Raw genomic sequence first — 55,175 nt, forward strand, 5'->3', positions numbered from 1 at the left:
GGCGCCCAGCTCGTGACGTTGATGGTGCCCTGGCCGCCGGGGAAGGCGGCGAGGTCGCGCGTGCGGTGGCTCTGCCGGTCGATGACGCGGAGGATCACGTCGTGGTCGGCCGGGTGGCCGAGCGTGCCGGGCGGGAAGCTGAGGTAGACGATGTGCTCGCCGTCGGGCGACGGGTGCGGGAACCAGTTGACGCGCTCGTCGGCGGTGAACTGGTGCGTGTCGGAGCCGTCGGTGCGCATCGTGAACAGCTGCGCGTGGCCCGGCAGGTCGGATCCGCGCTCCGAGTTGAAGTAGAGCCAGCCGCCGTCGGGCGAGAACTCGGCGCCGTCGTCCGGGAAGCCGTCGTCGGTGAGCTGCGTCGTGGGGCCGCCATCGACGGGCACGAGGTGGATGTTCGTGGTCCACTCGCCGCGCGCGTCGAGCTGGCCGCCGATCACGCTGAGCATCGAGCCGTCGGGCGAGACGCCGTGCAGGTAGTTCTTGAAGCCGAGCGCCGGATCCCGGTCCGCCGTGATCCGCCGGCCCTGCCCGCCCGCGCCGTCGTTCCAGAGCACGTCGTACAGGTGGCCGTCGCGGCCGGAGACGTACACGTGCGCGCCGTCGGGTGCCATGACGTGGTCGTTGTTGATGGGCGGGACGCCGCCCAGGTCCACCGCCTGGAAGTCGACCGCGGGCTCGGGCAGGTCGGGATCCGGCTCCTCCGGGTCGGGCGCCGGCAGCCGCCAGAGCCCGCCCTCCGCGTTGACGACGAGCCAGCGGCCGTCGGGCGTCCAGTTGGGAGCCTCGATGTGAAGCACGGCCGACTCGGCGACCATGCGCTCGACGCCCGTCTCCACGTCCATGACGAGGAGGCGGGCCAGCTGGCCGTCGCGCAGCGTCACGCGGTGGATCCGGTGGTGCCGTCGGCGGGGGCGTCGTCCCGGTTGTTCGCGAACGCCGAGTCGAAGAGGCTGTCGGGCGTCGGCCAGAGGAGGGAGCGCACCCGCGCGAGGGCGTCGGGGGCTCCGTGCAGGCGGTCCATCCCCGCATCCTCCCACTCGACCGAAACCGGACCGTCGTAGCCGATGCTCCGGAGGGCCCGGAAGGCGCGCTCGAAGGGCACGTCGCCGTGGCCGACCGAGACGAAGTCCCAACCGCGGCGCGGGTTGCCCCACGGGAGGTGGGAGCCGAGGCGGCCGCCGCGACCGTCCGTCGTCACGCGCGTGTCCTTGGCGTGCACGTGGTAGATCCGGTCGGCGAAGTCGAGGAGGAAGCCGACCGGGTCGATGCCCTGCCACATCATGTGGCTCGGATCCCAGTTGAGGCCGAAGCCGGGGCGGTGCCCTATCGCCTCGAGCGTGCGGCGGGTGGTCCAGTAGTCGTAGGCGATCTCGCTCGGGTGCACCTCGAGCGCGTACCGGACGCCCTCGTCGTCGAACACGTCGATGATCGGGTTCCAGCGGTCGGCGAAGTCCTGGTAGCCGGCGTCGATGACCGACTCGGGCACGGGCGGGAACATCGCGACGTACGGCCAGATGCGCGACCCGGTGAAGCCCGTCACGCGCGTGACCCCGAGCGCCGCCGCCGCCTTCGCGGTGAGCTTCAGCTCCTCGGCGGCGCGCTGGCGCACGCCCTCCGCCTGGCCGTCGCCCCAGACCTTGGAGCGGAGGATCGCCTGGTGCCGGAAGTCGATCGGGTCGTCGCACACGGCCTGGCCGGTGAGGTGCTGCGAGAGCGCGTGCACCTGGAGGCCGTGGCGCTCGAGGATCTCGAGCCGCCCGCGGAGGTAGGCCGGATCCTCGGCCGCGCGCCACACGTCCAGGTGCTCGGCGGAGCAGGCGATCTCGAGGGCGTCGAAGCCCCAGCCGCTCGCCAGCCGGGCGACCTCCTCCAGCGGCAGGTCGGCCCACTGGCCGGTGAAGAGCGCTACGGGGGTGGTGATCTGGGGCATGGTTCCCTCTCGTCGACGGTGACGGTGCGGTGCGTGCGGTGCGGTGGCGCGGCTCGGTGACGGCGCGCGGGATTCACGCTACACACCGGGCCGCGCCCGCTCACGGGGCTCCGTCAGCGAAAGTTCGCCGACTGCGTGCGCTGGTACCCGGCGAGCGTGATGCCGCCGAGGAGCACCGCCCACGCCGCGAGGAGGATCAGCGGGATCCCCATGGCCGCCGTGTCCTGGCGGGCCGCCGCGCTCGTCAATGTGCTCCACGCGCCGGTCGGCAGCAGCACCGTGAGCGACGCCCAGGGCGTGCCGCTCGTGTCGCCGCCCGTGAACAGGCCGCCCGCGAACGAGAGGGGCAGGTACACGAGGTTCGCGAGGCCGAGCGCGCCGCGAGCGGGGAACCAGTAGCCCATCGCGAGGCCGAGGAGCGCCATCGGCACGGCGCCCGCCAGCACGGCGAGCGCGACGGACCCGAGGGTCGCCGCGTCCACCCGGACGCCACCCGCGAGGATCCCGACCGCGACCACCGGGATCACGAACACGACGCCGAAGACGCACGCGACCGTGAGCTTGGCGGCGAGCCGGATCCACGCGGGCACCGGCGCCGTGAACAGCCACCGCTCCCACGGCGACTCCCGGGCTGACGCCACGCCCACGCCGAACTGGAAGGTGACAGTGCCGAGCACCGAGAACAGCACGTAGCCGAGGAGCACGCTGAGCCGGGCGCTCGGCGGCCCGCCCTGCGGCAGGCCGACGACCGCGTAGATGAGCACGGGGTAGGCGAGGAGCGGCAGCACGAAGGCGGGCATGCGCGCGTTCTGCGCGAGCTCGCTCACGACGTGGGCGCGGTAGATGGCGAGGCGGCGGCCGGCGGTGAGGCGGACCGGCATCGGCGCGGCGGTCATCGGGCGCACCCCGCGTGATCCTCGGCGCGCGACCGATCGGAGGGGATCGCGTCCGCACCGCCCGCCAGCACGCGCTCGACGATCTCGCCGAGCCCGGGCTCGACGACCGTGAGGCGGGGCTGCGGCACGGCGGCGAGCACGAGCCCGGCGACGACGTCGGAGCGGTCGGTGTCGATGACCCACCGGATCCGCTCGAGGCCGTGCGGCTCCTCCCCCGCCTCGGGCACCGCGCCGGACGATCGCAGGCGCCGCGCCTCGGCGACGGTCGCGTCGAAGCCGACCCGACGGACACCGGCCAGCCCGCGGAAGTCGGCGGCGGTCCAGTGGCCGACGACCCTCCCGTGGTCGAGGCAGACGACGGTGTCGGCGAGCGCCGCGACCTCCTCCATGTCGTGCGAGGCGAGGAGCACCGTGCGCCCGGAGTCGCGGACCGCGGCGATGGCGTCGCGCACGGCGGCTCGACCCGGGATGTCGAGGGCCGCCGACGGCTCGTCGAGCACCACGACGGGCGTGCCCGCACCGACCACGCACGCGAGCGCGACCCGCCGCCGCTCGCCGCCGCTGAGGCCGCCCGTCTGACGCGACGCGAGCCGGTCGAGGTCGAAGCGGTCGATGGCCGCGGCCGGCGTGAGCGCGGCGGCGTGCGGCACGAGGGCGAGCGCCAGCACCTCGCGGACGGTGAGGTACTCGGGGAAGGCGAGCGCCTGGGGCATGACCGCGACGAGCGCCGCCGTGGGGCCGCCGCGACGCACGTCGTGGCCGAGCACGCGCGCGCGGCCTGCATCCGGGCGCCGGGTGGCGGTGAGCACGTCGATGGCTGTGGTCTTGCCGGATCCGTTCGGCCCGAGCAGCGCGTGCACGAGCCCCGGCGCGAGGGAGAAGGACGCGGCGTCGAGCGCGCGCGTCCGGCCGAAGGCGCGGGTGATCCCCTCGAGCTCGATGGCGTCAGTCATGGGATGCCTCCTCCGCGGCGAAGCGGCGCGCACCCGGCTCCGCCCCGCCGAACGAGATCGCGTAGAGGGACGACTGCGTCACCCCGTCGAGCCCGAGCACCGCGTCGAGCTCGTGGTCGACGAAGCCGACCCAGCCCAGCACCGGCAGGCCCAGCGCGGTCGCGACCAGGAGCGCGTTCTGCCCGACGTGACCCGCTTCCAGCAGGGTGAGCCGGTAGCCCCGCAGCCCGTACTTGCAGCGCGAGCGCTCGAAGCTGCCCGTGATGACGACGGTGACCGCGGCCGTCTCGGGGATCGGCGCCATGAGCGACGGCGCCGCGCGGCGGAACCGCGCGAGCCGCCCGTCGCGGTCGAGCCCGGACACGTCGACGAGCGTCTCCTCCAGCGGGTCGAGCTGGTGGATCCCCCGCTCGAGCCCCACGACCGACCGCGCGACCACGTGCAGGTCGAGCGGATACAGCCCGCCACCCGAGGGCACGAACCGTCCGGGCGTCCCATCGCCACGCGGCCCGTAGGCGAGGCGCAGCACGGTGGCCAGCTCGGCCAGCTGGACCGGCCGCCCGAGCGTGCGCGGCTCGGCCGACCGGCGCGCCGCCAGCGTCGCGCCCAGCTCGTGCCGCAGCGGGAGGGCGCGCGGCAGGGGCACCGCCGGGAGCAGCCGCGGCGCGGAGGTGGCCCCACCCGGACCGGCATCCGCGACGCCCTGCGCCTCCTTCGCCATCTGGTGCGCGTACCGCACGTCGGTCCAGCCGGGGTGGGTGATCCTCGTGATCTTCGACGCCTCGTGGAAGTCCTCCGCGGCGTCGCCCGCCGGCCGGTCGACGGCGCCCCCGACGCTGAAGATCGGCCCCACGCTCCCGAGGGAGCGCGCGGACGCGGGGGTGGCGGGATCCGCCCCCGCGGACGGACCCGTCGGGGCCTCCGTCCGGTCGGGGGTGGCGTCGGTCTCGATGGTGCTCATGGGATCCTCCTGGTGCGACGGGCGCTGGGACGGCTGCGGGGACGGGCGGTGCCGCACGTCACGGGAACGGGTGCGGGACGTGGACGAGGTCGGCCGGCCCGTCGATCGCGGGCCCGTCGCGCCACCGCCGGTAGAGCCTCGGATGCCCGAGGAACCGCGCGGCATGCACCACGTCGAGCGCCACGAGGTCGGGGCTCAGCGCGCGCACCACGTGGAAGCCGGCCGCGCGCACCTCGGGTGCCGTGATGTCCGCGAGCAGCACCTCGATGCCCTCGCGGTCGAGCCCGGCGACGACCTCCGCCCAGCTGTCCGGACCCCCGACGGCCACGACCCGCTCGTCCGAGGCGTCGAGCGCGGCCGTGAGCGGGCGCGCGGACGGGCGGCAGTGCAGCCGGATGTGGTCCTCGAACTCGACCACGTCCGCCGCGTCGATGGTCGGCTCCGCCAGCAGCCGCAGGCACCAGTTGTGCGTGTGCAGCGCCTCGCGGACCGCGTTGAGGATCGCCCGGTCGAGCCGGAAGTCGGCCGCGCAGCCGACCGCGACGCCGATGCGGTCGCTGCGCATGACCGCGAGCAGCACCGGCACGTCGGCCGCCGCGTCCAGCACTCGCACCGTGAACGACGCCCCGAACCGGCCGCACAGCTCCTCCAGGCGCTCGAGCTCCCGGAGCGTCGCGTCGGTCAGCCGGGAGCTGCCGCGCCAGTCGAAGGCCGGGGGCGTGGATCCGCGGAGCCACATGCGCTGGAACGCATCGCGCTCGATGAGCTCCAGCACGGCACGGCCCGCGGCGAACCCGAAGTGCGGCCCCGCCGCGACGCCGGACGAGGTGGCCGGCTCCACGTGCGGCTCGCGGTGCCCGTCCGCGCGGTGCGGGTCGTCGAACACCACCATCTGCGCGGGCACGTGCACCGCGTCGCCCCGGTGCAGGGAGCGCGCCGGCATCCAGGTGAGGAGGTCGCCCGGCCGGGCGCGCTCGTAGTGGAAGGCCGGATCCTCGCGCTGCGTCGGGTGGAAGCGCTGGAAGGCGTCCGGCCCCACCTGCCGGGCGTCGGCGCCGAGGGGCGCGCGGAAGCCGCCGGGTGCGCCCGCGAGCGACATGCGCTCGACCGCCTCGCCGATGCACGACCTGCGCGCCTCCATCCGGGATCCGCCCGGCCCCATGCTGAAGCGCTCGGACTCCGTGCCGGTGAGGAACCCGGTGTCCGCGGAGCGGCCCGAGTACAGCGCGTCCGGGATGGCGTCGGGCGTGAAGGCCATGGGATTCGCGTGCTCCACGAGCCCCGTGTACGGGCTGACGACGCCCGCCCCGCCGCGGCTCATGCCCGCCACGGCGAGGCGATGCCGGCGTAGGGGCGGGGGCCGCACGTGCCGCACCGCGCGACCCGGAACACGGCGTGCGCCTCCGCCTCCATGACCTTGGGCTCGATGACGAGCACGGTGCTGGCCACGAGCCAGTCGTGGGCGTGGATCCACCGGGCGGCGTAGCGCGCGGCGAACCCGGCCGTGATGGCCTCGAGGCTCGGGTCGCGCGGCACGACGGCGACCGCGTCGGCCGCCGCGGCGTGATCCGCGGCGAACGGCGTGGTCGACGCCCAGCGCAGCGCGACGCACTCCAGGCACGGCCCCTCGCCGGGCACGACGACCGGCCCGACGAGCTGGAACCGGCCATCGAACGGATGCACGGGGAGCCACGGGCGCCCCGCGGCGTGCATGCGCGCCCCGACCTCGCGGAGGACCGGCCGCGAGCCGACCGCGATGACCAGGTCGGCGTCGTGCTCGTCGCCGAGCTCGGCCGAGGGGAGGGCCTCCGCGAGGCCCGTGAGCAGCGACGGGATCATGTCGCCCACGAGCGCGACCCGCGCGGGCGATGCGGCGTCGCGCACGGGACCGAGCCCGGTGCGGTCGCCGCCGTTGCGCCGCGCCTCGTCGAGGACGTGCGCGAGCTCGTCGGGGACGGATCCCGCGGAGTCGGTCGGCGACCCGACCACGACATCGCGCAGCACGAGCTCGTCGACCAGGTGCGCCACGGCGGGGGCGTGCGCGGCGAAGGCCCGGTCGAGGTCCGCGCGGGTGAAGGGACGGGAGAGGAGGCGCGACACCGCGGAGACGGCATCGCCCGAGGGCAGCTGCAGGGAGACCAGCTCGCGACCGCCGAGGAGGTGGAGGGTGTCCTCCACCTCCCCGACGGCGTAGCGGGGACTCACCGAGTACGTGGTCGACGAATCCATGCGGGGGCGATCAGCGCTGCTGCTGCCGGCCGTTGCCGCTCGACGAGCACGTCGTGCTGCAGCACAGGGTGACGTCGCCCATCACGATCTCCTCCTCCGCGCCGCGGTGCGTGATGGTGAAGCCGAAGGCCTCCGCCAGCAGCGCGTCCGACGCCGCGTCGCCTGCGGCCGCCGGGGCGACCTCGGGCACGGTGGTGGGCAGCAGCTGAGCCGGGGCCGCCGTTTCCATGAGCAGTGACATTGCCGTTCCTTCCTCTGGGTGGGTGGGACGACGCCTTTCTAGCACGATCCTCCGTGCCCTGGGCAGATGCGCATCACCTGTTGACAACGCATCCGCGAGGCGGCACGATCCGCCCGCGTCGAGGCGGCCCGGGTCGGATCCGACGCGTACCCTGGAGCCCGTGACGGACGAGATGCTGGCCTTCCCCTGGGAGGACGACCTCGCCCCCGCAGCGCCCGCGCCGCCTCCTCCCCCGCCGCACCTGACGCGCATCGTCGCCCACTCGTCGGATCGCGTCGCCTGGCTCCGCGCCCGCAGCTTCGGCATCACCGCGACCGACGTCGCGCGCCTCGCGACCGACGCGTCGCTGCAGGCCGTCGCGCTCGAGAAGCTCTACGGATCCGGCTTCGGCGGCAACCGCTACACCGACCACGGCCGGGAGCGCGAGCCCGAGATCGCCCGCTGGGTCGAGGCCGAGCACGGCATCGTCCCGAGCGCGCACCTGTTCCACGCGGAGGGCCAGCGCCGTCACCTGGCGACCCCCGACGGCGTGGGGCTGCGGGCCGACGGCCGGCTCGAGCTCGCCGAGATCAAGACGACCGCGAAGCCGTGGCGCAGCGTCCCGCGCAACTACCTGCGGCAGATCTGGTGGCAGCAGTACGTCCTCGGCGCCGAGCGCTCGCTCATCGTCTGGGAGCAGCACGTGGACTTCGTGCCCGTGCACGACATCCCGAAGTGGAAGTGGATCGACCGCGACGAGGCCGAGATCGCCGCGCTGGTGGCGCGCGCGAACGACCTCATCGCGCTCATCGTGCGGATGGCGAACGCGCCGGCCGGAGCACGCGGCCTGGCCTGACCCGCGCCGCCTCGTCGCACGGGCGCCGCGCGCGGTCCGCCGCCATCGACGAGTGCCCTCGCGCATTCTTCTCGCCCGGGGAACACCGCGGAAACACGCCCGACTCACTCGGCGGCTTCACTGGACGAGCGGGGGCAGGTGGGATCCACCATGTCGCCGCGTTCCGAGGAGGGGTCGCACGATGAGCCAGGTCGTCCAGTCGAGAGCCGGCGTCGCCGCCGCCGCCGAGCGGGATCGAGCGGCTGCCGCCGTCGCCCTGGCGCCCCACGGGGAGACGATGCGCGCGGTCGTCGTCACGGAGACCGGAGGGCCGGACGTGCTGCACCTCGCCGACGTCCCGGTGCCGCACCGCCTCGACTCGGAGGTGCTCGTGAAGGTCGTCGCCGCGGGCGTGAACCCCATCGACCTCCGGCTCCGCGCCGGCGAGCCGGGCGGCCCGACCCTCGGCGTCCTGCCCGCGGTGCTCGGCCGCGACTTCAGCGGCGTCGTCGTCGAGTCGCCCTACGAGGACCACGCGCTGCATCCGGGCGACGAGGTGTTCGGCCTCGCGATGGTGCCGCGGATGCCCGGCAGCTACGCCCCCTACATCGCCGTCCCGAGCGTGAGCCTCGCCAGGAAGCCCGCGCGCCTCTCGCACGTGGAGGCCGCGGCGACGCCCGTGAGCGCCCTCACCGCCTGGGGCATGGTCGTCGACATCGGCAGGGCGCACGAGGGCCAGGTCGTCCTGATCCACGCGGGAGCGGGCGGCGTCGGCCACTTCGCCGTGCAGTTCGCGCGCCACTTCGGCGCCCGGGTCGTCGCGACGGGCTCGCCCCGCAACGTCGACTGGCTGGCGGAGCTCGGCGCCGACGAGGTCATCGACCGCTCGCAGGTGCGATTCGAGGACGTGCTCGCCGACGTGGACGTGGTGATCGACCTGGTCGGCAACTGCACGGACGACACCGGCACCCGCTCGCTCCAGGTCCTCCGTCGTGGCGGCCTCCTCGTCAGCGCTCCCGTGCGCGGCTGGCCGACCCTCGTGCAGGACGCGGCCGCGGTCGGCGTGCGCGCCACCCACTACGAGGTCGCGCCCGACGGGCAGAAGCTCGCCGTGATCTCCCGGCTGCTGGAGTCCGGCGACATCAAGGTCTACGTCGACGAGGTCTTCGACCTGGAGGACGCCGCCGAGGCGCACCGCCACATGGAGAGCGGGCACGCCCGCGGCAAGGTCGTCCTCAACGTGGCGCGGGGCTGACCCTCGCCCGCCGTGTCCGCTCAGCGCTCCAGCGCCTCCCGCAGCGCGTCGACGATCCGGGTCCCGCGGTCGTCGTCGGCCTCCATCCGGTTGGTGAGGAACGCGAAGCCGACCCGGTTCTCGACGTCGGCGAAGGCGACCTGGCCGCCGGCGCCGTCGTGGCCGAGGCTGCCGGGTCCGAGGTAGCGGCGCGCGGCCGAGTCGAGCTGGAAGCCCATGCCCCACCGTGGCCACGGGCCCTGCACGTCGAACGCGGGCGGCTCGTCGCCGCCGGAGACGGGACGGGTCGCGAGGCGGATCGTGTCGTCGTGGAGCAGGCGCACGCCCGCGGTCTCCACGACCACGGACGACCAGACGGCGGCGAGCGCGTGGGCCGTGCCGATGCCGCCGGCGCCGGGGATCTCCGCCGCCTGCACGTCCGCACGGGAGAAGCCCGCGTCATCGCCCACGAGCTCCAGCGGCAGCGCCCCGCCGAGCGTGAGCGCGCGCAGCGGCAGGTCGGATCCGCCCGCCGCGACATCCGCGCGCTGCCGGGAGGTGAGCTCCCGCAGCGTCGTGCCCACGCGCATGCGCGCGACGCGCTCGCCGGCCTCGGGCGGGATCCCGATCCAGGCGTCCACCCCCAGCGGCCCGGTCGCGAGCGCCTGCAACCACGCGCCGGGCTTGAGCCCGGTGACCCTCCGCACGATCTCGCCCGTCAGCCAGCCGTGCGTGATGGCGTGGTACGCCCACGCGGTGCCCGGCTCCCATCTCGGCTCCTCCGCCGCGACGAGCGCGGTCGCGCGGTCCCAGTCGACGAGGGCGGACAGCGTCCAGTCCACCCGCGGCGCCGCGAGCCCGGCACGGTGCGCGAGCGCGTCCGCGACCCGGGTGCGCGCCTTGCCGGCGCGCCCGTACTCCGGCCACAGCTCGGCGACCGGCTGGTCGTAGCGAAGCCGCCCGTCCTGGACGAGGCGCGCGACCAGGATCGACATGACCCCCTTGGTCGCGGAGAACAGCACGCTCGGGGTGTCGAGCCCCCACGCGCGGCCGGTCACGTCGTCGGCGACGCCGCCCGCGAGGTCCACCACCACGTCGCCACGGCGCCGGATGGAGAGCGCGGCGCCCGTGCCGACGTCGGACGCGACGGCGTCCGCGAACGCGCGCCGCACGCCATCGAAGCCGGGCGCGACCCAGCCGACCACGCCGTCGACGCGCGTGCGGGCGCCGGCACCGGCGCCCGCGCCGGTCATGACGCCGACCCTACGGGCGTCGCGACCAGCAGCCCGGCCGCGTCCCAGCGCACGGGCACCGGATCCGGGATGCGGCCGACGAACGAGCCGTCCGCGCCGGCGTCCTCGAACCCGAGGAGCGCCGGGCCCTGCGGCGTCCGCACGATGCGCGCGGCGTACAGCCCCTCGCCGTGCAGGAGCCGGGCGCGCCCGATGTCGACGGGGCGGCCGAAGGGCTGGTCGTCGTCGAGCGGCAGCGCGAAGACGCCGCCCTCCTGGCCGGCGCGCGCGCCGGCCAGGTCGGATCCCGCGCACGAGAACACGAGCACCCGCCGGCCCTCGACCTCGGCGACCTGCAGCACCTCGAGCTGCGCGAACCCGGCGCCGGGCGCGCTGAGCGGCGGAGCGGCCGCCCACATCACGAGGTCGGGCGAGACCGCCTGGCCCACGACGCCCCGGTCGAGCGGATCCGCCCCGGCCTCGGATGCGTCCGCCCGGGATCTCGCGGTGACGAGCATGCGCCAGCCGTCGCCCGCGGGGTCCGGCTCGACCCAAGGATCCCGCCACGCCTCCTCACGCCACGTGCCGTCGGCGAGCGTCTCGTACCAGCGCGGGTCGGCCGACAGCGCGGACACGCTCGCCTTCACCCACCGGTGCAGGTCGGTCGAGGTCGCCTGCAGCACGGTCTCCACGTTCATGCCCTCGTCGTCCCGCGGGAACACCGAGCCCGTGTACGACATCCGCCAGAGCCCCGACGGGTCGCGCGTCACGCTGCCCGTCCACGTCGCCGACGCGTCCGGCGACCCGGCCGGCCCGTGCTCGAGGACGACGCCGTGGTCGGTCCACGTGACGAGGTCGGTCGAGGTCGCGTGGCCCACGGCGGCGTTCCGGTGCCGCAGGTCCGGATCCCCGAGCGCGGTCGGCGCGTGCAGGTAGAAGAGGTGCGTCGTGTCGCCGTCGACCGCGGTCCACGAGTCCCAGACCCAGTGCCCGGGCAGCGCGAACGCCATCAGCCCTTCACCGCGCCCTGCAGCAGCGCCGCGATGAACTGCCGCTGGAAGATGACGTACACGATCACCGTGGGCAGCATCACGATGAGCGACGCCGCGAACAGCAGCGGCAGAGCGTCGATGTACTGGCCCTGGAACGCGCCGAGCGCCCCGGCCATGGTGCGCTCGCTCGGGTCGTCGATCATCACGAGCGGCAGCAGGAACTGGTTCCAGGTCCAGAGGAACAGGAGGATCCCGAGCGCCGAGAGCGCCGGCCGCGCGAGCGGCAGCTGGATGCTCCGGAACTCCTGCCAGATGCTCGCGCCGTCCACGCGCGCGGCCTCCGACAGCTCCCGCGGCACGCCGACGAAGTGCGCGCGCATCCAGAACACGCTGAACGGCATGTACAGCCCGATGAGCGGGAGGATGACCGCCCACCTGGTGTTGATGAGGCCGAAGCCCGTCATCTGGTAGTAGAGCGGGATGATGATCGCCTCGAACGGGATGGTCAGCCCGATGATCATGGCGACGAGCACGTACTTCCCGCCGGGCACCCGGAGGTTCCCGAGCGAGTAGCCGGCGAGCGTCGCGCAGACGAGGCTGACGGGCACGACCATCACCACGATGAACAGGCTCGAGAGCATCAGCGTGCCGATGTTCCCGACCGTGAACGCCGTCACGAAGTTCTCCCAGTAGGCGGGCGTCGGCCAGGAGAAGCCGTTGGGCAGCGAGTCGGGCGACTGCAGCGCGGCGGTGAGCATGCTGGCGAAGGGCAGCAGGGTGAGCACGAGGACCGCGATCAGGAGGATGCGGCCCACGACGAGCTCGGTGCGGTTGACGATCATCAGTCGCGCTCCCTCGAGAGTCGTTGGACGGGGAGCACGAGCAGCAGCACGAACACGAGCAGCACCACGCCGAACGCGGACGCCAGGCCCACCTGGCTCTGCACGAACGCGAGCCGGAAGATCTCGATGCCGGGCACGAGCGTCGTGGTGCCCGGCCCGCCCTTGGTGGTCGTGTAGATGATGTCGAACGTGCTCAGGGCGGCGATGACCGTGATGGTCACGAGCACCGCGATCTCCTGCCGGAGGCCCGGCAGGGTGATGGTGACGAACTCGCGGAAGAAGCCGGCGCCGTCGAGCCGCACCGCTTCGTAGAGCGAGCCGTCGATCTTGCCCATGCCCGTGAGCAGCAGCACGGTGCACAGGCCCGTGAGCACCCACGATCCGATGAGCCCGACCGCGGGCAGCGCCGTGCCGAAGTCGGCGAGCCAGGAACGGGACAGGAAGCCGAGCCCCACCGCATCGAGGATGGAGTTGATGGTGCCGGACTGCGCGTACATCCACGACCACGCGATGCCCGCCGCGACGAGCGGGACGATCTGCGGCAGGAACAGGATGGTGCGCGAGATCGACGCGAACGGTCCCGGCTTCATGCCGCGCAGGAGCGTCGCGAGCGCGAGGCCGGCGGTGATGGGGATCACCATGAAGAAGACCACGAGGACCAGCGCGTTGACTATGGGCGTCAGCAGCCGCGTGTCCGTGAAGATCTGCACGTAGTTGTCGAGGCCGATGAACGTGGAGGCGCCGATCCCGTTCCACTTGTAGAACGAGTACTGCACCGCCGTGATGAGCGGCCAGACGACGAACGCCCCGTAGGCGGCGACGGCCGGGAGCAGCATGATCCAGCCGACGGTCGCGGTCCGGCGGGCCTCGGGGCCGAGCCGGCGGCGCCTCGCGGGCGCGTGCCCGGGCCCGCTGCCTCGAGGGGACGGCCCCGCGGGGACGGCGGCGGCTGCCGTCGCCCCCGCGGGGATGGTGCGATCCGTGGTGCTCACTGTGCGGCGAGGTCCTGCTCGTAGAAGTCCTGCGTGGCCTTCAGGAAGTCCGCGGGCGTCATCTTGTCGGTGAGCAGCAGCTGCTCGTTCGGCTGGAGCGAGCCCTGGTAGATGCCGGCCGTGCTGTTCGCCATGAAGTCGACGAAGCCGTCGTCGTCCCCGACCACCGCGGACAGCTCGAGGGCCTTCGCGATGAGGCTGCCCTCCTGGGCGGTCGGCAGCGCCTGGGCCGGGTCGCCGCCAGGCGACGCGCCCGTCACGTCGACCACGATCTGGCGCGCCTTCTCGTCGGTCACGATCCAGTTGAGGAACGCGGCGACCACGTCGGCGTTCTTCGACTTCGCCGGGATCGCGAAGGTGTTGCCCGTGCCCATCGCGACGTGCTTCGCGCCCGCCTCGAGCGGCGGCACGAGGGCGAACTGCGCGCCACCCTGGCCGAGGGCCTTCTCCACGTTCGCGGCGTCCCAGTTGCCGTCCCACATGAACAGCCCCTGGCCGGCCGAGAAGTTCGACACCATCGTCGTGTAGTTGATGGCGTTGACGTCCGGCGGGAGGTACCCGGCCTTCGCCCAGTCCTGGAACTTCGTGGCGCCCGCGAGCGCCGCGTCGGTCTGGATGGTCGCGCCCGGCTTGTTGTACATCCAGTCGACGAGGTCCTGCTTGTCGCCCTGCTGGTTGATGAGCGACTGGAGGATGAAGGTGCCGACGCCGTCCTGCATGCCGGTCTGGATGGGGAGCACGCCCGCGTCCTTCGCCTTGGCGAGGTCCGCCTCGAGCTCGTCCATCGTGGTCGGCATCTCGGTGATGCCCACCTGGTCGGCCAGCTCCTGGTTCATGTAGATGCCCGTGACGCTGTACCCGATGCCGAACTGCCAGAGCGAGCCCTCGCCGCGCACGCCCTTCTCGTCCATGCGGGCCCCCGCGAGCTGGCCCGCAGGGAAGCGGTCCCAGCCGTAGGCGTCGAAGTACGGGTCGAGGTTCGTGAGGAGTCCGTCCTTGACCGTGGTGCCGAGCGTCGAGAGGCGGATCAGGTCCGGGGCGTCGTCGCTCGCGAGGAGCCGAGGCGTGTTCGCCAGGAGGTTCTGGAAGCTGTCGCGCGTGATGTCGAACTTCACGTTCGGGTGCTGCTTCGTGAACTCGGTCGTCAGCTCGTCCGTGACCGGGAAGCCGGTCTCGTCCTGGATCCGGATGGTGACGTCGTCGGTGGGGATCGCGGTGCTCACGTCGCCCGCGGGCGCGGAGGCGACGGGCGCGCTGCCGGGCGCGCAGCTCGCGAGGGCGAGCGCCGAGATGGCGGCGGCGGCGGTGAGCGCTGCCGCGCGTCCCGCCCTTCTCATCGTGGACATGCGGTGACTCCTTCGTCAGGTGATGCGGGGGCGGGGCGGGCGGTGCAGCCAGCCGAGGGCAGCGGTGCCCGCGGTGTGGGAGGGTCATGGTAAATCCATTTACCGGATGCAGGAGATCATGCGCGCAGCGACGCCGGGTGTCAACCCGCCATCGCTGCAGCGGTCGGGTCACCGGATACGCTCACGAGGAGGAGGACGGCACATGCGCCAGAAGCGACCGACCCTGGCGGACGTGGCCCGACTGGCCGGCCTGTCCCCGACGGCGGCGTCGCAGATCCTCAACGGCACGCCCCAGACGCGCTTCTCCGAGGACTCGCACCGCCGCGTCCTGGCCGCCGCGGCCGAGCTCGGCTACCGCCCCAACATGGGCGCCCGGGCCCTCCGCACCGACCGGTCGCTCACCATCGGCTTCATCTCCGACGTCGTCGCCACCACGCGCTTCGCGAGCGGCCTCATCCGCGGCGCGCTCGTCGAGGCGGAGCGCGCCGGGCACGTCGTGCTCGTGCTCGAGACCGGCGGCGAGGAGGCGCGCGAGGCCGAGGCGGTGTCCGCGGTGCTCGACCGCCAGGTCGACGGCATCGTCTTCGCCACCATGCGCGCACGGGAGCTCGTCGTCCCCGATGTGCCGGCCTCGACGCGCGTCGTCATGCTCAACGCCACGAGCCCCCACCACGGCAGCGCCGTGCTGCCGGACGAGGAGGAGGGCGGGCGCCGCGCGGTCGACCTCCTCGCCGCCGCCGGCCACCGCGACGGCATCGCGCTGCTCGGCAGCGACGTCGAGACCGAGCGGGTCCTCTTCCGCTCGGAGACCGTGGCCCGTCGGCTGCACGGGATCCGCGCCGAGATGGACGAGCTCGGCCTGCGCTTCGCGGCCGAGCGGTCGTGCGAGGACTGGGAGCCGGACGCCGGCTACGAGGCCGCGGGCGCGATGCTCGACGCGGCACCCGGGACCCGCGCGATCCTCTGCCTGAACGACCGCCTGGCGTTCGGCGCGTACCAGGCGTGCCAGGAGCGCGGGATCCGCGTCGGCACCGACGTCTCGCTCGTCGGCTTCGACAACGACGAGCTGGCGTCCTACCTGCGGCCCGGCCTCACGACCATCGCCCTCCCGCACGAGGAGATGGGGCGCGAGGCCGTGCGTCTCGTCCTGCGCGACGCGGAGCCGGGCGAGCGCCTCGTGGCGATGCCCGTGGTCGAGCGCGGCTCGATCGCGCGGGTCGCGCCGGCTGACGGCGGCGCGGCCGCGCTCGCGGCGGCACGCCTGGCGGCCCTGGCGGCCGTGGCGGCGACGGCGTGACGGCCGGAACCCCAGCCGTGGCGCCCTACGCGGTCGCGGCCACCGCCAGCGCCCGCTCCATCACGTGGTCCGTCTCCACCGCGTCCGACAGCCGGAACGACCGCGTGCCCACGATGCGGAAGCCGCTGCGCTCGTAGAAGCGGATGGCGCGCGCGTTGTGCTCGTTGACGCCGAGCCAGATCCCGGCCTCCGCGTCCCGCCCCCGCTCCCCCGCGAGCTCGCGCGCGACCCGCAGCGTCTCCGCCATCAGCGGCCGTGCGACGCCGATGCCGTGCGACCCCGCCTCGACGTACACCTTGCTCAGCTCGATCTCCGGCCGCAGCCGCAGCGCGCCGGCCACGTCGGCGTCCGCGGGCGGCGCCTGGACGACCATCGTGTAGCCGACCGCCCTGCCCTCGACCTCCGCGAGCACGACCCGGTGCGACGGATCCGCGAGGTGCTCCCGGAAGCGCGCGGGAGACAAGACCGTGCGGATGTGCTCCGCGATCGCCTCGGCCGTCGTCGTCGGCGGGCACGCGAGCGCGAAGGTGCGGGCGGCGAGGGCGGCCACCTCGTCGGCGTCGTCGGGCATGGCGACGCGGAAGGACGGGACGGCGGGGGCGGCGGGATCCGGGGTGCTCACCCTGACGAGCCTAGGCAGCCAAGGCCCCCGGAGACGACGGAAGGGCCCGCCGAGGCGGGCCCTTCCTGTGCTGCTGGTCGTGCATGCGCTCGCGCGCGGCGGTGCTAGATGGAGTTGACGTCCACCGGGATGCCGGGGCCGAAGGTCGTGGAGACCGTGGCCTTCTGCACGTATCGGCCCTTCGAGGAGGACGGCTTGAGGCGGACGATCTCCTCGAGCGCTGCGCCGACGTTCTCCGAGAGCTGCTCGGGCGAGAAGCTCGCCTTGCCGACCACGAAGTGGACGTTCGCGTGCTTGTCGACGCGGAACTCGATCTTGCCGCCCTTGATGTCGGACACCGCGCGCGCGACGTCCGGGGTGACCGTGCCGGTCTTCGGGTTGGGCATGAGGCCACGCGGGCCGAGCACCTTGCCGAGACGACCGACCTTGCCCATGAGCTCGGGCGTCGAGACGGCGGAGTCGAACGACGTGTAGCCGCCCGCCACCTTCTCGATGAGCTCGTCGCCGCCGACCTCGTCGGCGCCTGCGGCGATGGCCGCCTCAGCCGCGGGGCCCGTCGCGAAGACGATGACGCGGGCGGTCTTGCCGGTACCGTGAGGAAGGATGACGGTGCCGCGGACCATCTGGTCTGCCTTGCGGGGGTCGACGCCGAGCTTGAGCGCGACCTCGACGGTGCTGTCGAACTTGCTGGATCCGGTCTCGCGCGCGAGCTCGACGGCCTCCGAGGCGGTGTACGCCTTCGTGAGGTCGATCTTCTCGGCTGCGGCCCGGTAGGCCTTTGACTTCGCCATTCGTGTCTCCTGTTTCGAGAGTGCGGTTGATGTGAGCCTGGCCGGCTCTCCCGCGTGATGCTGGAGCGGACCCCGGTCGGGATCCGCGGGTGGTGGAGGCTAGGCCTCGACCGTGATGCCCATGGAGCGGGCGGTGCCGGCGATGATCTTCGCCGCGGCGTCGATGTCGTTGGCGTTGAGGTCGGCCTGCTTCTGCTCGGCGATCTCGCGGACCTGGTCCATCGTGAGCTTCGCGACCTTGACCGTGTGCGGCGTGCCCGAGCCCTTGGCGACTCCGGCGGCCTTCTTGATGAGCTCGGCGGCCGGGGGCGTCTTGAGGATGAACGTGAACGTCCGGTCCTCGTAGACGGTGATCTCGACGGGGATGACGTTCCCGCGCTGAGCCTCGGTCTGGGCGTTGTACGCCTTGCAGAACTCCATGATGTTGACGCCGTGCTGTCCCAGCGCCGGCCCGATGGGCGGTGCGGGGTTGGCGGCGCCGGCCTTGATCTGCAGCTTGATCAGACCCGTGACCTTCTTCTTCGGTGCCATTTCTCTTCCTTCTTCTTGATTGCTAGATCGAGCGGGCCGCGCGGCCCGACCGCCTAGAGCTTGGTGACCTGGTCGAAGCTGAGCTCGACCGGGGTCTCGCGCTCGAACAGGGAGACGAGCACCGTGAGCTTGCCGCTCTCGGGCTTGATCTCGCTGATGGAGCCGGGGAGGCCCGCGAACGAGCCCTCCTTGATCGTGATGGTCTCGCCGATCTCGAAGTCGACCTCGGCGGCGACGACGCGCTGCGCCTGGCCGCCCTTGGTGGGCTGGCCCTTGACCTGCGCCACCTCCTTGATCTCGACGAGGCTCTTCAGCATGGAGAAGGCCTCCTCGAAGCGGAGGGGCGTGGGGTTGTGGGCGTTGCCCACGAAGCCCGTGACGCCGGGGGTGTGGCGGACGACCGACCAGCTGTCCTCGTTGAGGGCCATGCGCACCAGCACGTAGCCGGGGATGCGAACGCGGTTGACCATCTTGCGCTGGCCGTTCTTGATCTCGACGACGTCCTCCATCGGGACCTCGATCTGGTAGATGTCGTCCTCCATGTTGAGCGACACCATGCGGTTCTCGATGTTGCTCTTCACGCGGCGCTCGAAGCCCGCGTAGGAGTGGATGACGTACCACTTGCCCGGCTTGGAGCGGAGCTCCTTGCGGAAGTCCTCGTAGGGGTCGACCTCGGCGTCGTCCTCGGACGCGGGCTCGTCGGGGACGAGGTCGGCCTCGGCCTCGGCGATGTCGTCCGCCGTGGCGGGCGCGACGTCGGCGGGCTCGAGGGCCTCCTCGGCCGCCTCCTCCTCCGCCTCGTCGTCGGTCGCCTCGACGGCGGCCTCGGCCTCGTCGGCGGAGTCGATGTCGAGCGCGTCCTCGACGATGGCGTCGGCCTCGGGGTCCTCGACGGACTCCATCGCGTCGAGCGCCGCCGTCAGGTCGGTCTCGACCGAGTCGCCCTCGACGTGCAGGGCGGTGTGCTCGGCCGCGTCCGAGCTCTCCTCGGAGGACTCGATGGCGTGGCCCTCCTGGACCTCGTCCACCTCGGAGGACTGCTCCGCCGCGGGGGCGAGGTCGACGTCGTCGCGCTTGCTCTCAGCCAATGGATCTACTTCCCTCGTTCTTCGTCGTGCGTTGCCGTTCTGTGCCGTGCTGGTCCCGGGCGCCGGGCCGCGCGGATGCGGGACCCATGAGGATCCGCGCCGCTGCCGTGCTCCGCGCGCGTGGACCCGTGGTCCGCGCCGCTCGCCCTCCCGGCCCGTGCCGCCTCCGCGTGGAGGCCCTGGTGCTAGGCGCCGTTGCCGAACACCACGATGGCGAGGTACCCGAACAGCTGGTCGAGGAGCGAGACGATCACCATCATGACGATGACGAAGGCCAGCACCACTCCCGTGAACGTCAGCAGCTCCTTGCGGGTGGGGGTGACCACCTTCTTGAGCTCCTGCACGACCTGCTTGATGAAGAGCACCAGCCGGGCGAAGGGGTTGCGTCGTGCGTCCCGCTGCTCGCGAGCCTGCGCGACGATCTCCTCGCTCGGCTCGTCGACGATCTTCCGCGCCACGCGTGGGTCCCTTCCTGCATTGCTCGGCTTTCGCCCGGAGTTCGGGCGAGCCGCGATGTCACGTGCCCGGGGACCCGTTCCATCTAGCAGGGCGGACAGGACTCGAACCTGCAACCTGCGGTTTTGGAGACCGCTGCTCTACCAATTGAGCCACCACCCTCTGCGTCGACACCCGCCTGCCCCCATGCGCCACGACCGTGCGAGCACGGACGGAAGAAGGCGCGGAAGAGCATGGCGGAGATACCGACCCGGACGAGTGTACCAGCATCCGCGGGGCCACGGTCGGGGTGGGCGCCAGGGGGCGTCGGCACCCGCGTGGCGGCGCGCGCGGATCCCTATGCTCACATGCATGGCCGAACCGCAGAGCACCGTCCCCCTCAGCCGCGTCTCCACCCGCATCGGATCCATCGCCGAGTCCGCGACCCTCAAGGTCGACGGCAAGGCCAAGGCCCTGCAGGCCGCCGGACGCCCCGTCATCAGCTTCGCGGCGGGCGAGCCCGACTTCCCGACGCCCGACTACGTGGTCGAGGCCGCGGTCGAGGCTGCGCGGGATCCCCGCAACCACCGCTACACCGCGGCGGCCGGCCTCCCCGACCTCCGCGAGGCGATCGCCGAGAAGACCCGCGTCTCCTCGGGCCTCGACGTGGGCATCGACCGGATCATCGTCACCAACGGCGGCAAGCAGGCCGTCTACCAGGCGTTCCAGACCCTGCTCGACCAGGGCGACGAGGTCCTCGTGCCCACTCCCTACTGGACCACGTACCCCGAGGCGATCCGGCTCGCCGGCGGCGTGCCCGTCGACGTCTTCGCGGGCGCCGACCAGGGCTACCTCGTCACGGTCGAGCAGCTCGAGGCCGCGTGGACGCCGCGCACCAAGGTGCTGCTGTTCGTCTCGCCGTCGAACCCGACCGGCGCCGTCTACTCGCGGGAGCAGACCCGCGAGATCGGCGAGTGGGCGGAGTCGAAGGGCCTCTGGGTCATCAGCGACGAGATCTACCAGGACCTCGTCTACGACGGCGCCGAGGCCGCGAGCATCGTCGACGTGGTGCCGGCGCTGGCCGACCGCACGATCCTCGTCAACGGCGTCGCCAAGACGTACGCGATGACCGGCTGGCGCGTCGGGTGGATGGTCGGCCCGGCCGACGCCATCAAGGCCGCGGGCAACCTGCAGTCGCACCTCTCCTCCAACGTCTCGAACGTCTCGCAGCGCGCGGCCATCGCGGCGCTCCGCGGCCCCCGCGACACCGTCGACCGGATGCGCGAGGCGTTCGACCGCCGCCGCCGCACGATCGTCGCCGAGCTCGACGCCATCCCCGGCTTCGTCACGCCGACGCCGCAGGGCGCGTTCTACGTCTACCCCGACGTCACCGGCCTCTTCGGCCGCGACATCGACGGCGTCACGCCGACCACCTCGCTCGAGGTCGCCGACGTGCTGCTCGAGAAGGCGGAGGTCGCCGCGGTCCCCGGCGAGGCGTTCGGTCCGAGCGGGTTCCTGCGCTTCAGCTACGCGCTCGGCGACGAGGCGCTGCTCGAGGGCGTGCGACGGATCCGCGACCTGCTGGCCTGATCCGCCGCCCTGCCCCCGCTGGTCGGCCCGCCCCTAGAGGGCGAGGCCGACCAGCACGGGCTCGGGCTGCAGGATCACGCCGTGCTCGCTCATCACGCGGCCCTGCACGTAGCGCGCGAGGGCGGCGACGTCCTCGGCGGTCGCGGTCCCGCGGTTGGTGAGCGCGAGCGTGTGCTTCGAGGAGACGGCCGCGCCGGATCCCGGCAGCCGGAACCCGCGGCTGACTCCCGAGTGCTCGATGAGCCAGGCGGCGCTGAGCTTCACGCCCGCGGGCTCCCGACGGCGGCGCGCGGCGGCCTCGCGCTCGATCGCGTCGGCCACCTCCCACGCGTCGCCGAGCGGCACGACGAGGTCCTGCGGCGGATCCTCCTGCGGCCAGCGCGGGGCGTCGGCCGGGAGCGTGCGCGCGAAGGCGGCGCTGACGATGGGGTTCGTGAAGAAGGAGCCGGCGCTCCAGGTGTCGTGGTCCGCGTCGTCGAGCACCATGCCCTTGGACGCACGGAGGGCGAGCACCGTCTCGCGCACGCGGGCGACGGGGACGCGATCGCCGAGCTCCACGCCGAGCGCGCCGGCGAGCTGCGGGTAGGCGACGGGCAGGCCGAGCGCGTCGGGCCCCTCGCCGCGGGTGAGCGCGAAGTCCACCGAGAGGACGACGCCCACGCGGCCGCGCTTGAGCGCGGAGGTGCGGTAGCCGAGGCCGAGGTCGGCGGCACCCAGCCTCTCGACCTCGCCGGTCTCGTAGTCGAGGAAGTCGACGCCCTCGAGGACGTCGGCCACCTCCTGGCCGTACGCGCCGATGTTCTGCACGGGCGAGGCGCCGGTGGATCCGGGGATCCCCGAGAGCGCCTCGAGCCCGGTGAGGCCCTCGGCCACGGTGCGCGCGACGAGCGCGTCCCACGGCTCGCCGGCCTGCACGCGCACGAGGACGGTGCCGTCGGCCCGCTCCTCGCCGACGTCGACGCCGCGGGTCGCGATGCGGATCACGGTGCCCTCCACGCCCTCGTCCGAGATGAGGGAGTTGGATCCGCCGCCGAGGACCAACCAGTCCTCGCCGACGGCCCACAGGCCGAGGAGGGTGTCGACGAGCTCGTCGCGCTCGCTCACGGTGACGAGCTCCTCGGCCGGTCCGCCCACGCGGAGCGTGGTGAGGTCGGCGAGCGGGGCGTCGCGGTGGGTCTCGATCGTCACGGGTGCCCTACGCCAGCCGGACCTGCGCCTGCGCGCGGCCGAGAACGGTCTTCCCGTCGACGGAGACGGCGATGTCGATGCGCACGGTGCCGGCATCGGCGTCGATCGCACCGACCTTGGCGACGATCGAGAGGTCCTGGCCGTCGGCGGGATCCACGACCACGGGCCGCGTGAACCGCACGCCGTAGGACACGACGCGTGAGGGGTCGCCCGCCCAGTCGGCCACGGGCTGCACGGCCTGGCCCATGGTGAGCATGCCGTGGGCGAGGACACCCGGCAGCCCGACCGACGCGGCCACGTCGTCGCGGTAGTGGATGGGGTTGAAGTCGCCCGACGCGCCCGCGTAGCGGACGAGGGAGTCGCGCGTGAGGTGCACGGAGCGCTCCGCCACGACTTCGCCCACGGCGAGGTCGGCGAGCACGGGCACGGCGGCGGCTGCGGCGCTCACGCGTCGTCCCCGCGGACCACGAGGGTGGAGACGGCGGTCACGACGTGCGCGCCGGATCCGTCGACCATGGCGGACTCGGCGGTCACCATCGCGTTGCCGCCGAGGGTCGCCACCTTGGTGACGGTGAGCGTCGCGGTGAGCTCGTCGCCCGCGACCACCGGGCGGGAGTACGTGAACGCCTGCTCGCCGTGGACCACGCGGCTGAAGTCGATGCCGGCGTCGGGCTCGGCGAGCAGCTGCGCCAGCGTCGCCTCCTGCACCACGACGGGGAACGTGCTCGGCGCGACCACGTCGGCGTGGCCCGCGGCGCGCGCGGCATCCGGGTCGAGGTGGACGGGGTGGGTCGCGCCGACGGCGCGGGCGAACTCGCGCACCTTCTCGCGTCCCACCAGGTACGGGGCGGCGGCGGGGAGCACGCGACCCTGGAGGTCTGGATTCACTGGCACCGGACGATCCTACGCGGCGGCCGTCCGCGCGCCCGGGGCGGATCGCTCATCCGCCGGCCATGCGAGAGCCCCGGCGCGGGGTCCTCCCTGGGACACGCGAGAGCCCCGGCCCCCACTTCTCGTGGGGACCGGGGCCCGGGTCGCGATTCCGCTGCTGCGGCGTCAGCTGCCTACTGGCAGGAGTCGCACTGCAGGAGCTCCATGGGGTCGACGGGGATCGCGTAGCCGCCGACGGTGTCGTTGTTGTCGTAGTCCATGGGTGCCTCCCGTTGTGTCTGGTCGGGAACCGCCGGTGCGGTTCCTCAGGTCTCGTGGCTCTCGCCCCGATGGCCTCCGGATCCGCGTCTTCGCGAGGATCCGGGTTGCTCGGCCACCCGGTGGGGCGGTGAGGTTCTCCACTATATAACCCGAACTACAGACCTGTCATTCCACTACATGTAGTGGTTCGGCGTGTCGCGACGCCTTCCGCGTCGTCATGCGGATCCGGGCGCGCGCACCGGATCCGGAGCCCGTGCGCACCCGGCGTGTCGCCCGCCACGGACCCGGGAAGACGGCCCGGGGACGCGCGAGGGCCGCCGCGAACGCGTCGCGGCGGCCCTCGTGCGCTCGGTGCGCGGGATGCGGATCAGGCGTCGCCCTCGCGGGCATCCTTCTCCTCCTCCGACTCGCTGGCGGTGTAGTCGCCGCCGGCGGGCGCCTCGCGGCGCTCCTCGTCGTGGGCGTCGGGGACGGGGTTGCCCTGGGTCTTGTAGAGCACGTCGTCGTGCTCGGCGCCCGAGGCGTGGTCGTGGTCGGTGGGATCCGTGGAGTCGTGGTGGGTCATGCCCGGAGGCTACGCCGTGGCGAGGGACGCCGGAAGGCCGAGCGCCGCGGGAGGACACGCGGACAGTGGGCGGAGCCCCGCGGGCAGAGCCCCGCGGGCAGAGGAAAGGCCCCGGAACCTGGCGAGAGGTGTCCGGGGCCTATCGAGGAGGACGGACCGAAGAGGATCCGCGCTTCCGTAGCGGGAGCGGGACTTGAACCCGCGACACCACGATTATGAGCCGTGTGCTCTAACCACCTGAGCTACCCCGCCATGACCCCTGCGGCCGGCCGCAGCCGGACCCGAAGGGGATCGAGCCCCCAGTGAGGATTGAACTCACTACCTCTTCCTTACCAAGGAAGTGCTCTACCAATGAGCTATGGGGGCGTACCCGGGCGCGTCGGAGACGCGCTGGAACCATACGACGATAGCAGGTCCGGGACCGCCCACGAGACGCGGGACGGCCCCGGACCGGGCACGGCAAGCCGGTCTCCGGGGATCAGACCGCGGAGAGGTCCCGGATCTCGTCGACCGTCAGCTCGAGCTCGACGGAGGCGAGGAGGTCGGGCAGCTGCGTGAGGTCGCGCGCGCTGGCGATCGGCGCGGTGACCGACGGCTGCGCCCGCAGCCAGGCGAGCGAGACCGTCGTGACGGAGACGCCGTGGGCCTCGGCGACCCGGTCCAGCACCTCGAGCAGGGCGCGGCCGTGGTCGTCCAGGTACTTGGACGCGGCTCCCGACCGCGGGCTGTCGACCTCGGCGCCGCGGTACTTGCCCGTGAGGAAGCCGCTGGCGAGGCTCGAGTAGGGGGCGGATCCGATGCCCTCGCGGACGAGTAGGTCGGCGAGCTCGCCCTCGTAGCCGTCGCGGGCGACCAGGTTGTAGCGGTTCTGGAGGACCTCGAAGCGGGCGATGCCCTCGCGGGCGGACACGTCGAGCGCGGCCTGCAGGCGCTCGGCGGTGAAGTTGGAGGCGCCGATCGCGCGGACCTTGCCCTCGGTCACGAGCTCGGCGAGCGCGGTGACGGTCTCCTCGATCGGGGTGTCCTGGTCGTCGACGTGCGCGTAGTAGAGGTCGATCGCGTCGACGCCGAGCCGACGCAGGCTCGCCTCGACGCCGCGGCGGACGCTGTCGCGCGACGTGCCCTTCGCTGCCTCGTGCGCGCCGACCTTGGTGGCGATGACGAGGTCGTCGGGGCGGCCGCGCGAGGCGAGCCAGCGGCCGATGATCTCCTCGGACTCGCCGCCCGAGTTGCCGGGCTTCCACGCGGAGTACACGTCGGCGGTGTCGATGAAGTTGCCGCCTGCGGCGGTGTACGCGTCGAGGAGCTGGAAGGAGGTGGCCTCGTCGGCCGTCCACCCGAAGACGTTGCCGCCGAAGGACAGGGGCAGCACCTCCAGGCCGCTGGATCCGAGGGGCACGCGTGCGGGGTTCGTCATTCCTGATCTCCTTCGTCCGGTGATGAGGGCGGTGGCCGCCCCCTTCCCCAGCACGCAGGGGCGCCCGGCTATTCCGCCCGCGGCCGCATCCGGCAGCGTCCCGGCGTTCCGCGGGCCCGGCCGTCCGTGCGCTCGGCGGGAGCGCCCGGGGGCCGTCGCCTAGGCTCGATGCATGACCTCGCCTGCCCCCACAGCCCTGTCCACGGCTGCCCGGGACGACCTCTCGACCACCCCCGACAGCACCCCGCAGCACGGCACCGGATCCGAGTGGTGGCGCACCGCCGTCATCTACCAGATCTACCCGCGCTCCTTCGCCGACTCCGACGGCGACGGCATCGGCGACCTGCCCGGCATCACCGAGCGGCTCCCCGCGCTCCGCGAGCTCGGGGTCGACGCCGTCTGGCTGTCCCCCTTCTTCCTGTCGCCGCAGAACGACGCGGGCTACGACGTCGCCGACTACTGCGCGGTGGATCCACTGTTCGGCACCCTCGACGACTTCGAGCGGATGCAGCACCGCGCGCACGAGCTCGGCCTCCGCGTGATCGTCGACATCGTCCCGAACCACACCTCCTCCGCGCACCGCTGGTTCCAGGAGGCGCTCGCCGCCCCCGCCGGCAGCGAGGAGCGCGGCCGCTACATGTTCCGCGACGGGGAGGGCGCCGACGGCGAGCTGCCCCCGAACAACTGGGAGTCGATCTTCGGCGGCCCGGCGTGGACCCGGCTCACCGAGCCCGACGGCACGCCCGGCCAGTGGTACCTGCACCTGTTCGACTCGTCGCAGCCCGACCTCGACTGGACGAACCCGTGGGTGCGCGAGCGCTTCCGCGAGATCCTCCGCTTCTGGCTGGACCGGGGCGTCGACGGGTTCCGCGTGGACGTCGCGCACGGCATGGTCAAGGCGCCCGGGCTCCCCGACTACACGCCGCCCGAGGGCCAGGGCAGCATGGGCGGCGCCGGCGGGGTGGACGACCAGCCCGCTCCCCCGCCGCCGTACTTCGCGCAGGAGGGCGTGCACGAGATCTACCGCGAGTGGCGCGAGATCTTCGACTCCTACGAGGGGGACCGCGCAATGGTCGCCGAGGCCTGGGTCGAGCCGCTCGCGAAGCTCGCCGACTGGGTGCGTCCCGACGAGATGCACCAGGCCTTCAACTTCAGCTACCTCGAGACGCCGTGGGACGCCGCCGCGCTCCGCCGGACGATCGACGCGTCGCTCGCGACGTTCTCCTCCGTGGGCGCGCCGAGCACGTGGGTGCTGTCGAACCACGACGTGGTGCGGCACGCCAGCCGCCTCGCGCTCTCGGGCGAGAACCCGCAGGGCGTCGGCATCGGGCCGCTCTCCGCCGTGACGGTGGACGAGGAGCTCGGCCTCCGCCGGGCCCGCGCCGCCAGCGCGCTCATGCTGGCTCTCCCCGGCAGCGCGTACATCTACCAGGGCGAGGAGCTCGGGCTGCCCGAGGACACCCGCCTGCCCGACGAGGCGCGCCAGGATCCTACGTTCCACCGCACCGCGGGCGAGCGCTACGGCCGCGACGGCTGCCGCGTGCCGATCCCGTGGGAGGCCGGGAAGCCGTCGTACGGCTTCAGCGACGGCGACGCCAGCTGGCTGCCGCAGCCCGACGACTGGGACCGGTTCGCGCGCGACGCCGAGCAGGCGGATCCCGCGTCCACCCTGTCCCTCTACACGGAGGCGCTGCTGCTGCGCCGCGAGCACGGCCTCGCGCTGGGCGCGCTGGAGTGGGTCGGCGCGGAGGGCGATGACGTGATCGCGTTCGAGAGCGCGGGCGTGACCGTGATCGCGAACCTGGGCGACGCCGCGGTGCCGCTGCCCGAGGGCCGTGTGCTGCTCGCGAGCCGGCCGCTCGCCGGTGACACGGTGCCGTCGGACACGACCGTGTGGCTGATCCGGGACTAGCTCCGTACGGACGCGACGACGCCCCCTCGCCTTCGGGCGAGGGGGCGTCGTCGTACGGGCGCCGCGGCGCGGACGCCGACTAGTTCGCGTGCTCCTGGAGCCACGCGAAGGGATCCACCGCGGTGCCGTCCGCCATGCGGATCTCGAGGTGGAGGTGCGGGCCGGTTGACGCGCCCGTGTTGCCGACCTGGCCGAGCTGCTGGCCGACCTTGACCGGGTCGCCCGCCTTGACGCGCAGGGAGCCCGGCAGCTGGTGGCCGTAGACGCTCGTGATGAGCTGCCCGTCGATCACGTGGTCGATGACGAGATGGACGCCGAGGCCGGTGTCGCTGTTGACGGCCTCGCGCACGACGCCGTCGGCGATCGCCTGGATGGGCGCGCCCAGGCCGGGCGCGAAGTCGACGCCCTGGTGGTTGCTCGAGCAGCCGTTGGAGCAGGGCGCGATGCGCTTGCCGAAGACCCCGCTGATCGGGACGCCCGCCGCGAAGGGCCACTGGATGGTGCCGTTGATGTCGTTCGTGAACGCGCCGGCGCCCTTGGACGTCTGGGCGAGCATGATCTGCTGCGGCGTCGTGGCGGTGAAGGCGTCGTCCGTGCCGCCGACGACCGTCGCCGCGGGGGCCGCGGAGAGCGCGACGCTCTGGCTGGGGATCGAGGTGGCCGGCGCGTCCGTGAGGACGTTCGCCTGCGCCATGTCCTGGCCGGTGAGGAACGCGGAGGACGGCAGCGAGGTCGCGATGGTCACCGTCGCGACGAACGCCATGGTGAGGAGCGTGAGCCCGCGCGACGCGTTCGCGCGACGTCGGCCGGCGGCGGCCTCGGGCGCCGGGGCGAGCGCGGGCCGCGAGGAGGCGGGGACGCGGCGTCCGCGGATGCGCGCGTGCGGGGCGGCCGCGGGGACGCTCGCGCGCTTCGCGGGCACGTACGAGGAGCGGCGCGACTCGGGCGCGGCGGCGGCGGACGCGGCGCGGAGGCGGCGCGCACGGGTCGCGAGGGGGACGTTCTCGGCGGCGGCCGCGGAGGCGGGCTCGGCGTCCGCGGGGAGGTGCGCGCGAGGCGCCGCGGGGGCCTCGACCGGGATGTGGAGGATGCGGGGCGCGGGGGCGACCTGCTCGGGCTCGCCGGTGGGCTGCGCGGGCTCGGCGGTGGGCTGCGCGAGGGCGTAGCCGAGGGGCACCTGCTGCGCCTCGGGTGCCTGCTGCGCCTCGGGTGCCTGCTGCGCCTCGGGCACCTGCTGCGCCTCCGCCGCCCGGCGCTCCGCCTCGCGTCGCTCGCGTCGCGTGGGGTACACGGTCCCTGCGGTCTCGTCGGGGGTCAGCACGAGGGCCGCCGGTCGGAGGGCTGGGGGGCACGCGAGGCGTGGAGGACGGACAGGATCGGAGGACTCCTAGTGCGAGGGACAGGTGCTGCGCGGTGCCGGCCGACGGAGGTCGGGGCGTGCGCGTGCGACCGGGAAGCGCCCGGCCGTTGTGTAACGGATCGGTAAAGGCTAACCGCCGGAAGGGATTCGCGCCACCCGGGGGATGCGCGGGAGGCCCCGCAGGGACTATGCGCGCGGGCGCGCCAGCCGCTCCTCGAGGGCGCGCGCGAGCTCCGGATCCGCCGCGATCAGGAGCTCGGCCGACGCGGGTCCGCCGCCGATCCCGGTCACGCGCGCGCCCGCCTCGGCCGCGATCAGCCCGCCCGCCGCGTGGTCCCACGGCTTGAGGCCCCGCTCGAAGTAGGCGTCGGTGCGGCCCGCGGCGACGTTGCAGAGGTCGAGAGACGCGGCGCCGATGCGGCGGATGTCGCGCACCTCGCCGAGCAGATCGGTGATCACCCGGCCCTGCCGCATGCGCGTCTCCGCGCCGTAGGAGAAGCCCGTGCCGACGAGCGCGAGGGAGAGCGGCACACCGGCGTTCACCGCGAGCGGTCGCCCGTCGAGCGCGGATCCGCCGCCCTTCGTCGCCGTGTAGACCTCGCCGAGGGTGGGGTTCACGACGCAGCCGGCGCGCGCGGTCCAGGTGAGCGGATCCGCCTCGCCCTCGACCACGGCGATGCTGACGGCCCACGCGAGGATCCCGTAGAGGAAGTTGACGGTGCCGTCGATCGGGTCGACCACCCAGGTGAGGCCGGAGCTGCCGGACGTGCCCTCGGACTCCTCGCCGAGGAAGCCGTCGTCGGGGCGCAGGTCCTGCAGCGCCTGCCGGATGAGGTCCTCGGTCTCGCGGTCGGTGTGCGTGACGATGTCCTCGGGGCTCGACTTCGACGCGGCCACCTCGACGCCCTCCCTGCGGCGGCGGAGCGCGAGCTCCCCGGCGCGGACGGCGATGTCGCGGGCGATGGTCAGGAGCGCGGTGTCACCGGGGGTCGTCATGCGCCCAGCCTGCCAGAGGGGATGCGGCCGGCCGGCGCGCGGCGCTCAGGCGGGCGACGCGGCGGCGCGCTCGTCGACCGCGGGCGACGCGGCGTCCTCGCGGAGGCGCCCCCGCTCGATCCGGCGCGCGTTCCACAGCAGGCCGACGCCCAACACCATGAGGCCGCCCGCCGCGAGCAGCGCCCACGCGCCGCCGACGTGCGTCGTGATGAGCGCGGCGACCAGGGCGCCGAGCCCCATGCAGACGATCGCGCCGATGCGGCGGGCCCACGCGGCGCCCGTGCCGCCGGCGACGCGGCTGTCGGAGGAGAGGTTCACCATCGTCATCGTCACGACGACGGTGGAGAGGTCGCGCAGCCCGATGCTCTTCACCGCGGCCGCCTGCGCGCCGAGGAGCAGCGCGAGGAAGCCCGTGATGGCGATCATGACCCCCGTGTCGAGCGTCCCGACGGCGAGCCAGACCACCGCGAGCGCGAGGGTGAGCAGGGTGCCCGTGACGAGGATCCAGACGGAGGAGCGCGGCAGGTGCACGTCGGTGGGCGCGCGCCGGGTGATGCGCGACGCGATCACCGCGCCGAGCATGAAGGCCACCAGAGCCACGAGGTTGTTGAGCACCGGGATGTCGGCGACGCCGACGAGGCCGAAGCCGATGAAGAGCACGTTGCCGGTCATGTTGCCGGTGAAGACGCGGTCGAGCGCGAGGTAGCTCACGCCGTCGATGGCGCCCGTCGCGGTGGTCATCACGAGCAGGGCGGCGATGTAGGAGCCCTCGGGCCAGGGACGGGACACGGTTGCTCCTCGGCGGTCGGGCGGCGGATCCATTCACCCTAGAGCGGCTCGGCCGCCGTGGGCGTCACGAGGCGGCGGGTGCCTCTCCGACGCGCTCCCGCTCGATGCGGCGCGCGTTCCCGATCAGCGCTACGCCCATCGTCATGAGAGCGCCCGCCACCAGCAGCGCCCACGGGGCGCCGATGCGCGTGGTGATGAGCGCGGACACCAGCGCGCCCATGGCCATGGCGGCGATCGCTCCGAGTCGGCGGCCCCACGCGGCGCCCGTGCCGCCCGCGATGCGGCTGTCCGAGGAGAGGTTCACGGCGGTCATGGTGACGACCACGGTGGACAGGTCGGAGAGGCCGATGCTCCTCACGGCGGCGGCCTGCGCGCCGAGCAGCAGCGAGAACAGGCCGGTGATGACGATCATCGCGCCGCTCTCGAGCGTGCCGACCGCGAACCACACCCCGGTGAGCGCGAACGTGAGCGCGGTGTTCACCACGAGGATCACGACGGCCGGCCTCGGCAGGTACAGGTCGGTGGGAGCGCGGCAGGTGATGCGGGCCGCGATGACGGCGCCCGCCATGAAGGCCACGAGCGCCACGAGGTTGTTGAGCACGGGGACGCCGGCGACGCCCACCAGGCCGAATCCGATGAAGATGACGTTGCCGGTCATGTTGCCGGTGAAGACGCGATCGAGGGCGAGGTAGCTGACGCCGTCGATCGCGCCGGTGGCGCAGGTCAGGACGAGCAGGGCGGCGACGTACGCGCCCTCGGGCCAGTGTCGGGGCATGGGGAGGCTCCTCGATGTCGAGACGGATGGCGCGCCCCAAATCAGGGGGCGCCCCTCCGTGGCTCCTGAGATCAGGCGTCCTCGTCAGGCGCTCTCGTCGCGCGTCGCCCGGGCCGCGGCGGACGCCAGCCGCGACACCTCGTCGTCGTCGAGCGCGAGCTGCGCGGCGGGCATCAGCTGCCGGATCTGCCGGGCCGTGCGCGCCCCCACGAGCGCGCTGGCGATCCCGGGCCGCCCGAGCACCCAGGCGATGGCGACCTCGGCGACCGTGACGCCGCGCATCCGCGCGATCTCCTCGGCGGCGCGCACCGTGGCGTGCCCGCCCGCCGACATGTACTGCTCGGCGTCGAGCGCCCGCGCGGACGGCACGGCGGGCGCGCCAGGCAGGTACTTGCCCGTGAGGAAGCCCTTGGCGAGCACGCTGTGGGCGACGAGGCCGAGGCCCTCCTGCCGGACGAGCGCCTGCAGGCGCCCCTCCGCGTGGTCGCGCGCCAGGAGGCTGTACTCCTCCTGCACCACGCCGACGGGCACCGCGCCGGATCCGTGCGCGAGCGCGAGCGCCTCCTCGATCCGCTCGGGGCGGAAGCCGGAGACGCCGACGAGCCGCGCCTTGCCCGCCTTCACCAGGTCGGACAGCGCCGCGACCGTCTCCTCGAGCGGCGTGCGGGTGTCGTCGAGGTGCGCGTGCACCACGTCGACGTGCCCGGTGCCGAGGCGGCGGAGCGAGGCGTCCACGCCCCGGCGGATGGAGTCGGCCGACGTGCCGGGGGCGTCGCGGCTCTTGCCGACCTTCGTGCCCACGACCACGTCGTCGCGGCAGCCGCGCGCGGCCAGCCAGCCGCCGATGATCGCCTCGGACTCGCCGCCCGCGTGGCCCGGCACCCACTGCGAGTACGAGGACGCGGTGTCGATGAAGGTGCCGCCCTCCTCGCGGTAGACGTCGAGGATCGCGAACGCCTCATCGCGGTCGGCGGTCCAGCCGAAGCCGCTCGTGCCGAGGCCGAGCGTGGAGACGACGACGCCGGACGTGCCGAGGGCGCGCGTGCGTGGGCCGGGTGCGGCGGGGAACATCGGTGGTGGATCCAGGTCGTCGGGCGCGCGGGCGACTCTGCCGGCGCGGGCGGGCCCCGACGGATGCGGCGGGGCAGACGAACGGCCCCGTGCGAGCGGGGCCGTCCAGTGCGGTGGCGAGTGAGGGATTCGAACCCCCGAAGGCTGAGCCGTCTGATTTACAGTCAGATCCCTTTGGCCGCTAGGGTAACTCGCCATGCGCACCCGACCTGTGTGATCACGGACCGGAGACGCTCGTCGATGATAGCGGTCGCCGGGCCGCGAACCGAAATCGTCGGATCCCCTCGCCGCGGGCCCGCCGTCTCCCGTCCCTTAACATGGTCGGCATGGCAGATTCCTCGTTCGACGTCGTCAGCAAGGTCGACCGCATGGAGGCGGACAACGCCGTCCACCAGACCCAGAAGGAGGTGGAGCAGCGCTACGACTTCAAGAACGTGGGCGCCTCCATCGAGTGGAGCGGCGACACCATCCTCATGAAGGCCTCGAGCGAGGAGCGAGTGAAGGCGATCCTCGACGTGCTGCAGACGAAGATGATCAAGCGCGGCATCGGCCTCAAGAGCCTCGAGGAGGGCGAGCCCTTCGCCTCGGGCAAGGAGTATCGGATCGAGGTCACCCTCAAGCAGGGCATCGACCAGGCCAACGCGAAGAAGATCGGCAAGATCATCCGCGACGAGGGCCCCAAGAGCATCAAGAGCCGCGTCGAGGGCGACGAGCTCCGCGTCTCGAGCAAGAGCCGCGACGACCTGCAGCAGACCATCGCGCTGCTCAAGGGCGCCGACGTGGATCTCGACCTGCAGTTCGTCAACTTCCGCTGATCCCCCGGGCCGCCGGGCGCCGCAGGCCCGTGTCCGTGCGGCGCCCGGCCCGGTCGCGGCGGCATCCCGGCGGATAGACTCCGGCTGATGGACCCCTCGATGACCACCCTCGTCCTCGCGGGGCTCGCGGTCGTCGTCGACTTCATCGTGCGCGTGGTGGCCCTGCTGGTCATCCCCCGGAATCGCCGGCCGTCCACCGCCATGGCGTGGCTGATGGCGATCTTCTTCCTGCCGTACATCGGCATCTTCCTGTTCCTCCTCATCGGCTCCACCCGACTGCCGAAGCGGCGCCGGGAGAAGCAGCAGGAGATCAACCGGTTCATCATCGAGTCGACCGAGGGCATCGAGCGCGTCACGCGCGAGCACTCGTGGCCGTCGTGGCTCGACTCGGTCGTGGAGCTCAACCGCACGCTCGGCTCCATGCCGCTCGTGGGCGGCAACCGGGCGAAGCTCTACAGCCACTACGACGAGTCCATCGCCGCCATGACCGCGGAGGTCGAGAAGGCGACGCGCTACGTGCACGTCGAGTTCTACATCCTCGCGTGGGACGTCACGAGCGCCCCCTTCTTCGACGCGCTCGAGCGCGCGGTGCAGCGCGGCGTCACCGTGCGGGTGCTGCTCGACCACATCGCGTCGCTGCGCGCGCCCGGCTACAAGCGCACCACGCGCAAGCTCACGGCGATCGGCGCGGACTGGCACCTCATGCTCCCCGTGCAGCCGCTGCGCGGGCGCTACCAGCGGCCGGACCTCCGCAACCACCGCAAGGTGCTCGTGGTCGACGGCCGCGTGGGCTTCATGGGATCGCAGAACATGGTGCACCGCAGCTACAACAAGGTCGTCAACCGCAAGCGCGGCCTCAAGTGGCAGGACCTCATGACGCGGCTCGAGGGCCCCATCGTCAGCGGTCTCAACGCGATCTTCATCACCGACTGGTACGCGGAGACCGACCAGCTGCTCGTGCGCGAGACCGAGCCGATCGAGATCGCGGCGTCCGACGACGACGAGGAGCTCGACTGCCAGGTCGTGCCGTCCGGCCCCGGGTTCCCCGGCGAGAACAACCTGCGCCTGTTCAACGCGCTGCTGTACTACGCGCAGGAGCGGATCGTCATCACGTCGCCGTACTTCGTGCCCGACGACTCGATGCGGTACGCGATCACGACCGCGGTGCAGCGCGGGCTCTCGGTGGAGCTCTTCGTGAGCGAGATCGGCGACCAGCCCGTGGTCTACCACGCGCAGCGCTCGTACTACGAGGAGCTGCTGAACGCGGGCGTGCGGATCTGGATGTACCGGGCCCCGTACATCCTGCACAGCAAGCACTTCACGATCGACGACGACGTGGCGGTCATCGGATCCAGCAACATGGACATGCGCTCGTTCAGCCTCAACATGGAGGTCTCGCTGATGGTGCGCGGCCCCGGCTTCGTGCGCGAGATGCGGCGGGTCGAGGACGGCTACCGCGAGCGCAGCCGCGAGCTGACCCTCGAGGAGTGGAGCAGGCGCACTCGCTGGAGCACCGTGCTCGACAACCTCGCGCGGCTGACCTCGGGCGTGCAGTAGCCGCGAGGTCCGCGCGCGGGATGCGCGTCAGTCGCGGTCGGCGGCGGATGCGTCCGGGTGGTCGTGCCCCTGGTCCTGCTCGTGCGGGGTGGCACGGTCGAGGACGTCCTGCAGCAGGTCGCGGAGCGCGGAGTCACCCGCGTCGTCGCCGGCGATGTCGCGGCGGACCTGGTCGCCCACGCGCCAGATCACGGGCAGCATGTCTCGCCCCGCGTCCGTGAGGCCGACGGACAGGCGACGCTCGTCCGTCATGTCGCGGAACCGGGTCACGTACCCGAAGACCTCCAGGCGCTTGAGCAGCGGCGAGAGCGTGCCCGGGGTGAGGTGCAGCTTCTCCGCCAGGTCGACGACGGCCTGCGGCTCCTCCTCGTCGAGGGCCAGCAGCACGAGGTACTGCGGGTGCGTCAGGTTGAGCGGCTGCAGCAGCGGCCGGTAGAGCGAGACCACCGCGCGCGAGGCGGCGGCCAGGAGCACGCCGGTCTCGTCCTGCAGCAGTGTGAGCGATCTCTGTGCCATGTTCTTTTCCTCTGGCTCGTCAGTACGTCGATGCCGGGGTCTTGGACACTTCCTCCACCGTACGCCTGCGGACGCGCGAGGGTCTCGGCGCACAGGCGATCATCGGCCGGGGTCGCGTGCGCGCTCAGGCGAGCGTACGGGGAACGGCCGCCACCAGGAGCGCGCCCAGCACGAGCCACGGGCCGAACGGCACGGCGGTCGACGCCCGAGCGCGTCCCGCGACGAGCAGGGCGGTCGCCGCGACGCCGCCGAGGAGCGTGCCCACGGCGAGGCCCAGCGCGACCTGCGCGGGCCCGACCTGCCCGAGCGCCAGCCCGATGACGCCCGCCAGCTTGACGTCGCCCGTGCCGAGGCCGCCGCCGGTGGCCGCCTGCAGGAGCGCGAGCACCAGGACGGCGCCCGCGCCGCACGCCGCGGCCTGGAGCAGGACGCCGGATCCGCCCGTGACCAGCGCGAGGGACGCGGCGGCGACGGCCGCGGGAGCGGTGGCGCGGTCCGGCAGGCGGTGCGCGGCGAGATCAGCGAGCACCAGCACCGGGCCCACGATCACGAGGAGGAGCGCCACGGGGACCCGCGCGGGCGGCGTCTCCGCCACGACCAGGGCCGCGAGCGCACCGGTGACCAGCGCGGCGACGACCGCGGCCGTGCGGCCGAGGCCGGGGACCGGATCCAGCGGGCGGGCGTCGAGTCCGTCGGGGCGCCGGCCTCCCACGAGGGCGACGCGGGCGAGCGCCGGTGAACAGGCGCCGACGGCGGCGCCGGCGAGCCCGGCCGCGGCGAGGAGGGCAGGCGCGACGGAGAGGGCGGGCGCGGCGGCGGGGATCACGCGGCGACCCTAGGGGCTGCGGACCGCCGGGCGGGCGCAGGTTCGAGCGGCTGGGGACGGACGACGGACGGGCGCCCGCGGGAGGACCGCGGGCGCCCGACGGCGTCGATCAGGTGGTGCGTCGCGCGCGGGTCAGCGCGCGCGGATCACACGGACTGCCGCGGCCGCGACGCCTCGAGCATCTCGTCGCGCTCGACCACCTTGATGCGGGCGCGGCCGTGCGGCTGCCCCAGGGCGATCTCGTGCTCGTCGAGCGCGTGCCAGCCGGCGAGGTCGGTGTGCTCGATGCCGCGCTCGGCGAGGAGGTCGACGATCGCCTGCTCCTCGGGCGCCTCGGGGGTCCACCAGTCGCCCTGGTCGTTGAGCACGTGCGAGATGGTCTCCATGGCGTCGGACTTGGTGTGCCCGATGAGGCCGATGGGGCCGCGCTTGATCCAGCCCGTGGCGTAGACGCCGGGGATGCGGTTGTTGTCCTCGTCGAGGACCTGGCCCTCGTGGTTCGGGATGACGCCGCGGCGCTCGTCGAACGGGATCCCGTCGACCGGCGAGCCGAAGTACCCGACCGCGCGGTAGATCGCCTGCACGGGCACGTCGCGGAACTCGCCCGTGCCCTCGACGCCGCCGAGGCCGTCGGGACGCGTGCGCTCGATGCGCAGGGCCGCGACGCGGGGCTCGGCGTCGTCGGACGCGAGCACCTCCGCGGGACGCGAGTAGAAGTGCAGGTGGAGGCGGCGGGACGCGGATCCGGTCTCGCGCGTGCGCCACTTCTCGAGCACCCGGCTGATGACCATGACCTGCTTGTTGGTCTTCGCGGCCTCCTCGGCGGCGGGGTCCACGCCGAAGTCCTCGTCGTAGACGATCACGTCGACGTCCGGCACCTCGCCGAGCTCGCGGAGCTCGAGGGGCGTGAACTTCACCTGCGCGGGTCCGCGGCGGCCGAAGACGTGCACGTCGGTGACGGGCGAGTGCTTGAGCCCCGTGTAGACGTTGTCGGGGATCTCGGTGGGGAGCAGGTCGTCCGCGTGCTTGGCGAGCATGCGCGCCACGTCGAGCGCCACGTTGCCATTGCCGATGACGGCGACCTCGCGGGCGTCGAGCGGCCAGTCGCGCGGGAAGTCCGGGTGGCCGTCGAACCAGTTGACGAAGTCGGCCGCGCCGTAGGAGCCCGGCAGGTCGATGCCGGGGATGTCGAGCTCGGCGTCGCGGATCGCGCCCGTGGAGAAGATGACCGCGTTGTAGTGCTTCTGCAGGTCCTCCAACGTGATGTCGCGGCCGTAGTCGACGTTGCCGAAGATGCGGATGTCGCCGCGGTCGAGCACGTCGCGCAGCGCGCCGATGATGCCCTTGATGCGCGGGTGGTCGGGCGCGACGCCGTAGCGGACCAGGCCGTAGGGCGCGGGGAGTCGCTCGAAGAGGTCGATGGAGACGTCGAACTGCTTCTCGGCCTTCAGGATGATGTCGGCCGCGTAGATGCCCGCGGGCCCTGCGCCCACGATGGCCAGCCTGAGCTTGGTCACTGGTGTCTCCGGTTCGTCGTCGTCCCCGTGCCGGCCGTGCGGGGGCGTGGTGGTGCGGATCCCCGCGAGAGCCGGCGGGGACGAGCGGCAGCTAGCGCGTGCGCTCGACGATGGTGTCGGCGAAGCGCGTGAGCGCCTTCCTGACCGGGCCCTCCGGGAGCGGCGCGAGCGCGTCGACCGCCTCGGCGGCCCAGCGGTGCGCCTCCGCGATGGTGCGGGCCGTGACCTCGTGGTCGCGCAGCTCGGCGATGGCGGCCGTGAGGTCGGCCTCGGACTCGGGCGTCTCCTCGTGCGCGACGTCGCGCTGGATCCGGGCGAGCAGCGACGCCGCGGCGGCGTCCGTCTCCGCGAGCCGGCGCAGGTAGAGGAGGGGGAGGGTCGCGACGCCGGCGCGGAGGTCGGTGCCGGCGAGCTTGCCGGTCTCCTCGGGCTGGTCGGCGAGGTCGAGCACGTCGTCGACGAGCTGGAAGGCGACGCCGGTGCGCTCGCCGAACGCCAGCACGGCCGACTCGAGCTCGGGATCCGCGCCGGAGTAGATGACGCCCATCTGCGCGGCGCACGCGATGAGGGAGCCGGTCTTGTCGGCGAGGACGTCGAGGTAGTGCTCGATCGGATCCTGCTCGTCACGCGGGCCGATGGTCTCGTGCAGCTGCCCGAGGACGAGGCGCTCGAAGGTGGCGGCCTGCAGGCGGATGGCGCGCGGGCCGAGGTCGGCGACGATCTTGCTGGCACGCGCGAAGAGGAGGTCGCCCGCGAGGATCGCGACGGAGTTGCCCCACACGGCCTGCGCGCTCGGGACGCCGCGGCGCATGTCCGCCTCGTCCATGACGTCGTCGTGGTACAGCGAGGCGAGGTGCGTGATCTCGATGGCGACCGCCGCGTCCACCACCTGCTGCGTGTTCCCCTCGCCGAGCTGCGCGATGAGGAGCGCGAGCATCGGGCGCACGCGCTTGCCGCCCGCGTCGAGCAGGTAGCGCGTGGTGACGTCGGCCACGTCGTCGGCGAACCGGACCTCGCGGAGCAGCTGCTCCTCGACGAGCGCGAGCCCGTCGTCGATGCTGCGCGCCATGCGACGGTCGTCCGAGGACGAGAAGAGGCGCTCGGTGAGGCTGGCGTGCGAGGCGACGGAGGTGCCGCGGCGGGCGAGCGGGATGCTCGGACTCATGTTCGGCGTCCTTGTCTGTGGGGGTTCACGCGCGGTCAGGACGCGGCGGGACGGGGAACGGCGTGACGGCCGGCGGGCTTGACGCCGCGGTGCAGCGCCACGATCCCCGCAGTGAGGTTACGGTGCTCGACCGACGCGAATCCAGCCTCGCGGAGCCACGACGACAGCGTCTCCTGGTCGGGCCAGGCCTGGATCGACTCGTTGAGGTACTCGTACGCGCTGGCGTTGGAGCTCACGAGCTTCACGAGCGACGGTGCGACGGCCTTCATGTAGAGGTCGTAGCCGCGGCGCACGAGCGGCACGGGCGGGGTGCTGAACTCGCAGATGACGATGCGGCCGCCGGGCTTGAGCACGCGGAGCAGCTCGTCGAGGCCCTTGCGCGGCTCGACCACGTTGCGGAGGCCGAAGGAGATGGTGACGGCGTCGAACGAGTCGTCGTCGAAGGGCAGGTCGGTGGCGTCGGCGTGCACGAACTCGACCCGCTCGTTTCCGGCGAGACGGCGGCGGCCGACCTCGAGCATGCCCTCGGAGAAGTCGGCTGCGACCACGTGGGCGCCGGACGCGGCGAGCGCGGCGCTCGAGGTGCCGGTGCCGGCGGCCAGGTCGAGGATGCGCTCCCCCGCGACGGGGGCGACGGCTCGCGTGGTGGCGACGCGCCAGAGCTGGTCGTTCCCTACCGAGAGGAGGGTGTTCGTGCGGTCGTAGGCGCTCGAGACCTCGTCGAACATGGCCGACACCTGGCCGGGCTTCTTGCTGAGGTCTGCTCGCATCACGCGGTCAGTCTATTCGGGCGCGCTGGGCACGCGGTGGGCGGCGGCCGGATGCCCAGGGGCCCATCAGAGGACGGGGGCGGCGGGCGGGCGCGGCGCCCGCGCGCGGGGTCGGCGGGCACCCGGGGAGGCCCGGATCCCCGGCGGTAGGCTGGCATCCGTGACCGCATCCCGCGTCCGAGCGCTCCTCGTCGACACCACCCCCGTCGACTCCATCGCCCGGCTCGTCCCCCTCCTCGACGCCCGGCACCCGCTCCTGTGGCTCCGGCACGGATCCGGGATGGGCGGCATCGGCGAGGCCCTCCGGCTCGAGTTCCGCGGGCCCGACCGCGTGCGGGACGCCGCCGCCGCGTGGCGCGAGGTGGCCGCGGCCGCGACCGTGACGGATCCGCTCGGGATCCCCGGCACGGGTCTCATCGCGTTCGGCGCCTTCGCCTTCGCCGACGACTCGGACGCCGCCAGCGTGCTCATCGTGCCGCGCATCGTGGTCGGGCGGCGGGAGGGGGTGTCGTGGGTCACGCGGATCCGGCTCGCCGACCAGGAGGACGGCGACGTCGCCTCCCCCCTCGACGCCCTGGCCGCGGGTGCCGTCCCCGTGCCCGAGCGCTCCGGCGCCGAGTACCGGCTGCACCTGCGCCCCGGGTCCATGGGCCCCGACGACTACGAGACGGCCGTCGCGCGGGCCGTCGCCGCGATCGCGGCGGGCGACGTGGAGAAGGTCGTGCTCGCGCGCGACCTCGTCGGCCGGCTCCCCCTCGGCGGCGACCTGCGGCTCGCGCTCAGCCGCTTCGCGCTCGGCTACCCGGACTGCTGGACCTACGCGGTCGACGGCCTGATCGGCGCGAGCCCCGAGACGCTCGTGCGCGTCGGCGGCGGCACGGTCGGCGCGCGCGTGCTCGCGGGCACCGTCTCGCGCGGCACGGACGCGCGCGCCGACGCCGCCGCGGCCGCCGGCCTCGCCGCATCCCGCAAGGACAACGAGGAGCACGCGTTCGCGCGCGACAGCGTGCTCGACGCGCTCCGCCCGCACAGCCGCGACCTCTCCACCACGGACGCGCCCTTCACGCTCAAGCTGCCGAACCTGTGGCACCTGGCGAGCGACGTCACGGGCACGCTCGGCGACGGATCCTCGTCGCTCGACCTCGTGGGCGCGCTGCACCCGACGGCCGCGGTCGCCGGGCACCCGACGGCCGCCGCGCTGACGCTCATCGCCGAGCTCGAGCCCGCCGACCGGGGGCGCTACGCCGGGCCGGTCGGCTGGGTCGCGGCCGACGGCGACGGCGAGTGGGCCATCGCGCTGCGCGGCGCCCAGGTGGATCCGTCGGGCGCCATCGTCGCGCACGCGGGCGCCGGCATCGTCGCGGGATCCGACCCCGAGCGCGAGCGCGCCGAGACGGCCATGAAGTTCCGGCCGGTCGTGGAGGCGCTGGGCTAGGAACCGGTCCCGGCGGCCGGCGCCTCCGCCTCCGCCCGCTCCGCCGTGCCGCGTCGCAGCAGCGCCGGCGCCGCGATGCCTGCCACGACGAGCGCCGCGACCGCGCCGACCCCGATGCCGGCCAGCGGGCCCGCCGCGTCCACCACCGCGCCAACCGCGGCCGCCGCGAGCGCGACCCCGGTGTTGACGGCCGTGTTGACCCACGCCGATGCCTCGGTGCGCACCGACGGCTCCGTCTGCGCGTCGGCGAGGAGGTAGCCCGTGACCATCGCGGGGGCGAGGAACAGCCCGACGGGGACGAGCGCGGCGGCGAGCAGGAGGAGGGCGAGGGAGTCAGGCGCGGCGGGGACGCGGGACGCGACCGCCGCGAGCACGGCCGTCGCGGCGAGCATCGCGGCCACGAGGACGACCAGGCGGACCCGCGCCGGTGCCCGCCACGCGCGCGTCCCGTACGCGAGCCCGCCGACCGCGCTGCCCGCGGCGAACGCGGCGAGCAGCGGACCCGCGAGCGCCGTGCTGCCCGCGCGCTCGGCCAGCGCCGCGACGGCGACCTCGACGGATCCGAGCACCGCGCCGACCCCGAGCAGCGTCACGAGCAGGGGGATCACGAGCGGCTGGCGGAGCGGATCCGCGGAGCGGCGACGCGCGCGCACGTCTCCCGTCGGCTGGTCCAGCAGCGGGGCCGGCCGCGCGCCCTGCGCCCGGGACAGGCGCGACGACGTCATGCCCAGAGTGCCGATGACGCTCGCGGCGGCCGACGCGAGCACGGCGACCTCGGGATCCGCGACCGCCACGAGCGCCGCCACGACGAGCGGCCCGACGGTGAAGACGACCTCCTCCCCCACGGCGTCGAGGCTGTAGGCGCGCGTCCGCATCCGAGGGTCGGGCACGAGCGCCGCCCAGACGACGCGCATGGCTGCGCCGAGCGGCGGCATCGCGAGGCCGGCGAGCGCGGCCGTCACCACGACGACCCCCACGGGCGCGCCGATGCGGACCACCGCGAGCACCCCCACGAGCCCGGCCGCGTGGGCGACCGCGAGCGCCACGAGCACGGGACGCTGGCCGTGCGCGTCCACGAGCCGTGCGCGGACGGGCGACGCGAGGACGTTGGCGAGGCCGAGCGCCCCGGTCGCGAGGCCGGCCGCCGCGAAGGACCCGGTGCCCGCCTGGACGAGGAGCAGCAGCGCGAGCGCGACCATCGCGAACGAGAGGCGGCCGAGCATCGCCGGGAGGAAGACGCGGAGCGCGCCGGGCAGCGCCAGCACGGCGAGGTAGCCGGTGCGGGCGGGCGGCGGCGTGCGGGTGGCGGTCACGCCGACGCCCGATCCGCGGACTCGGGCGCCGGCGCGGGCGCCCTCATCGCGAACAGCGCGAGCGTCGCGCTCACCTGCACGTCGTCGTCGCCCGGGCGGCGGGCGGAGTCGTCGTGGAGCACGGTGCCGAGCTCGCGGGCCAGCTCCTGCACGCGGATCCACGTGCCGGTCGAGACCGTGAGCTCGGCGTCCGTGATCACCGGCCGCGTGCCCTCCGCATGCAGCGCGGCACGGCGGGTCAGCTCCGCCGTGAGCGCCGCGGCCAGGGGCGGCATGGCGCCACCGGTGAGCGCGTCGAGCCGCTCGCCGCTCGCGGGGACGTGCCGGTAGCGCCTGGCCGCTCCCCCGCGGATCCGCTCGACGCCCGCGTCCTCGAGCAGCCCGGCCTCCCGCAGGCGGCGCAGGTGGTAGCTGACGTTGGCCTGCGTCTCGCCCAGCTCGCGCGCGGCCTCGGAGGCGCTCACGGGCGACCGCGTGCAGAGCGACAGGAGGCGCAGGCGCAGCGGGTGGGCGATGACGCGGAGGTCGCGCAGGTCGGTCTCGTCGGCGGGCATGCGGCCATCGGACCACGCCCCGAACCCGACTGTCAAACGCCTGTTTGGGGGTCGGGAGGATGACGCGCCTGCGCCGACCGCCGTGGTCGACTCGGGCGATGACCGCATCCGACCGCGCCCTCCCGATCGACGGCCTCGTCAACGCCCGCGAACTCGGCGGCATCCGCCTCCGCTCCGGCGGCACGACACCCACCGGCGTCCTCGCCCGCTCCGAGGACGCCGACCTGATCACCGACACCGGGTGGGAGCGCCTGCGCGAGCTCGGCTACCGCACGGTGCTCGACCTCCGACAGCCCGCCGAGCGCGCCCGCGACACGCACCCCCGACCCGACTGGATCCACGTCGCGCACGTCGACCTCGACGGCCTCGACGACCACCCCGACTTCTGGGTGCCCTACTGGGACACCGGCCTCGTCGGCACGCCGCTCTACTACCTGCCTCACCTCGCCGCGCTGCCGGAGCGGGCCGGCGCCGCGCTCCGGGCGATCGCCCACGCCCCCGCGGGCGGGGTCCTCTTCCACTGCGGCGCCGGCCGCGACCGCACGGGCCTCGTCGCCCTGCTGCTGCTCCTCGCGGTGGGCGCCGAGCCGGACGACATCGTCGACGACTACCTGGAGAGCGTCCGCCTCGGGCGCGAGCGGTCGGCGAACCAGGGCCAGCCCGACCTGGAGCCGGCGATCGCGGACCTCCTCGCCGAGCGCGGCACCACGAGCGAGGCGGCGTTCCGGGAGGCGATGGCGGGGATCGACCTCGACGCGCTCGGCCACGCGGCGGGCCTCACCGGCTCGGAGCGCGAGATCCTGCGGACGTGGCGCGGCGCCGTCCCCGCCTGACCCGGCACGTGCGCGCCTCGGCGATCCGGATCCGCTACCGGACCAGCGGCACCTCGATGAGCAGCGGCGCCTCGGACGCGGTCGTGAGCGCCGCCTCCATCTCGCCGTGGGTCGCGGCACGCAGGTACGTCCAGCCGTAGGCCTTCGCGAGGCTCGCGAGATCCACCCGCTGGGGCGTGAACATGACGCGGTCGATGGCGGCGGGCGCGGCCGTGCGCGACACCTCGAGGCCGTCGAAGATGGTGCCGCCGCCGTCGTTGCCGACGATGACCTGGATCCGCGGCACCCGCTCGCCCGTGCCGATGAGCAGCGAGCCGACGTCGTGCAGGAGCGTGAGGTCGCCGACGAGCACGCGCGTGATCCCGGCGGCCGCGCTCCCGGATCCGGCCTGCGAGGCGAGCGCGATGCCGAGGCCGGTGGAGATCGTGCCGTCGATGCCGGCGAGCCCGCGGTTGGCGTGCACGCGCACGCGCTTGCCGGGGAGCGCGCGGTCGGCCTCGCGGATGAGGCGCGATGCCCCGAGCACGAGCCGGTCGTGCGGCCAGGTGGCCTGCCAGAGCGCGCGCACGAGGTGGCGGCGGGTGACCTCGGCGCGCACGGCGGCGAGCTCGGCGCGCGCGAACTCGCGGCGCTCGGCGGGCGTGGTGCCGGAGGGCAGGAGCGGCGCGGCCTCCGCTGCGGTCGCCTCGTCGAGGATCGCGCGGCTCGCCTGCACCCACGTGCCGGTCCAGCGGCGGGCCTCGGCGGGATCCTCGGGCTCGCCGACGACGCGCACGGCGGCCGGGTGGGCGGTGACGTGGTGGCGCGGGTCATAGTCCTCGCCGCCGGTGGATCCGACGACGATCGCCTCCACGTCCTCCCGCCCGACGAGCAGCGGGACCTCGCGGGTGAGGGTGGGGTGGCCGAACACGATGACGCGGTCGACGCGGTCGCCGAAGCCGGGGCGCGCGAGCAGCTCGCGGAAGGAGACGACGAGGTTCGGGCCGAAGTGGGATCCGCTCGAGATCTCGGCGGCGAGCGGCCAGCCGCCGGCGCGCGCGAGCTCCTCGGCGGCCTCGCCCGCGGCGTGGCCGGCGACGACGAGCGTGCGCGGGCCGTGCGGGAGGTCGAGGACGTCGGCGGCGGGGGGGCCGGCGGGCTCACGCGCGGCGGCGGCCTCGGCATCGGCAGCGGCGCGCGCCTCCGCGACGGCCTCCGTCAGGTCCGGCACCGCGACGGACAGCGGATCCCGGAACGCCACGTTCACGTGCATGGGCGTCCGCTCGTCGCGGGCCCGGCGGTACGCGTCGCGCGCGAGGCGCGCGTCCTGCGCGAGGTCGTCGTCGGTCTCCTCGGGCGCGGGCACGTCGATGCAAGCGACACGGTCGCCGAACATCCCGGGCTGCCGGGTGGTCTGGTTGCTCGCGATGCCGCGGAGCTCCGCCGGGCGGTCACCCGTGAGCAGCAGCATCGGCACGCCCGAGTGCCAGCCCTCGAGCACGGCCGGGTGCAGGTTCGCGACGGCCGTCCCCGACGTCGTGATGACGGGCGCCGGACGTCCGGACTCGACGCCGAGGCCGAGCGCGAGGAAGCCGGCCGCCCGCTCGTCGATGCGCACGTGCAGTCGCACGCCGTCGACGCGCTCCAGCTCGGCGGCGACGAGCGCGAGCGCCTGGGAGCGGGATCCGGGGCACAGGACGACGTCGGTGACGCCCTCGGCGACGAGCGCCAGGAGCATCGCGAGCGCGCGGTCCGTGGAGGGGTTGCCCGTGCGGGGCGAGGGGGAGGTCGGGCGGGCGGGGCGGGACTCGGTCGAGGTCACCGGCGGTCAGGCGTCCCGGCGGCCAGGCGCCCGGTCGTCGTCGTCGCGGTTCGGGCGGGTGGGGCCGCCCGTGGCGCCGGGCTGCTGCGGCTCGTCGGGACCCGTGCCGTCGCTGTCGAGGTCCGCGAGCTCCTGCTCCAGGCGGCGGATCCGCTCCTCCTCCGACCGCGTGCGGCCGAGGCCGGAGAGGAAGTCGGGGTCGTCGTCCGGACCGAGGCGACGGCCGGATGCGCGGGCGAGGTCGGTGCGGTCCTTGCCGATTGCGAGCCACAGGACGCCGCCGATGACGGGCACCAGGACGACCACCGCGATCCACGCGGGCTTGGGGAGGCCGCGCATGCGGGTCCGCGGCGTCAGGGAGGTGTCCACGATGACGAAGACCGTGAAGAACACGATCACGACGGCGAGACCGATCAACAGGCGGGGCATCTCCCGATGGTAGCTCCGCAACCGGGGAGGACGCCGGGCGTCCAGCGAGCGGGAAGGGGGCGGCGGCCGGGCCTCGGCTGGACGGCGGCGGCCTGTGCAGGGGAGGGGCCCGCCCAGGCGACCGACCTATGCTGACCCGGTGAGTTCCCGTCGCTACTGGCTCGTCTACACCGTCGTCCGCATCCTCCTGTTCGCCGTCCCGTTCGGGCTGGTGGTCGCCGTGAGCCCGGACTTCTGGCCGCTCGCCGCGGTCGTCGGCGCCGTGGTGTCGTTCTGCGGGTCGTACATCTTCCTGCGGAAGCAGCGCGAGGCCATGGCGGCGGATCTCGCGGCCATCGCGGCCGGCCGCAAGGCGCCCGTCGAGGACGACGACTCCGAGGACGCGGCGGTCGACGCCGCCGAGCGCAGGGCCCGGGCTGCGGGTGCCGCCGACGTCGCGACCGGCCTCGCCGGCACCGCGCCCGGCGCCGACACCGCCGCCTCCGCCCCGCGCGCCGACGGCGAGGCCGAGCGCAGCTGACGCGGACCGCGCATCCCGGTAGCCTGCCCAGACCAGCAGGACGTCGAGGAGGGATCGCCCATGAGCTCCGTCGCAGGACCCCTCGTCCTCGTCTTCACGGCCGCCATCGGCGTGCTCGTGAAGGGCGACCTCTGGCCGTGCGTCGAGGTCCCCGGCTCGGTGGCGCTCCTCGGGACGGGGAAGGCCGTGAAGGTGACGGCGACCGTCGACGGCGAGCCGATCACGGCGGGACTCCTGCCCACCGGCACCGGCGGGCACATGCTCTCGATCAGCGCCAAGCTGCGGAAGCGGCTGGGAAAGGACCTGGGCGACCGGGTCGAGGTCCGGATCACCGAGCGCCTGACCTGACCACCCCGTCGTCCCGTGCCGGTCGCCGTCGCCGCCGGGCGCGGGCGCCGACGGCGAGGCCGAGCGCAGCTGAACCGCGCGCGTCAGTCCGGGTCCGCGGGTCCGTCGCGCTCGATCGGCACGTAGGCGACCCACCGGCCGCCGGTCTCCGGAGCCGTGTCGCGCACAGCGGGCGGGGTCGTGCCCGTCGACGGCGTGAGGCGCCCGCCGTCGAGCACGAGGTACCGCTCGCCCGGTCGCGCCTCGGCTACCGCCCGGGAGACGTGGGCAGCGAGTGCGGCGGCCGCCCGCTCGGGATCCTCCGCCCAGCGCTCCGCCCACCACGCGCGGAGCGCCGCGTCGACCACGAGCACCGCCCGTCGATGCGCGCCCTCCCGCTCGCGGATCGCGAGGAGCCGCGGATCGTCGGTCGGCCACGTCTCGTGATCGGCGTCGAGCGCCGCGACGAGGGCGGGATCCATGGCGCTCAGAACGCGAACGCCGCCCCGAGGCCCAGGCCGAACGTGAGCGCGGCCATGCTCGTGAGCTGGAGCGAGAGGATCAGCTCCTTGGGCGTGCGGCCGGTGCACGCGATGATCGCGGCCGGCAGCGCCAGCACGAGCGTGAACAGCACGAGCAGCGCCTTCGGGTAGAAGAGGAAGAAGAACACCACGACGCCGTAGGCGATCGCGATCTCGATGCAGTAGACGATCCGCGAGCCGCGCGGGCCGAGCCGCACCGCGAGCGTGCGCTTGCCGACCTTGCCATCCTGCTCGATGTCGCGGATGTTGTTGACCATGAGCACGGCGCACGCGAATCCGCCGGCCGCGACGCCGCCCAGCCAGCCCTCGCCCGTGATCATGCCGATGAGGATGAACTGCGTGCCCGCGGTCGCGACCAGGCCGAAGAACACGAACACGACGACGTCGCCGAGGCCCGCGTAGCCGTAGGGGCGCTTCCCGCCGGTGTAGAAGTAGGCCGCGACGATGGCGACGGCGCCGACCGCGAGCAGCCACCAGTGGCCGGTGATGAGCACGATGGCGAGGCCCGCGACCGCGGCCAGGCCGAAGAACGTGAGCGCCACGGCGAGCACGGTGCGGGGCTTCGCGGCGCCGGATCCGGTGAGGCGGGCGGGGCCGACGCGCACGTCGTCGGTGCCGCGGACGCCGTCGGAGTAGTCGTTGGCGTAGTTCACGCCGATCTGCAGCAGCACCGCGACCGCGAGGCAGAGGAGCGCGAGGCCGAGGGAGACGCCCTCGTCGGGGCCGAGCGCGCGGGCCGCTCCCGCGCCGATCGCGACGGGGGCGACGGCGAGCGGGAGGGTGCGGATGCGCGCGCCGGAGATCCAGTCCCGCGCGGTGGCCTTCCGCACCTTCGCCGGGTTGCCGGAGCGGGCCTTCGCGGGCGATCCCGGACGGGTGCGGGCTGCGGACGAGGGGGCCGGCCGGGTGCGCTTCTTCTTCTGTGCCACGAGGGGCGATCCTACGCGCCGCCCGTCAGGCGTCGGGCCCGCCGTCACGACGGCTACCGGCTACCGGCTGCCGCCCACGGGCGACGGCGCCCAGCCGTCCGCCGGGCAGTTCCAGCGCATGATCGCGTGGCGGCCGTGCTCGAAGCCCAGCTCGCTGAGCGTGGAGGTCGAGAGGGTGAGGATCCCGCCGGCCTCCGCGGGCAGGCCGACCCACGCCACGGCGAGCGCGCGGATCACGTGCGCGTGCGCGACGAGGAGCACGTCCTGGCCGGACTCGAGCACGGGCAGCACGCGCTCGAGCACCTGGAGCACGCGGTCGCGGACCTGCTGGGACGTCTCGCCGGGGGTGTCGCCCGCGGGGACGCCGTCGGTCCAGAGGTCCCAGTGGCCGCGCTCGGACTGGATGTCGGCGGTGGTGCGGCCCTCGTAGGCGCCGTAGTCGAACTCGACGAGCCGGTCGTCGACCTCGGCCTGGTCGCCGTAGCCGATGAGCTCGGCCGTGCGCTGCGCGCGCGAGCGGGGGCTGGCGAGCACGAGGCCGAACTCGGTGCCCGCGAGCACGCCGCCGACCGCGCGGGCCTGCTCCTCGCCGGTCTCCGTGAGGGGGATGTCGGTCGTGCCGGTGTGGCGCCCGTTGACGCTCCACTCGGTCTGGCCGTGGCGCACCATGACGATGCGGCCGCGGACCTTCTCCTGCCACTCCGGGGTGCCGGGGATCTCGGCGCGCGCTATGGCCGCATCCACCTCCGCGTACATCGGCGCGACGTCGTCGCGGGCGAGGCGCTTGGCGGTGGCGGGGTTCATGCCGGTCATGGCGGGGGTCTCCTCCGTCGCCCGGGAGGGGTGGCGGGCGACATCCGACTCTACGCCCGGGCGGATCCACGACCGGTGGGCGGCGGGACCCGCGCGGCTCAGTGCACGTGCTCCAGCAGGTCGAACCCGACCACGCCCAGGGCGTCGCGGACGGCCAGGCGGGCGCGGAGGTCGGCGTCGTCGAAGTGGACCATGACGGCGTACGCGACCGCGCCGCGCGGCCCGCGGAGCACGCCCGCCTCCGCGCGCACGCCCGCGTCGACGCCCGTGCAGTCGACGAGCGCCATGCCGTGCTCGCCGCCGCGGCCCACGGGCGCGTCCAGCCCGAAGGACGCCGCGACCATCGAGCGGTCGGTGTTGAGCGCGAGCCAGCCGACCACGCGCGTGCTCGTCTCCTCGTCGACCACCTCGCCGTGCACGAGCGAGGCGAACAGCGACGCGAGCTCGCGGGCGGATCCCACGGAGAGCTGCGGGGCGTCGTCCGGCCCGCGGGTGCCGCGCGCCACGTCGAGGAGCGCCGTGCGACGGAGGCCGAGCGACTCGGCGCGCGTGCGGACGGCGTCGAGGCCGACGAGCCCGAGGAGCGCGTTGGTGGCGGCCGCGTCGCCCGTCGCGCCGACGAGCGAGGCCAGGTCGGTGACGGGCAGCGACGGGACCACGAGGTGGCGCCAGAGGCCCGCGGTGCCGCCCTCGTCGTCCGGCCGGCGATCCACGAGGTGCAGCGGCGAGAGGTCGCCCGAGGTCATGCGCGCGGAGAGCTCGACGAGGAGCAGCACGCGGCCGAGGCCCGCGGCGGGCAGGGCGACGTGGTCGTCGACCGCGAGCACGACCTCGCCGGAGTCGAGGTCGGTCGCGCGGGCCGCGACCCGCATGCCGTCGAGGGCGAGTCCGCCGAGCGCGCGGAAGGCACTGCGGAAGCCGTCGGTCGGCTCCTGCCCCGCGTGGCGCGCGGGACCGCCCCCGGCGTGCCGGGAGCGGCGTCGCGGATCCTCGCCGGTCGCGCTCATCGCCCGCTCATCGCCGGGCGCGTCACCAGATGGTGACGCGGGCCTCCTCGTCGAGCCACAGGCCGTCGCCCGGCTGCACGCCGAACGTGTCGTAGAACGCGTCGATGTTGCGGACGATCTGGTTGCAGCGGAACTCGTTCGGCGCGTGGGGGTCGATGGCGAGCAGGCGCATCACCTCGGCGTCGCGGCCCTTCTGCTGCCAGGCCTGCGCCCAGGAGAGGAAGAACCGCTCGGCGCCCGTGAGCCCGTCGATCACGGGCGGCTCCGCGCCGTCGAGCGAGAGGAGGTACGCCTTCCACGCGATGGAGAGGCCGCCGAGGTCGCCGATGTTCTCGCCGATGGTGAGCGCGCCGTTCACGTGCGGGGCGTCGGCGCCCGAGAGCTGCGCCGGCACGAGCGCGTCGTACTGCTGGATGAGCGACGCGGTGCGCTCCTCGAACGCGGCGCGGTCGGCCGGCGTCCACCAGTCGGTGAGGCGTCCGTCGCCGTCGTAGCGCGAGCCCTGGTCGTCGAAGCCGTGGCCGATCTCGTGGCCGATGACCGCGCCGATCGCGCCGTAGTTCGCGGCCGGATCGCGCGCCTCGTCGAAGAACGGGAACTGCAGGATCGCGGCCGGGAACACGATCTCGTTGAAGCCGGGGTTGTAGTACGCGTTGATGGTCTGCGGCGTCATGAACCACTCGTCGCGATCCAGCGGGGCGCCGATCTTCGCGAGCTCGCGGCGGGTCTCGAAGCGGGCGGTCGCGCGCACGTTGCCGACGAGGTCGGTCGGGTCGATCTCGAGCGCGGAGTAGTCGCGCCACGTGTCGGGGAAGCCGATCTTCGGCGTGAACTTCTCGAGCTTCTCCAGCGCCCGGCCGCGGGTCTCCTCGGTCATCCACTCGAGGCCCGAGATGGAGTCGCGGTACGCCTGCACGAGGTGCCCGACGAGCACGTCCATCTCGGCCTTGGCGGTGGGCGAGAAGTGGCGCTCGACGTAGATCCGGCCGATCGCCTCGCCCATCGCGCCCTCGACCAGCGAGACGCCGCGCTTCCACCGCACGCGCTGCTCGGGCGCGCCCGTGAGCGTGCGGCCGTAGAAGTCGAAGGACGCCTCCGAGAAGGCCTTCGGCAGCAGGGCCGCGTTGGAGCGGACGACCTGCCAGGTGAGCCAGTCGCGGAGCGCGGGGACCTCGTCCGCGGTGAGCAGCGCGCCGAGCCCCTCGGCGAAGCTCGGCTCGCGCAGCACGACCTCGTCGAGCGCCGCGGCGGGGGCGTCGAGGGCGTCGCGCCAGATGTCCAGGTCGGCATCCGCGGCACCGGCGACCAGATCGCGGAGCCCGGCCCACGTGATGAGGTTGTAGGTGGCCTGGCTGTCGCGGGTGCGGACGTTGTCCCAGTGGGCGGCGGCGATGCGGGTCTCGAGGTCGAGGATCCGGTCGGCGCGGGCGGACGCGTCGTCGAGGCCGGCGAGGTCGAGCATGCGCTCGACGAACGCGCGGTACGCCGTGCGGATGTCCGCGTGGCCGTCCTCGCGGTAGTAGCTCTCGTCGGGCAGGCCGATGCCGCCCTGCTCGATCTGCACGACGTAGCGCTCGGGGTCGCCCGGGTCGTTGTCGACGAAGAGGCCGAGCAGGCCGCTCACGTTGGTCTGCTCGAGGGCTCCCAGCGTGCGCAGGAAGGACGGCACGTCGGTGACGGCGGCAGCGGCGTCGAGCTGGTCGCGGATCGGCTCGACGCCGAGGCGCTCGACGCGCTCCTCGTCCATGAAGCTGGTGAAGAGGTCGCCGGTCTTGCGCTCCTCGGTGCCGGGCTCGGCGTCGACGGCCTCCTCGATGATCACGCGGACGGCGTCCTCGGCCGCCTCGGCGAGCTGGTGGAACGAGCCCCAGCGCGCCTTGTCGTCGGGGATCTCGGTGCGGTCGAGCCAGCGCCCGTTCACGTGGAGGTAGAGGTCGTCCTGCGGGCGCACCCCCGCGTCCAGCTCGTCGGTGCGGATCCCGGTCGGAGGTGTCTCGGCGCTCATGGGCACGAGCCTAGGGGCGTCCGCCGGATCCGCGCCGGGAGAGATGACAAGCGCGCTTGACACCGCCCGGGTGTCAAGCTAGCTTGTCATCCATGCGCAGCGAGGTGAGGGGGCTCCGGACGGCGGCCGGGCTCTCCCAGCAGTCCCTCGCCGACGCGCTCGGCGTCTCCCGCCAGACGATCAACGCCATCGAGACCGGTCGCTACGACCCGTCGCTCGCGCTCGCCGTGAAGACGGCGCGCTTCTTCCACCGGACCGTCGAGGAGGTCTTCCATGTCGAAGACGACTGAACGCCGCGGGATCTCCCGCATCAACACCGTGATCGTGGCGGTGTTCGCGCTGGCCGCCCTCGTCGTGCTCGTGGCCGGGCACCCGGACTCCGCGGTGCTGCTCGGCGTGATCGCGGTCGTGTGGCTGCTGTCGTCCCTCACCTCCGCGCGACCCGAGGTCAGCGACGCGAGCCGCATCGAGGGGCTCGAGTACCGCGACGAGCGCGACCGGCAGCTCGCCCTGAAGGGGTTCGCCGCGGTGGGCGTGGCGGCCCTCGTCCTCTCGTTCGGCGCGTTCCTCGTCTCGCTCCTGGTGGACGGCATCGACAGGTGGCTCGCCGTGCAGATGATCGTGCTGTTCGTCGTGTGGGGCGTCGCCAACCGGATCGCGGTCCGCCGGGGCTGACCGGCCGATCGCGCCGGATCCGCCCCCGGAAACGCCACCGCAACACGGCGTCGGTACGCTCGCCGATCGGGGCGTCTCCCCACACACCCGCGCGAGAGCAGGCGATCATGGCCCGACAGATCTGGACCCTCCACGGCGACGGCAAGGCGGTCGCCACCTCCGCGGTCGTCGGCCCCGGCGAGCGCCTCACCTGGCCGCGCACGATCGGGCTCGGGATGCAGCACGTCGTCGCGATGTTCGGCGCGACCTTCCTCGTCCCCGCGCTCACGGGCTTCCCGCCCACGACCACGCTGTTCTTCTCCGGGCTCGGCACGATCCTCTTCCTCCTGATCACCAAGAACCGGCTGCCCAGCTACCTCGGGTCGTCGTTCGCGTTCCTCGCGCCGATCGGCGCGGCCAATGCGGCAACGGCCGCGGGCGGCGGCGGGATCGGGGCGGCGCTCGCGGGGATCGTCGCGGTCGGCGTGATGCTCGCGATCGTCGGCGGCATCGTGCAGCTCACGGGCACGGGCTGGATCGACGCGCTGCTGCCGCCCGTGGTGGCGGGCGCGATCGTGGCGCTCATCGGCTTCAACCTGGCGTCGGCCGCGCGGGACAACTTCGCGAAGGCGCCCGTGACGGCGACCATCACGCTCGCCGCCGTGATCCTCTCGACCGTGCTGTTCCGCGGGATCCTCGGCCGGCTCTCCATCGTGCTCGGCGTGGTCGTGGGCTACGTCGTGGCGGCGATCCGGGGCGAGATCGACTTCTCCAAGCTCGAGGCCGCCGCGTGGATCGGGCTGCCCGAGTTCCACGCGCCCGAGATCACGCCGCAGTTCTGGGCGCTGCTGCCCGCGTTCCTGCCCGTCGTGCTCGTGCTCGTCGCCGAGAACGTGGGCCACATCCGCGGCGTCGCCCAGATGACCGACGGGAGCGTGAACAGGCTGACCGGCCGCGCGCTCCTCGCCGACGGCCTCGCGACCGTGCTCGCGGGCCTCGGCGGCGGATCCGGCACCACGACCTACGGCGAGAACATCGGCGTGATGGCGGCCACCCGCGTCTACTCGACCGCCGCGTACTGGGTGGCGGGCGCGTTCGCCGTGCTGCTCGGACTCTCGCCCAAGGTCGGCGCGGTGATCGACACGATCCCGGCCGGCGTGCTCGGCGGCGTGACGACCGCGCTGTACGGCCTCATCGGGATCATCGGCGTGAAGATCTGGCTGGACAACAAGGTGGACTTCGCGAAGCCCGTCAACCAGCTCACCGCGGCGACCGCGCTCATCGTCGCGATCGCGCCCTTCACCTTCACGCTCGGCACCGTGACGTTCAACGGCATCGCGCTCGGCACCGTCGCGGCGATCGTCGTCTACCACGTGATGAGCACGGTCGCGCGGCTGCGCGGGACCGCCTGATCGCGTGGGCGGCCCCCCGCTCACGGCGGGCCGCCGTCCGCGTGTCCTAGCATCGCGGGTGCGCCGCCCGCCGGCCGGGCGTCCGCGAGCCGGGCTCCGGCCGCCGCGGGCCGCGTCCACGTCCGTCCCGACCGCAGGAGAACCACCCGACATGCACCCGCCTGCGCGCCGAGAGGGCGCCGCCCGGTGACCGCGGACGCGTCCCTCGCCGCGCACGCCGTCCGCCCGCCTGCGCGGGGGATCATGTCGCGGCCGTGGCTGGCGTTCGCGCTCTGCCACCTCTGGCTCATCACGCTCAACCTGATCGGCCCCACCTCGGCGCTCACCGACGTGACGGACGTCTACCGCGTCTGGATGCAGGAGGGGATGGCGGGCGGGGGCCGGGTGGGCGTCGACCTGCCGTGGGTGTACCCGATCCTCGCGGCCGTGCCCATGCTCATCTCGCTCGTCGGCGGCACCGCGTTCTACGGCACGGTGTGGCTCGCGCTGGTGACGATGCTCGACGCCGCCGCGTTCGCCCTGCTGCTCCGCATCCGCCGCGGGCGGGGCCTCGCTCCCGCCGCCTGGTGGCTCGGCTTCCTCGTCGCGCTCGGGCCCATCTCGCTCGGCCGGATCGACGCGGTCACCGTGCCCCTCGCCCTCGCCGGCCTGCTCGTGCTCGCGACCCGGCCCGCCCTGGCCTCCGCGCTCCTCACCGTCGGCGCCTGGGTCAAGGTGTGGCCGGCAGCGCTGCTGCTCACCGGCGTGATCGCCCGCCGCGGGCTCGCGCGCGGCACGGTCGTCGCCGCCGCGCTCGGCACCACGGCCGCCGTCGTCGCCGGATCCCTCACCCTCGGCAGCGGCGCGAACGTGCTGGGCTTCGTGGGCGAGCAGACCGGCCGCGGGCTGCAGGTCGAGTCGACCGCCGCGCTGTACCACCTGTGGCTCATCGTCGCGGGCGACGACCGGTACCGCGTGTACCACGACGAGGCCCTCATCACCTTCCAGGTGTCGGGCCCCGGGGTGGACGCCGTCGCGGCCGCGCTCACGCCGATCATGCTGGGCGTCGTGCTCGTCGTGACGCTGCTCGGGATCCGCGCCCACCACCGCGGCGCCTCCCCCGCCGCGCTGATCGGGCCGTTGTCGCTCGCGCTGGTGGCGGCGCTCATCGTGACGAACAAGGTCGGCTCGCCGCAGTACGTGTCGTGGTTCGCC

At 73.8% G+C, this 55,175-nt stretch carries 57 protein-coding genes and 4 tRNA genes (2 of these 61 cut by a window edge); 15 read left to right on the top strand and 46 right to left on the bottom strand.

From position 1 onward, the window contains the following. The 8 genes from KYT88_RS14460 to KYT88_RS14495 all read right to left on the bottom strand — a co-directional run. Window positions 1-881 carry the 5' portion of a TolB family protein gene (locus KYT88_RS14460; RefSeq protein ID WP_043583940.1) on the bottom strand. It extends 58 nt beyond the left edge of the window, so 881 of the gene's 939 nt are visible here — the first part of the coding sequence; it begins with the start codon at window positions 879-881; its stop codon lies beyond the left edge, outside the window. Then, window positions 878-1,930: a sugar phosphate isomerase/epimerase family protein gene (locus tag KYT88_RS14465; RefSeq protein ID WP_043583939.1), complete on the bottom strand. Its 1,053-nt coding sequence runs from the start codon at window positions 1,928-1,930 to the stop codon at window positions 878-880. The genes KYT88_RS14460 and KYT88_RS14465 overlap by 4 nt, the downstream gene beginning before the upstream one ends. A 113-nt stretch (window positions 1,931-2,043) precedes the next feature. Further along, entirely contained in the window at window positions 2,044-2,826 is a 783-nt protein-coding gene (locus KYT88_RS14470) for an ABC transporter permease (protein WP_043584219.1), read from the bottom strand. Beyond that, window positions 2,823-3,779 carry an ABC transporter ATP-binding protein gene (locus KYT88_RS14475; RefSeq protein WP_043583937.1) on the bottom strand — a complete coding sequence of 319 codons (957 nt, stop codon included), beginning with the start codon at window positions 3,777-3,779 and terminating at the stop codon, window positions 2,823-2,825. Before KYT88_RS14475 ends, KYT88_RS14470 begins: the two co-directional genes overlap by 4 nt. After that, window positions 3,772-4,740 carry a SagB/ThcOx family dehydrogenase gene (locus KYT88_RS14480; protein WP_043583935.1) on the bottom strand — a complete coding sequence of 323 codons (969 nt, stop codon included), beginning with the start codon at window positions 4,738-4,740 and terminating at the stop codon, window positions 3,772-3,774. The genes KYT88_RS14475 and KYT88_RS14480 overlap by 8 nt, the downstream gene beginning before the upstream one ends. Window positions 4,741-4,798: 58 nt before the next feature. Beyond that, the gene (locus KYT88_RS14485) at window positions 4,799-6,061 is read right to left on the bottom strand and encodes a YcaO-like family protein (RefSeq protein ID WP_043584217.1); all 1,263 of its coding nucleotides are present in this window, start codon (window positions 6,059-6,061) and stop codon (window positions 4,799-4,801) included. Next, window positions 6,058-6,969: a TOMM precursor leader peptide-binding protein gene (locus tag KYT88_RS14490; RefSeq protein WP_043583933.1), complete on the bottom strand. Its 912-nt coding sequence runs from the start codon at window positions 6,967-6,969 to the stop codon at window positions 6,058-6,060. Before KYT88_RS14490 ends, KYT88_RS14485 begins: the two co-directional genes overlap by 4 nt. Before the next feature lie 10 nt (window positions 6,970-6,979). Next, window positions 6,980-7,210, bottom strand: coding sequence for a hypothetical protein (locus tag KYT88_RS14495; RefSeq protein WP_043583932.1), 231 nt, complete (start codon window positions 7,208-7,210; stop codon window positions 6,980-6,982). Window positions 7,211-7,382: 172 nt separating this feature from the next. Here KYT88_RS14495 and KYT88_RS14500 point away from each other — a divergent pair, with 172 nt between their 5' ends. Then, window positions 7,383-8,045, top strand: a complete 663-nt coding sequence (locus KYT88_RS14500) for a YqaJ viral recombinase family protein (RefSeq protein ID WP_043584215.1) — start codon at window positions 7,383-7,385, stop codon at window positions 8,043-8,045. Between the two features lie 181 nt (window positions 8,046-8,226). Beyond that, window positions 8,227-9,279 (top strand): NADP-dependent oxidoreductase, encoded by a 1,053-nt coding sequence (locus tag KYT88_RS14505; protein WP_081840896.1) that lies wholly within the window; start codon window positions 8,227-8,229, stop codon window positions 9,277-9,279. Between the two features lie 20 nt (window positions 9,280-9,299). Here KYT88_RS14505 and KYT88_RS14510 read toward each other — a convergent pair whose 3' ends face one another. The 5 genes from KYT88_RS14510 to KYT88_RS14530 are packed head-to-tail and all read right to left on the bottom strand — an operon-like array spanning window position 9,300 to window position 14,662. Continuing rightward, a complete protein-coding gene (locus KYT88_RS14510) occupies window positions 9,300-10,511 on the bottom strand; it encodes a serine hydrolase domain-containing protein (protein ID WP_051629221.1) in 1,212 nt (403 codons plus the stop codon). After that, window positions 10,508-11,500, bottom strand: a complete 993-nt coding sequence (locus tag KYT88_RS14515; RefSeq protein ID WP_043583928.1) for a glycoside hydrolase family protein — start codon at window positions 11,498-11,500, stop codon at window positions 10,508-10,510. The genes KYT88_RS14510 and KYT88_RS14515 overlap by 4 nt, the downstream gene beginning before the upstream one ends. Beyond that, a complete protein-coding gene (locus KYT88_RS14520; RefSeq protein ID WP_012039470.1) occupies window positions 11,500-12,324 on the bottom strand; it encodes a carbohydrate ABC transporter permease in 825 nt (274 codons plus the stop codon). The genes KYT88_RS14515 and KYT88_RS14520 overlap by 1 nt, the downstream gene beginning before the upstream one ends. After that, window positions 12,324-13,316 (bottom strand): carbohydrate ABC transporter permease, encoded by a 993-nt coding sequence (locus KYT88_RS14525; protein ID WP_181036638.1) that lies wholly within the window; start codon window positions 13,314-13,316, stop codon window positions 12,324-12,326. Before KYT88_RS14525 ends, KYT88_RS14520 begins: the two co-directional genes overlap by 1 nt. Further along, window positions 13,313-14,662, bottom strand: a complete 1,350-nt coding sequence (locus tag KYT88_RS14530; RefSeq protein WP_119374127.1) for an ABC transporter substrate-binding protein — start codon at window positions 14,660-14,662, stop codon at window positions 13,313-13,315. Before KYT88_RS14530 ends, KYT88_RS14525 begins: the two co-directional genes overlap by 4 nt. 202 nt (window positions 14,663-14,864) lie before the next feature. Between KYT88_RS14530 and KYT88_RS14535 the strand changes: the two genes are divergently transcribed. After that, window positions 14,865-15,959 carry a LacI family DNA-binding transcriptional regulator gene (locus tag KYT88_RS14535; RefSeq protein ID WP_043583925.1) on the top strand — a complete coding sequence of 365 codons (1,095 nt, stop codon included), beginning with the start codon at window positions 14,865-14,867 and terminating at the stop codon, window positions 15,957-15,959. Between the two features lie 25 nt (window positions 15,960-15,984). On the opposite strand, the gene KYT88_RS14540 is transcribed toward KYT88_RS14535, so the two are convergent. The 6 genes from KYT88_RS14540 to KYT88_RS14565 all read right to left on the bottom strand — a co-directional run bounded on the left by KYT88_RS14540 (window position 15,985) and on the right by KYT88_RS14565 (window position 19,609). Beyond that, complete coding sequence (locus tag KYT88_RS14540; protein WP_237583697.1) at window positions 15,985-16,581, bottom strand: GNAT family N-acetyltransferase; 597 nt, start codon at window positions 16,579-16,581, stop codon at window positions 15,985-15,987. Window positions 16,582-16,685: 104 nt separating this feature from the next. Next, window positions 16,686-17,372, bottom strand: coding sequence for a 50S ribosomal protein L1 (rplA, locus tag KYT88_RS14545; RefSeq protein ID WP_012299879.1), 687 nt, complete (start codon window positions 17,370-17,372; stop codon window positions 16,686-16,688). A gap of 99 nt (window positions 17,373-17,471) precedes the next feature. Then, on the bottom strand, window positions 17,472-17,903 hold the full coding sequence (rplK, locus tag KYT88_RS14550; protein WP_012039476.1) for a 50S ribosomal protein L11: 432 nt from the start codon (window positions 17,901-17,903) through the stop codon (window positions 17,472-17,474). 53 nt (window positions 17,904-17,956) lie between these two features. Then, entirely contained in the window at window positions 17,957-18,991 is a 1,035-nt protein-coding gene (gene nusG, locus KYT88_RS14555) for a transcription termination/antitermination protein NusG (protein ID WP_043583923.1), read from the bottom strand. A gap of 185 nt (window positions 18,992-19,176) precedes the next feature. After that, the gene (gene secE / locus KYT88_RS14560) at window positions 19,177-19,449 is read right to left on the bottom strand and encodes a preprotein translocase subunit SecE (RefSeq protein WP_012039478.1); all 273 of its coding nucleotides are present in this window, start codon (window positions 19,447-19,449) and stop codon (window positions 19,177-19,179) included. Between the two features lie 87 nt (window positions 19,450-19,536). Beyond that, window positions 19,537-19,609: transfer RNA gene (locus KYT88_RS14565), tRNA-Trp, on the bottom strand. A gap of 189 nt (window positions 19,610-19,798) precedes the next feature. On the opposite strand from KYT88_RS14565, the gene KYT88_RS14570 reads away from it, so the two are divergent. Then, window positions 19,799-21,016: a pyridoxal phosphate-dependent aminotransferase gene (locus KYT88_RS14570; protein ID WP_043583921.1), complete on the top strand. Its 1,218-nt coding sequence runs from the start codon at window positions 19,799-19,801 to the stop codon at window positions 21,014-21,016. 33 nt (window positions 21,017-21,049) lie between these two features. Here the strand turns inward: KYT88_RS14570 and KYT88_RS14575 are convergent, their stop codons facing one another. The 7 genes from KYT88_RS14575 to KYT88_RS14605 form a co-directional block, all read right to left on the bottom strand. Next, window positions 21,050-22,204, bottom strand: a complete 1,155-nt coding sequence (locus KYT88_RS14575) for a UDP-N-acetylmuramate dehydrogenase (RefSeq protein WP_043583919.1) — start codon at window positions 22,202-22,204, stop codon at window positions 21,050-21,052. Between the two features lie 7 nt (window positions 22,205-22,211). Continuing rightward, complete coding sequence (locus KYT88_RS14580; protein ID WP_081840894.1) at window positions 22,212-22,652, bottom strand: MaoC/PaaZ C-terminal domain-containing protein; 441 nt, start codon at window positions 22,650-22,652, stop codon at window positions 22,212-22,214. Continuing rightward, window positions 22,649-23,098 (bottom strand): FAS1-like dehydratase domain-containing protein, encoded by a 450-nt coding sequence (locus KYT88_RS14585; protein WP_043583917.1) that lies wholly within the window; start codon window positions 23,096-23,098, stop codon window positions 22,649-22,651. Before KYT88_RS14585 ends, KYT88_RS14580 begins: the two co-directional genes overlap by 4 nt. Window positions 23,099-23,723: 625 nt before the next feature. Continuing rightward, entirely contained in the window at window positions 23,724-23,921 is a 198-nt protein-coding gene (locus KYT88_RS14590) for a hypothetical protein (protein ID WP_043583915.1), read from the bottom strand. A gap of 178 nt (window positions 23,922-24,099) precedes the next feature. Continuing rightward, a tRNA-Met gene (locus KYT88_RS14595) sits at window positions 24,100-24,173 on the bottom strand. A gap of 42 nt (window positions 24,174-24,215) precedes the next feature. Further along, a tRNA-Thr gene (locus tag KYT88_RS14600) sits at window positions 24,216-24,287 on the bottom strand. A gap of 112 nt (window positions 24,288-24,399) precedes the next feature. Then, window positions 24,400-25,338, bottom strand: a complete 939-nt coding sequence (locus KYT88_RS14605) for an aldo/keto reductase (protein ID WP_043583913.1) — start codon at window positions 25,336-25,338, stop codon at window positions 24,400-24,402. 172 nt (window positions 25,339-25,510) lie between these two features. Here KYT88_RS14605 and KYT88_RS14610 point away from each other — a divergent pair, with 172 nt between their 5' ends. After that, window positions 25,511-27,250 carry a glycoside hydrolase family 13 protein gene (locus KYT88_RS14610; protein ID WP_043583911.1) on the top strand — a complete coding sequence of 580 codons (1,740 nt, stop codon included), beginning with the start codon at window positions 25,511-25,513 and terminating at the stop codon, window positions 27,248-27,250. A gap of 79 nt (window positions 27,251-27,329) precedes the next feature. On the opposite strand, the gene KYT88_RS14615 is transcribed toward KYT88_RS14610, so the two are convergent. From KYT88_RS14615 to KYT88_RS14640, 6 genes are all read right to left on the bottom strand, one after another. Next, window positions 27,330-28,571, bottom strand: coding sequence for a M23 family metallopeptidase (locus tag KYT88_RS14615; protein WP_237583698.1), 1,242 nt, complete (start codon window positions 28,569-28,571; stop codon window positions 27,330-27,332). 225 nt (window positions 28,572-28,796) lie between these two features. Next, window positions 28,797-29,606: an inositol monophosphatase family protein gene (locus KYT88_RS14620; protein WP_043583909.1), complete on the bottom strand. Its 810-nt coding sequence runs from the start codon at window positions 29,604-29,606 to the stop codon at window positions 28,797-28,799. A gap of 45 nt (window positions 29,607-29,651) precedes the next feature. Continuing rightward, entirely contained in the window at window positions 29,652-30,395 is a 744-nt protein-coding gene (locus KYT88_RS14625; RefSeq protein WP_043583907.1) for a YoaK family protein, read from the bottom strand. A gap of 64 nt (window positions 30,396-30,459) precedes the next feature. Beyond that, entirely contained in the window at window positions 30,460-31,170 is a 711-nt protein-coding gene (locus KYT88_RS14630; protein ID WP_043583905.1) for a YoaK family protein, read from the bottom strand. An 84-nt stretch (window positions 31,171-31,254) separates the two neighbouring features. After that, entirely contained in the window at window positions 31,255-32,241 is a 987-nt protein-coding gene (locus tag KYT88_RS14635) for an aldo/keto reductase (RefSeq protein WP_043583903.1), read from the bottom strand. A gap of 114 nt (window positions 32,242-32,355) precedes the next feature. Further along, window positions 32,356-32,437, bottom strand: a tRNA-Tyr gene (locus KYT88_RS14640). Window positions 32,438-32,567: 130 nt separating this feature from the next. Between KYT88_RS14640 and KYT88_RS14645 the strand changes: the two genes are divergently transcribed. Both KYT88_RS14645 and cls read left to right on the top strand, forming a co-directional pair. Next, window positions 32,568-33,056 carry a YajQ family cyclic di-GMP-binding protein gene (locus tag KYT88_RS14645; RefSeq protein WP_043583901.1) on the top strand — a complete coding sequence of 163 codons (489 nt, stop codon included), beginning with the start codon at window positions 32,568-32,570 and terminating at the stop codon, window positions 33,054-33,056. Between the two features lie 87 nt (window positions 33,057-33,143). Then, entirely contained in the window at window positions 33,144-34,613 is a 1,470-nt protein-coding gene (gene cls / locus KYT88_RS14650) for a cardiolipin synthase (RefSeq protein WP_043583899.1), read from the top strand. A 27-nt stretch (window positions 34,614-34,640) separates the two neighbouring features. Here cls and KYT88_RS14655 read toward each other — a convergent pair whose 3' ends face one another. From KYT88_RS14655 to ubiE, 5 genes are all read right to left on the bottom strand, one after another. Beyond that, window positions 34,641-35,129, bottom strand: a complete 489-nt coding sequence (locus KYT88_RS14655) for a MarR family winged helix-turn-helix transcriptional regulator (protein WP_043583898.1) — start codon at window positions 35,127-35,129, stop codon at window positions 34,641-34,643. Between the two features lie 124 nt (window positions 35,130-35,253). After that, a complete protein-coding gene (locus KYT88_RS14660; RefSeq protein ID WP_043583896.1) occupies window positions 35,254-35,955 on the bottom strand; it encodes a prepilin peptidase in 702 nt (233 codons plus the stop codon). Window positions 35,956-36,101: 146 nt separating this feature from the next. Beyond that, window positions 36,102-37,472, bottom strand: coding sequence for an FAD-dependent oxidoreductase (locus KYT88_RS14665; RefSeq protein ID WP_043583895.1), 1,371 nt, complete (start codon window positions 37,470-37,472; stop codon window positions 36,102-36,104). A 91-nt stretch (window positions 37,473-37,563) separates the two neighbouring features. Continuing rightward, complete coding sequence (locus KYT88_RS14670) at window positions 37,564-38,637, bottom strand: polyprenyl synthetase family protein (RefSeq protein ID WP_043583894.1); 1,074 nt, start codon at window positions 38,635-38,637, stop codon at window positions 37,564-37,566. Between the two features lie 35 nt (window positions 38,638-38,672). Continuing rightward, a complete protein-coding gene (gene ubiE / locus KYT88_RS14675) occupies window positions 38,673-39,407 on the bottom strand; it encodes a bifunctional demethylmenaquinone methyltransferase/2-methoxy-6-polyprenyl-1,4-benzoquinol methylase UbiE (protein WP_043583892.1) in 735 nt (244 codons plus the stop codon). 160 nt (window positions 39,408-39,567) lie between these two features. Here ubiE and KYT88_RS14680 point away from each other — a divergent pair, with 160 nt between their 5' ends. After that, entirely contained in the window at window positions 39,568-40,842 is a 1,275-nt protein-coding gene (locus tag KYT88_RS14680; protein WP_043583890.1) for an isochorismate synthase, read from the top strand. Here the strand turns inward: KYT88_RS14680 and KYT88_RS14685 are convergent. Together KYT88_RS14685 and KYT88_RS14690 are read right to left on the bottom strand one after the other, a co-directional pair. Then, window positions 40,839-42,155 carry an MFS transporter gene (locus KYT88_RS14685; protein WP_051629218.1) on the bottom strand — a complete coding sequence of 439 codons (1,317 nt, stop codon included), beginning with the start codon at window positions 42,153-42,155 and terminating at the stop codon, window positions 40,839-40,841. The two genes, KYT88_RS14680 and KYT88_RS14685, sit on opposite strands and share 4 nt — an antisense overlap. Beyond that, on the bottom strand, window positions 42,152-42,709 hold the full coding sequence (locus KYT88_RS14690; protein ID WP_043583888.1) for an ArsR/SmtB family transcription factor: 558 nt from the start codon (window positions 42,707-42,709) through the stop codon (window positions 42,152-42,154). The genes KYT88_RS14685 and KYT88_RS14690 overlap by 4 nt, the downstream gene beginning before the upstream one ends. Window positions 42,710-42,807: 98 nt before the next feature. On the opposite strand from KYT88_RS14690, the gene KYT88_RS14695 reads away from it, so the two are divergent. After that, window positions 42,808-43,542: a tyrosine-protein phosphatase gene (locus KYT88_RS14695; protein ID WP_043583887.1), complete on the top strand. Its 735-nt coding sequence runs from the start codon at window positions 42,808-42,810 to the stop codon at window positions 43,540-43,542. A 34-nt stretch (window positions 43,543-43,576) separates the two neighbouring features. Here KYT88_RS14695 and menD read toward each other — a convergent pair whose 3' ends face one another. Continuing rightward, window positions 43,577-45,343, bottom strand: coding sequence for a 2-succinyl-5-enolpyruvyl-6-hydroxy-3-cyclohexene-1-carboxylic-acid synthase (gene menD / locus KYT88_RS14700; RefSeq protein WP_043583885.1), 1,767 nt, complete (start codon window positions 45,341-45,343; stop codon window positions 43,577-43,579). Between the two features lie 6 nt (window positions 45,344-45,349). After that, window positions 45,350-45,772, bottom strand: coding sequence for a PLD nuclease N-terminal domain-containing protein (locus KYT88_RS14705; RefSeq protein WP_043583883.1), 423 nt, complete (start codon window positions 45,770-45,772; stop codon window positions 45,350-45,352). Between the two features lie 139 nt (window positions 45,773-45,911). Here KYT88_RS14705 and KYT88_RS14710 point away from each other — a divergent pair, with 139 nt between their 5' ends. Further along, window positions 45,912-46,292, top strand: a complete 381-nt coding sequence (locus tag KYT88_RS14710) for a DUF4229 domain-containing protein (RefSeq protein WP_043583881.1) — start codon at window positions 45,912-45,914, stop codon at window positions 46,290-46,292. 60 nt (window positions 46,293-46,352) lie between these two features. Then, window positions 46,353-46,640 (top strand): DUF1905 domain-containing protein, encoded by a 288-nt coding sequence (locus KYT88_RS14715; protein ID WP_043583879.1) that lies wholly within the window; start codon window positions 46,353-46,355, stop codon window positions 46,638-46,640. Window positions 46,641-46,723: 83 nt separating this feature from the next. On the opposite strand, the gene KYT88_RS14720 is transcribed toward KYT88_RS14715, so the two are convergent. The 5 genes from KYT88_RS14720 to KYT88_RS14740 form a co-directional block, all read right to left on the bottom strand. Beyond that, complete coding sequence (locus KYT88_RS14720) at window positions 46,724-47,101, bottom strand: hypothetical protein (protein WP_043583877.1); 378 nt, start codon at window positions 47,099-47,101, stop codon at window positions 46,724-46,726. A gap of 5 nt (window positions 47,102-47,106) precedes the next feature. Then, on the bottom strand, window positions 47,107-48,090 hold the full coding sequence (locus tag KYT88_RS14725; protein ID WP_043583875.1) for a 1,4-dihydroxy-2-naphthoate polyprenyltransferase: 984 nt from the start codon (window positions 48,088-48,090) through the stop codon (window positions 47,107-47,109). Between the two features lie 60 nt (window positions 48,091-48,150). After that, the gene (locus KYT88_RS14730; protein ID WP_043583874.1) at window positions 48,151-48,903 is read right to left on the bottom strand and encodes a histidine phosphatase family protein; all 753 of its coding nucleotides are present in this window, start codon (window positions 48,901-48,903) and stop codon (window positions 48,151-48,153) included. A gap of 98 nt (window positions 48,904-49,001) precedes the next feature. Beyond that, window positions 49,002-49,910, bottom strand: coding sequence for a serine hydrolase (locus tag KYT88_RS14735; RefSeq protein WP_043583873.1), 909 nt, complete (start codon window positions 49,908-49,910; stop codon window positions 49,002-49,004). A 22-nt stretch (window positions 49,911-49,932) separates the two neighbouring features. After that, complete coding sequence (locus tag KYT88_RS14740; protein ID WP_043583872.1) at window positions 49,933-51,915, bottom strand: M13 family metallopeptidase; 1,983 nt, start codon at window positions 51,913-51,915, stop codon at window positions 49,933-49,935. 92 nt (window positions 51,916-52,007) lie between these two features. On the opposite strand from KYT88_RS14740, the gene KYT88_RS14745 reads away from it, so the two are divergent. The 4 genes from KYT88_RS14745 to KYT88_RS14760 all read left to right on the top strand — a co-directional run. Then, on the top strand, window positions 52,008-52,205 hold the full coding sequence (locus KYT88_RS14745; RefSeq protein WP_043583871.1) for a helix-turn-helix transcriptional regulator: 198 nt from the start codon (window positions 52,008-52,010) through the stop codon (window positions 52,203-52,205). Next, window positions 52,189-52,590 (top strand): hypothetical protein, encoded by a 402-nt coding sequence (locus KYT88_RS14750; RefSeq protein ID WP_043583869.1) that lies wholly within the window; start codon window positions 52,189-52,191, stop codon window positions 52,588-52,590. Before KYT88_RS14745 ends, KYT88_RS14750 begins: the two co-directional genes overlap by 17 nt. A 107-nt stretch (window positions 52,591-52,697) precedes the next feature. Beyond that, window positions 52,698-53,981, top strand: a complete 1,284-nt coding sequence (locus KYT88_RS14755) for a uracil-xanthine permease family protein (protein WP_043583866.1) — start codon at window positions 52,698-52,700, stop codon at window positions 53,979-53,981. A gap of 186 nt (window positions 53,982-54,167) precedes the next feature. Beyond that, window positions 54,168-55,175 carry the 5' portion of a DUF2029 domain-containing protein gene (locus tag KYT88_RS14760; RefSeq protein WP_051629217.1) on the top strand. Its footprint extends 375 nt past the window's final position, so only the first 1,008 of its 1,383 coding nucleotides appear in the window; the start codon lies at window positions 54,168-54,170; the stop codon falls past the right edge of the window.

The sequence above is a fragment of the Clavibacter sp. A6099 genome (genome assembly GCF_021919125.1).
In the GTDB taxonomy this organism is placed as follows: domain Bacteria; phylum Actinomycetota; class Actinomycetes; order Actinomycetales; family Microbacteriaceae; genus Clavibacter; species Clavibacter seminis.

Coding starts and splice junctions, on each gene's coding strand:
- KYT88_RS14465 (WP_043583939.1), bottom strand. CDS start 1,930: ATGCCCCAGATCACCACCCCCGTAGCGCTCTTCACCGGCCAGTGGGCC.
- KYT88_RS14470 (WP_043584219.1), bottom strand. CDS start 2,826: ATGACCGCCGCGCCGATGCCGGTCCGCCTCACCGCCGGCCGCCGCCTC.
- KYT88_RS14475 (WP_043583937.1), bottom strand. CDS start 3,779: ATGACTGACGCCATCGAGCTCGAGGGGATCACCCGCGCCTTCGGCCGG.
- KYT88_RS14480 (WP_043583935.1), bottom strand. CDS start 4,740: ATGAGCACCATCGAGACCGACGCCACCCCCGACCGGACGGAGGCCCCG.
- KYT88_RS14485 (WP_043584217.1), bottom strand. CDS start 6,061: ATGAGCCGCGGCGGGGCGGGCGTCGTCAGCCCGTACACGGGGCTCGTG.
- KYT88_RS14490 (WP_043583933.1), bottom strand. CDS start 6,969: ATGGATTCGTCGACCACGTACTCGGTGAGTCCCCGCTACGCCGTCGGG.
- KYT88_RS14495 (WP_043583932.1), bottom strand. CDS start 7,210: ATGTCACTGCTCATGGAAACGGCGGCCCCGGCTCAGCTGCTGCCCACC.
- KYT88_RS14500 (WP_043584215.1), top strand. CDS start 7,383: ATGCTGGCCTTCCCCTGGGAGGACGACCTCGCCCCCGCAGCGCCCGCG.
- KYT88_RS14505 (WP_081840896.1), top strand. CDS start 8,227: ATGAGCCAGGTCGTCCAGTCGAGAGCCGGCGTCGCCGCCGCCGCCGAG.
- KYT88_RS14510 (WP_051629221.1), bottom strand. CDS start 10,511: ATGACCGGCGCGGGCGCCGGTGCCGGCGCCCGCACGCGCGTCGACGGC.
- KYT88_RS14515 (WP_043583928.1), bottom strand. CDS start 11,500: ATGGCGTTCGCGCTGCCCGGGCACTGGGTCTGGGACTCGTGGACCGCG.
- KYT88_RS14520 (WP_012039470.1), bottom strand. CDS start 12,324: ATGATCGTCAACCGCACCGAGCTCGTCGTGGGCCGCATCCTCCTGATC.
- KYT88_RS14530 (WP_119374127.1), bottom strand. CDS start 14,662: ATGTCCACGATGAGAAGGGCGGGACGCGCGGCAGCGCTCACCGCCGCC.
- KYT88_RS14535 (WP_043583925.1), top strand. CDS start 14,865: ATGCGCCAGAAGCGACCGACCCTGGCGGACGTGGCCCGACTGGCCGGC.
- rplA (WP_012299879.1), bottom strand. CDS start 17,372: ATGGCGAAGTCAAAGGCCTACCGGGCCGCAGCCGAGAAGATCGACCTC.
- rplK (WP_012039476.1), bottom strand. CDS start 17,903: ATGGCACCGAAGAAGAAGGTCACGGGTCTGATCAAGCTGCAGATCAAG.
- KYT88_RS14570 (WP_043583921.1), top strand. CDS start 19,799: ATGGCCGAACCGCAGAGCACCGTCCCCCTCAGCCGCGTCTCCACCCGC.
- KYT88_RS14590 (WP_043583915.1), bottom strand. CDS start 23,921: ATGACCCACCACGACTCCACGGATCCCACCGACCACGACCACGCCTCG.
- KYT88_RS14605 (WP_043583913.1), bottom strand. CDS start 25,338: ATGACGAACCCCGCACGCGTGCCCCTCGGATCCAGCGGCCTGGAGGTG.
- KYT88_RS14610 (WP_043583911.1), top strand. CDS start 25,511: ATGACCTCGCCTGCCCCCACAGCCCTGTCCACGGCTGCCCGGGACGAC.
- KYT88_RS14620 (WP_043583909.1), bottom strand. CDS start 29,606: ATGACGACCCCCGGTGACACCGCGCTCCTGACCATCGCCCGCGACATC.
- KYT88_RS14630 (WP_043583905.1), bottom strand. CDS start 31,170: ATGCCCCGACACTGGCCCGAGGGCGCGTACGTCGCCGCCCTGCTCGTC.
- KYT88_RS14635 (WP_043583903.1), bottom strand. CDS start 32,241: ATGTTCCCCGCCGCACCCGGCCCACGCACGCGCGCCCTCGGCACGTCC.
- KYT88_RS14645 (WP_043583901.1), top strand. CDS start 32,568: ATGGCAGATTCCTCGTTCGACGTCGTCAGCAAGGTCGACCGCATGGAG.
- cls (WP_043583899.1), top strand. CDS start 33,144: ATGGACCCCTCGATGACCACCCTCGTCCTCGCGGGGCTCGCGGTCGTC.
- KYT88_RS14655 (WP_043583898.1), bottom strand. CDS start 35,129: ATGGCACAGAGATCGCTCACACTGCTGCAGGACGAGACCGGCGTGCTC.
- KYT88_RS14670 (WP_043583894.1), bottom strand. CDS start 38,637: ATGAGTCCGAGCATCCCGCTCGCCCGCCGCGGCACCTCCGTCGCCTCG.
- ubiE (WP_043583892.1), bottom strand. CDS start 39,407: ATGCGAGCAGACCTCAGCAAGAAGCCCGGCCAGGTGTCGGCCATGTTC.
- KYT88_RS14690 (WP_043583888.1), bottom strand. CDS start 42,709: ATGCCCGCCGACGAGACCGACCTGCGCGACCTCCGCGTCATCGCCCAC.
- KYT88_RS14695 (WP_043583887.1), top strand. CDS start 42,808: ATGACCGCATCCGACCGCGCCCTCCCGATCGACGGCCTCGTCAACGCC.
- KYT88_RS14705 (WP_043583883.1), bottom strand. CDS start 45,772: ATGCCCCGCCTGTTGATCGGTCTCGCCGTCGTGATCGTGTTCTTCACG.
- KYT88_RS14715 (WP_043583879.1), top strand. CDS start 46,353: ATGAGCTCCGTCGCAGGACCCCTCGTCCTCGTCTTCACGGCCGCCATC.
- KYT88_RS14720 (WP_043583877.1), bottom strand. CDS start 47,101: ATGGATCCCGCCCTCGTCGCGGCGCTCGACGCCGATCACGAGACGTGG.
- KYT88_RS14730 (WP_043583874.1), bottom strand. CDS start 48,903: ATGACCGGCATGAACCCCGCCACCGCCAAGCGCCTCGCCCGCGACGAC.
- KYT88_RS14735 (WP_043583873.1), bottom strand. CDS start 49,910: ATGAGCGCGACCGGCGAGGATCCGCGACGCCGCTCCCGGCACGCCGGG.
- KYT88_RS14740 (WP_043583872.1), bottom strand. CDS start 51,915: ATGAGCGCCGAGACACCTCCGACCGGGATCCGCACCGACGAGCTGGAC.
- KYT88_RS14745 (WP_043583871.1), top strand. CDS start 52,008: ATGCGCAGCGAGGTGAGGGGGCTCCGGACGGCGGCCGGGCTCTCCCAG.
- KYT88_RS14750 (WP_043583869.1), top strand. CDS start 52,189: ATGTCGAAGACGACTGAACGCCGCGGGATCTCCCGCATCAACACCGTG.
- KYT88_RS14755 (WP_043583866.1), top strand. CDS start 52,698: ATGGCCCGACAGATCTGGACCCTCCACGGCGACGGCAAGGCGGTCGCC.